A 55,221-nucleotide genomic window follows, 5' to 3' on the forward strand; every position below is an offset into this window, starting at 1 on the left:
TGCCGCACACGAACAGGGCCAGCAGCAGCTCGTTCACCGAGGCCATGAAGTCCGCCTTGGGGATGCCGACATAGAGGACGCCGATGGTCTGGCCGGCGGCGGTCTTGATGGGGTCGTAGGCGACGAAATAGGGTTTGCCGAGAATGTCGGCCTGGCCGCGATAGGGCCGGCCGGACTTGAGTACCGCGTCATAGACCGGGCCGGGCTTCAGCTTGGTGCCGACCGCGCGGGCGCCGTCGGCCTTGACCACATTGGTGGTGACCCGCACGTCGTTCAGGAACAGGGTGGCGGTGCCGCCTACCAGGGTCTTGATCCGGTCCACCGGCTCGACGAAGTCGTTCATCGGCGTGGTGCCGACATAAAGGCGACCGTCACGGGTCGAAAAGTCCGCGCCGTAGTCGCCCAGCACGTCCCAGGCGACCCGCATATTGGTCTCCTGACGCTCGGCCGCGCGCGCCTCGGCGTCGCGGCTCATCAGCAGGGCGGCGACCGCCATGACCGCCAGGGTCAGCACGCCCAGGGCGGCGACCACCATCAGGGCCGTCTTGGCGGAAAGCGAAAGCGAGCGGAGATTCATGTCGGATCCGGGGAGGAGGCGGACCGCGCACACCGGCCCGGCTCCAGCTTCACCACGGCCGGGTTAACAATCCCGCCAACAAAAGGCAGGCCAGGGCGTCAGAGAAGACCCTTGAGGCGATAAAGCGCGTCCAGCGCCTCGCGCGGCGTCAGTTCGTCGGGATCGACCGCCTTCAGCGCCGCCTCCAGCGGGGACGGGCCGCGTTGGGGCTCCGGCTCGGCGACGGCGAACAGGGGCAGGTCGTCCAGGCGGGCGGCGGCGGCCTTTTCGCCCTCCAGCCGGTTCAGAACCGAGCGGGCGCGGGCGACGACGGCGGCGGGCACGCCGGCCAGTTTGGCGACCTGGACGCCGTAAGAGCGGTCGGCCGCGCCGGGCGCCGCCTCGTGCAGGAAGACCAGCTCGCCGTTCCATTCGCGCGCGACCATGGACAGGTTGCAGACGTGGTCCAGCCGCGTCTCCAGCTGGGCCAGCTCATGATAGTGGGTGGCGAACAGGGTGCGGGCGCGGTTGGTCTCATGCAGAGCCTCGGCCGTGGCCCAGGCGATGGCCAGGCCGTCATACGTCGCCGTGCCGCGTCCGATCTCGTCCAGCACGACAAAGCTTTTCGGCGTGGCCTGGGTCAGGATGGCGGCGGTCTCGACCATCTCCATCATGAAGGTGGAGCGGCCGCGCGCCAGGTCGTCGCCGGCGCCGACGCGGCTGAACAGCCGGTCCACCACGCCCAGCCGCATCGAGCGGGCGGGCACGAAGGCGCCGGCCTGGGCCAGGATCACCAGCAGGGCGTTCTGGCGCAGGAAGGTCGACTTACCCGCCATGTTGGGGCCGGTGACGATGGCCAAGCGCGATCCGTCCTGGCCCGACCCATCCAGCCGGGCGTTGTTGGGGGTGTAGGGCGACCCTTGCGCCTTGACCGCCGCCTCGACGACGGGATGGCGGCCGGCCTCGACGCAGAAGGTCAGGGTGTCGTCCACCACGGGCCGGGTCGCGCCGACCTCCTGCGCCCATTCGGCCAGGGCGGCGTGGGCGTCCAGTTCGGCCAAAGCCTCGGCGACGGCCTGCAGCGGCTGAGCCAGGCGGGCGGCCTCGCGTCGCCAGCCCTCGAAGGTCTCGCCCTCTATGGCCAGGGCGCGGTGACCGGCCTGGCTGATCTTGGCGTCCAGCTCCGACAGTTCGACGGTGGTGAAGCGGACCTGAGCAGCCAGGGTCTGGCGATGGATGAAGGGGCTGTCGGGACCGGCCCGCAGCAGGCCCTCGGCGGCCTTGGCGTTGGTCTCCAGGAAATAGCCCAGGACGGCGTTGTGCTTGACCTTGAAGGGGACGCCGGACTCGGCGACGGCGCGGGCTTCCAGATCGGCGACGACGCGGCGGCTGTCGTCGCGCAGGGTGCGGGCGGCGTCCAGTTCCGGGCGATAGTCGGGCCGCACATAGCCGCCGTCGCGCGCCAGGTGCGAGGGCTCGTCCACCAGACCGTGGATCAGATCGGCCTTCAGTCGCGACACGTCCGCAGACAGGGTCAGCCGGTCCAGGGCCGAGGCGATGCGGCGCGGCTGGCCGGTCAGGGGATCGACTTGCCCGACGAACAGGCCGGCCACGCCCTCGGCGATCGACAGGCCGATGCGCACCGCCGCCAGGTCGCGCGGGCCGCCGCGTCCCAGGGCCAGCCGCCCGACGGCGCGGGCGATGTCCGACGACGCCTTCAGCGCCTCGCGCAGGTCTCGCCTGAGATCGCGCCGTTCCAGCAGCCATTCGACGGCGTCGAGCTGCTCGTTGATCGCGAGCGGATCGCGCAAGGGCCGGGCGATCCGTTCGGCCAGGGCCCGCGCGCCGCCCGAGGTCACGGTGCGGTCGATACAGGCGAGCAGACTGCCCTCGCGCTCGCCGCGCTGGGTGCGGTCGATTTCCAGACTGGTGCGGGTCGCCGGGTCGATGGCGAGAAAGCCGCTTTCGCCCAGCCGTCGCGGCGGGGCCAGGGCGGGAACCTTGCCGGCCTGGGTCGTCTCCAGATAGGCGGCGATCAGGCCGAGCGCGGAGACCTCGGCCTCCTCGAAGGCGCCGAAACCGTCGAGAGCCGAGACGCCATACAGCCGCTCCACCCGCACGCGCGCGGCCTGGGGTTCGGCGATGGCGCTGGCCAGCGCCTGGACCACGCCGCCCGAACCATCCAGCGCATCGCGCGTGGCCTCGTCCGAATACATCCGGTCGGTGACCAGAACCTCAGACGGTCGGAAGGCGGCGAGGGCTGCGCCCAGGTCTTCGATAGAACAGGCGACGGAATCGACCGCGCCGGACGACAGTTCGACCACGGCGACCGCCGCCCGACCTTTGCGCACCGCGACCGCCGCCAGGCGATTGGCGCCGCGCGCGTCCAGCAGGCTGTCCTCGGTCAGGGTGCCGGGCGTCACAACCCGCACCACGCCGCGATGGACCACGGACTTGCCGCCGCGCTTCTTGGCCTCGGCGGGGTCTTCCAGCTGTTCGCAGATGGCGACCTTGTGGCCCATGCGGATCAGGCGGGCGAGGTAGCCCTCCATCGCATGGACCGGCACGCCCGCCATCGGAATGTCCTCGCCCTGGTGCTTGCCGCGCTTGGTCAGGGTGATGCCCAGGGCGGCGGCGGCGACCTCGGCGTCCTTGAAGAACAGCTCGTAGAAGTCGCCCATGCGGAAGAAGAGGATGGCGTCCGGCTGACCGGCCTTGGCCGTCAGATATTGCGCCATGAACGGCGTCGCGCCCTCAAGCGAAGCGGCGATTTCGGGCGGGTGAGTGACGGGGGCGTTCATGTGGCGACAGGGTGACGGATCGCGCCCGGCGGCTCAAGGCCGTTGAACGGCCCTTGCACAGGCTTGTCGCCCCTGCGATAGGCCGCGCCAGGCGGTTTAGGGAACACGGTGAGACACCGTGGCTGTGCCCGCAACTGTAGGCGGCGAGAGCGTCGTCCGTCCGGGGTCTGACGACTTCGGCGCCACTGGGTGACTGGGAAGGCGAGGACGGCGGTTTTTGACCCGCAAGCCAGGAAACCTGGCCGCCTGTGTCGCTCGCTGCTGTCCGGGACCAGACAGAGGCGCGGGGACTTCACCGTCGCAGCGACCCGACCTTGCGCCGTCCAGACCCTCGCGGTCTGGCGGGTCGGCTCGCTTTGACCGGTCTCTCGCGCGCACTCGCGGGACCGAAACGGGGATCTCGCTCAATGAAGCGTTCCATTCTTCTCTCGACGGCTGCGATAGCCGCCGCCTTCGCCGCGCCCGCCTTCGCCGCTGATGATGCGACCCAGCTGGACGACGTCGTCATCACCGCCACCCGCATCCCGGCCATCGTCGCCGACACGCCCGGCGCCCGCGTCATCGACGGCAAGACCATCGAACAGCGCGGCGCGATCTTCGCCGCCGACATCCTGGCCGACGTGCCGGGCCTGTCGGTGACGCGCACAGGCGCGTTCGGCGGCGTGGCGCAAGTCCGCATGCGCGGCGCTACGCCCGGCAAGACGCTGGTGCTTGTCGATGGCGCGCCCGTCAACGACGCGGCCGAGCCCAACGGCGCCTATGACTTCTCCAGCTTCGAGCTGGCCGATATCGAGCGCATCGAAGTGCTCAGCGGCCCGCAGTCGTCGCTGTGGGGCTCTGACGCCATCGGCGGCGTGATTTCCTTTACGACCAAGGAGATCGACGGCGTGCGCGCCGAAGCAGAGGCCGGCAGTTTCGACACCGTACGCGGCCGGGTGTCGGCGGGCGTGGCCAATGAGACCTACGCCGTCAGCGCCTATGTTTCGCGCTTCCAGACCGACGGCATTTCCGCCGCCGACGAGGCCGACGGCAATCCCGAGGCCGACGGTTTCCGCAGCACGACCCTGGGCGGCAAGGGCCGCTACGCCTTTTCCGACACGGTGAAGATCGACGGGTCGGTGCGCTGGAACGAGAGCCACGCCGACCTGGACGGCTTCCCCGAGCCCGACTACGCCCTGGCCGACACCGACGACACCCAGGACAGCGAGCAGTGGTCCGGTTTCGCCCGGCTGAGCGCCGTCGCCCTGGGCCTGACCCATCAGTTCAGCGTCTCGGCTTCTGACATCGACCGCACCTCCTACAGCGGCGGTTTCGGCTCGACCTTCACCGGCGACCGCCAGGCCTATCGCTGGCAGGCGGACGGAAAGGCCCGGGACGTGAACTACGCTTTCGGCGTGGAGCGCAACGAGGCCTCGGCGGCGCTGTCGTCGGGCCTGTCGCGCGACCTGTCGATCACCTCGGTGTTCGGGGTGGCCCAGTATGATGTCGGGCCGCTGAACCTGACGGGCGGCCTGCGCTACGACGATACCGACGATTTCGGCTCGGAAACGACGGGACGCATTTCGGCGGCCTATGAGCTGGCGGGCGGCTTCATCCTGTCGGGCGCCTACGGCACGGGCTTCAAGGCGCCGACCGTCAGCCAGGCGGTTTGCGACTACTGCTATGCGCCGCTGCCGTGGGCCGAGCTGAGGCCGGAGACGGCCGACAGCGTCGAGATCGCCCTGGGCTGGGCCTCGGCCGACGGGCGGTTCGACGGTCGCGCGACCCTCTATCGCCTGAACGTGGAAGACCAGATCACTTACACGGCGGGGGAATACATCAATGTCGCCAAGACCCGTTCGGACGGGTTCGAGCTGGAAGGCCACGCCCTGCTGGGCGGCGGTTTCGACCTGACGCTGGCCTATGCCTGGACCGACGCTGAGGATCGCACGACGGGCCTGCGCCTGCTGCGCGTGCCCGAACATGCGGGATCGGCGACCCTGGGCTGGACCGGCGACCGGCTGTCGGGCGCCCTGACGGTGCGGGCGGAAGGCGATCAGGACGACTCTGGCGGCTTCTCAACGGTGGCGCGCGACGGCTTCGTCACGGCCAATCTGAACGCAGCCTATCAGCTGACGGACCAGGTCGCCCTGACGGCGCGGGTGGAGAACCTGGCCGACGAACACTATCAGCAGGTGTTCGGTTACGGAGAACCGGGACGGTCCGGCTATGTCGGGATCAGGCTGCGCTACTGATCCGGGCGCGGGCGTCGGCGGTGAAGGCCGCCGGCGCCTCGAGCGCCAGGGCCGCCCAGTCCAGGTTCGGACAGGGGGCGTGGGCGGCGGCCAGGATGGCGCGCAGTTCGGCGGCCGAGGCCACGCTGGTCACGATCTTGTCCACGCCGTTCAGAGACAGGGCGTAGCCCAGGGCCGCCTGCATGGGGTCGCAACGCTGCTCGGCCAGACGGCGACGGGTACGCGACAGAGCCTGGGCGTGGCTGGCCAGTTCGGGGGGCAGGTCGTCCCCGCCCGCAAACAGCACGCCGCCGGCGAAGATGGACGACAGATGCACGGACGCGCCCGTATCGGCGATGGCCTCCAGCGTGCCGTCCTGGGCCGCGCGCTGGTCCAACAGGCTGCACGGCACCTGAACCACGTCCGCCTCCAGGCGTCGCGCCAGCAGGGCGGGGCCGTCCTCGACGGTGGCGCAGAAGCCGATGCGGCGATAAAGGCCCCGCTCCTTGAGATTCTTGACCCGGTCCCACAGGGCGCGGCCCTCGGCACCGGCCAGTTCGGCGGCGTTGGACACCAGAAGCACGTCGCCGCGCGGCAGGCCCATACGCTCCAGCGACCGGCGGGCGCGGGCCTCGATCCGGTCCAGGCCTTCGCTCAGCGGTACGGTGCGGACCGTGACCTGGAAGGGGGAGGGGAAGGGCCAGGCCTGACCCAGCAGGCGTTCGCTGTCGCCTTCGGGGCGGGTGGCGATCAGCTTGACCCCCGCATCGGCCCCGGTCTGGAGCAGGAACCGCATGGCTTCTTCGCGTGCGCCGGAGGGGGCGGACATGAAGGCGCCAGGCGCGCGTTCGGGCTCAGTCACCACGGCCAGGGCCAGGCGATGAATGGGCGACGACGCCGAAGGTGTGGCGGGGGAATACGACACCCCGGCACAATGACGCGCAATGCTTAAGGGACGCTGAGCGAGTCCTTACGCGAACCTTACTTATCCACCGATGATATGGGGTCGGCGTTCGATCAGGCGTCGGCGTCGGGCTGTCGGTCCGGGTGGGCGTCCTGGAAGGCGGCGTGCGACATCGCCTCGGCCTCGATCGCCAGAAGCTGGGGCCAGGGCGTCAGATCCATATTGAACCGCCGCGCCGAATAAAGCTGTGGAATCAAATAGCAGTCGGCCAGCGTCGGTCCGTCGCCGAAGCACCAGGCGCCGCCGCCGTCCCGTGCGATCATGGCCTGAAGCGCATCGAAGCCGGGTGCGATCCACCCTGCGGCCCAGCGATCGACGGTCGCCTGGTCGGCGGCGAAGTCGGCGCGCAAGGTCTTCAGGACCCGGAGATTGTTCAGCGGATGGACGTCGCATCCGATCAAAGCCGCCATGGCGCGCACGCGCACGCGGTCGTTCGCCCCGCCGGGCAGAAGCGCCGGACGGGGATGGGTCTCCTCGAGCCATTCCAGAATGGCCGGGCTCTGGTTCAGGATCAGGTCGCCGTCCTGAAGGGCGGGCACCATGCCCTGCGGGTTCAGCGCCAGATAGTCGGCCGTCTTCTGCTCGCCCTTGCGCAGGTCGTGGGCGGCGAGGTCGTAGCCGAGCCCTTTGAGATTCAGGGCGATGCGGACGCGGTAGCTGGCGCCCGAGCGCCAATAGCCGTGCAGGATCATGGCTGGATCTCGAAGCTGAGCGTCTCCAGACCCTCGACGGTGACGACCACGCGGTCGCCGGGGCTGACCGGGCCGACGCCGGACGGGGTGCCGGTGAAGATCAGGTCGCCGGGCTGAAGCGACCACAGGGCCTGCGCCGCCGCGACGATGCGGTCGGGGTTCAAGATCATGTCGTCCAGCGCGCCCGCCTGCTTGACCTCGCCGTTGACGCTCAGGCCGATGGCGCCGGCGGGATGGGGCAGGGCGCCCAGGGTTATGGGTCCGCACGGCGCGGACTGGTCAAAGCCTTTGGCGGCGTCCCAGGGGCGGCCGGTCTTCTTGGCCTCGGCCTGGAGATCGCGGCGCGTCAGGTCGCAACCGACGGCCCAGCCGACGATGGCGATGCCGCCGTCAGCGCCCGGCCCGATGGCCGCGACCAGTTCGGCCTCGTAGTGCAGATTGGCCGTCGCCGGCGGATAGGAAGGGTTCGCCCCATCCGACACCACGGCGTCGCCGGGCTTGGCGAAGAAGAAGGGCGTCTGCTTGTCGGGGTCCGACCCCATTTCACGTGCATGGGCGGCGTAGTTCTGGCCCACGCACAGGATCCGGCGGACGGGAAACCGCTGGTCCGATCCGACGATCGGCAGCGAAGGGGCGGGACGGGGCGGGAACAGCCATTGGGTCATGCGACCGTTCTAGTGCGGCGAAAAGCCCGTGGCGAGGGCAGACGCGGGCGCCCATCTGTTGGAACCTCGTCAGGAGTGTGGCGTTGCGAGACGGGGTTCTCTATTCTACCGCCAAGCTTGAAACGGAGCGCGCATCATGGCCACCACCAAGGCCCGAGAAGACATCAAGGCTGACCTGAAGACCCTCAAGGAGGATCTGAAGACCGGCGCCCGCGAGGAAACCCAGCGCCTGCGCGAGAAGGCGGCAGAGGCTGAAGCCAAGCTGCGCGCCAAGAGCGACGAAGTGCGCGAACAGGCCCGGGGCTACTATGACGAAGCCCGCGTGAAGGGCCGCGAATATTATGACGACGCCGCCGAACGGCTCGACGAGGCGCAACGCTATGTCGTCGAACGGGTGCAGGAGCGTCCTTTGCAATCCACCGCCATCGCTCTGGGCGTGGGCGTCGTGCTGGGCATGCTGCTGGCCGGCCGTCGCCGCTGATGTTCAAGGGCATCGTCAAACGTGTGGTGGCGACCAGCGTCGTCGCCGCCAGCCTGTTTCTGGCCGTGGTCTTCCTTGGTCTGACGCTCTTCTATGCGCTGAGCCTGACGCTGACGCCGCTGGGCGCGGCGGCGGTGACCTTCGGCCTGTTCGCCCTGGTCGCCCTGATCGTCGCCCTCGTCTTCCTGAAGAGCGACGCCCATGAGGATGAAGACGATGAAGACGAATCGTCAGGCCTGATCGGCAAGGTCGTGCATATCATCCGCGAGCGACCCATCGTGGGCGCGGTCGGCGGATTGGGCGCGGCCTTCCTGCTACTGCGCAATCCGGCCCTGGCGGCGATCATCGCCAGCATGGTTGCGGAGCGGAAGATGGATCACAGCGGTTATTCGAGGCGTCGCCGCCGCTAGAGTCGATTCAGCCGGGAACGCCAAGCTGTCCAAGACGTTGATATGCCGACCGACGAACGGCTCTCGGGTCGCCGACGGAACATCAACTCAGGAGAGCTAAACCCATGATGCGCTGGGCGATTATCTTCCTGGTCGTGGCCTTGGTCGCGGCCGTTCTCGGCTTCGGCGGCATCGCGAACTTCTCGTTCGAGATCGCCAAATTCGTCGCCGTCGTTGCAATCATTCTGTTCGTCATCGCCCTAGTGGCCGGCGGACTTCGCGGACGCGGCGGCGCCCCCCGACTTTAGGGGCTAAGCCGAACGAGACAGAAGGGGCGGAGCGTAGGCTTCGCCCCTTTTTCATGCCCGCCCCGCTCTTCAAAAAGAACTTTACAATGCAAAGTAATTGGGTGATCCTTCGTCATCGGATTTGAGGAGGAGAGACCCATGACACGCGACACCCAGGCCCTTCAGGACGACATCGCCTATATGCGCGGCCTCGCCCATGAGGGGCGACATGCGCCGCTGCTGGCGGGACCCATGCTGGTCACCGCCGCCATCGTGTTCGGAACCGCCAACCTGGGCCAATGGGCCATCCAGGCCGGGGTTCTGGACGTCACCCCCTGGGCCCAGCTCTGGTTATGGATCGGGGCGGGCGTCGTGTTCGCCGTCGCCCTGACCCTGCTGATAGGGCGTATGAAGGGCAAGCCGGGCTTCGGCTCGGCCGGCAACAAGGCGGTGGGCGCCGCCTGGACCGGGGTCGGATACGGCATCTTCGTCACCTGGCTGGCGCTCGTCGCCCTGTCGGTGAAGACCGGGAACTGGTCCTGGATGGCGGTGATGCCGACGACGGTGCTGGTGGCCTATGGGTCGGCCTGGATGATCGCCGCGGCCATGACCCGGACGCGCTGGATGTCGATGACGGCCCTGGTCTCCTACGCCGGGGCGGTCGCGGTGGCCTGGTTCATCGACAGTTCGGCCATCTATCTGGTGTTCACGGTCGTGCTGGCCGCCGTCGCCCTGATCCCAGGCCTGATCCTGATGCGTCAGGAACCGTCGGAGATCGTCTGAGCATGGCCGATGATTTCGACATCAGCCGGATCGACGAGGTCATTCACGGGCGAATCCGGCTGGGGATCATGGCCTTTCTGTCGGGGGCCGGGACGGCGGATTTCAACAGTCTGAAGGCTCGGCTGCAGACCACGGACGGCAATCTGTCGGTCCATCTGCGCAAGCTGGAAGACGCCGGTTTCGTCACCGTGGCCAAGAGTTTCAAGGGGCGCAAACCCCTGACGGAGGCCAGTCTGACCGACCAGGGGCGCGACGCCTTCGTCGCCTATCTCGACGCCATGGCGGGCCTGCTGCCAGAACGATGAATACAGGTTAGAAGCGGGCTCATGACCACCCGTCTTCACGCCTTCGAGGCCATCGACAACTTCCGCGACTATGGCGACTACGCCACGGCGGCCGGGCGGCGCGTGCTCCCCGGTCGCCTGCTGCGTTCGGCCCATCATGCGCGGGCCAGCGATGCGGATCTGGAGCGGTTAAGGCAGATCGACGTCGGCGCAGTGGTCGATCTGCGCCGGCCCGGAGAGCGGCGCGACCAGCCCTCGCGTCGGCCCGACGGGTTCAGCGGCCTGGTCATTGAGGGCGGGGTCGAGGACGGCGTTGAGGCGCCGCACATCACCTTTCTGAAGACCGAGGACCTGACCCCGGATTCCGGGCGACGGTTCATGACGCGCACCTATCGCCATCTGCCGTTCGACGCCTCGCATCTGGATGTCTTCGGACGCTATTTCCGGGCGTTGGGCGATCAGAACCGGCCTGTCCTGATCCATTGCGCGGCGGGCAAGGACCGGACCGGGTTCCTCGCCGCCCTGACCCATCACCTGCTGGGCGTTGCGCGCGACGACATGGTCGAGGACTATCTGCTGACCAATGCGGCGGTCGACCTGGTCGGGCGCGCGCCGGGCATAGCGAAACAGTTGCACAAGATGACCGGCCGCCTCGCCTCGGACGACGCGATCGTCGCGTTTCTCGGCGTCGAGGCCGCCTATCTGGAGGCCGCCTTCGCCGAGGTCGAGGCGCGGCACGGGTCCGTGGACGCCTATCTGCGTGAGGCGATCGGCGTCGATGTGGCTTTGCGCGACCGGATCGCGGCGCGATTGTCGGCGTGAGCGAGGTCCTGACCCACGTGGTCGTGCGACAGGCTCCGTGGACGGAGCCTGTCGAGGTGGCGGCCGAATTGGGGGGCGGCGACGGCGCCCTGGCCCTGTTGTCGGACGGCGGGCCGGGAGGACGCTGGTCGCATGTGGCGACGGGGCCGGATCGGGTCATGGTCGGCCCGGTCGACGAGGCCGCGCCCTTCGAGGCTCTGAGGGACCCTGCGTTCGGAGCGGGCGTGGTGGGGCTGGCCGCCTATGACGCGGGCGCGCGGCCGGCGACGGGGCGGCGCGAGACGGTGTGGCCCGACCTGATGCTGGCCCGCTATCCGTCGATGCTGACCTTCGATCATCATCAGAGAACCGTGAGCGCCACAGGGCGAGGGGCAACCCTCGAAGCGGCGGCCAAGGCGGCGGACGTTGCCGTCGGCTGGCTTGCGAACGCCGTCCAGGTCAGGACGCCGCCCGTCCCGGCTGAAACCTTCGAGGCCGAGGCGCCGGGGAGCGCCTATCGTGCGGCCGTAGCCGATGTGGTGGAGCGGATCGGGGCGGGCGAGCTGTTCCAGGCCAATATCGCGCGGGCCTGGTCGGGGGCGCTGAAGGTCGAGCACGACCCGTTCGACGTCTTTCTGCGGCTGCAGCAGGGGCGGGCGTCGCCGTTCGGGGCCTATTGGCGGCTGGGGGAAAGGGCGCTGGTGTCGAACTCGCCCGAGTTGTTCCTGGCCTTCGACGCCGCCAGCCGCCGTATCGAGGCCCGGCCGATCAAGGGCACCCGGCCGCGCGCCGACGATCCGGTCAAGGATGCGGCCCTGGCGGCGGAACTGCTGTCCAGCGCCAAGGACCGCGCGGAGAACCTGATGATCGTGGACCTGATGCGCAACGACCTGGCGCGGGTCTCGCAGCCGGGGTCGGTGCGGGTGGACGCCCTGTTCGCGGTCGAGCGCCATCCGACCGTGCATCATCTGGTCTCGACCGTCACGTCGCTGGCGGACGCCGGCGTCGGTCCCGCCGACCTGCTGGAGGCGACCTTTCCGCCGGGGTCCATCACCGGGGCGCCGAAACATCAGGCCATGAAGGTCATCGCCGGGCATGAACCGCCGCGCGGTCCCTGGTGCGGCTCGCTGTTCCTGATCGAGGAGGGCGGCGGCCTGACGGCCTCGGTGCTGATCCGCACAGCCGCTTTCGAGCGGGCGGACGGGGTCTGGCGGTTCCGCACCCTGGCGGGCGCCGGCATAGTGGCCGACAGCGATCCGTATGCGGAAGAGGCCGAGACCGACGTCAAGATTTCAGCGATGCGGCAGGCGCTGGTCGGCCGATAGGATCAGCAGCCCGTGCAGGTGATGATTTCCGCCGTCCGGGGCCGCAGATAGGCCATGCGTTCGAATGTGGGGGCTATTCTGATGGCTTCGGGCAACATGTTGCTGAACGGCGACCTGTAGTCGTATTCGGCCTCGGCGACGATGACGGACTCTCCGATAGCCAGCATGTCCGAAGGGACCTTCGCGTCCGTGACGGTCAGTTTGCCGGTCAGGCCTTTTCCAACGCTCCAGTCGACATTGTATTTCGTGGCGGTGACGCGCGACACGCTGCTGACCCGTTGCCTGAGCTCGCCCTTCGGGAAGGGGCTGATGATCACCTCGCCGACATCGAGCAGGTCAAGCACCTGCTGCTTTGTGAGGGCGTCTGTCTGGGACACCAGATCGGCCACCACGGAGGCCACGTGGCCCGTGCGCTTCTGCGCCATATACGCCTGACAGAATTCGACCATGCCGAAATAGAACAGGATCAGAATGGGGGCGAGAAAGGCGAACTCCACCGCCGCGACGCCGCGCGTGTCGCAGCCCCAAGCCTTCAGCAGCGCGCGCAACCCCCGCCTACGCATTCCACGGCTCATTGCGGAAGGCTGTGGCGGAGTTGAGCAGGACCTTGCCGGTTCCGACCCGTGTGGCGCCCTGGTTCAGGAACGGCGTGATCAGGGGATATTCGTACCAGACCCGGACCAGAACCAGATTTCCGGGCTGACCACCGTCATAGGTCGTCTTTTCCGGATCCAGAACGCCGGCTGTGGTCGGGTCTTCTCGATCCGGGTCCACGAACTGCGTGATGACGCGAACATCAACCGTCGCGCGTTTGATGCAGTCGCCTTCGAAGACGCTCATTCGGCTGCAAAGCTCGGTCTTGAAACGCACCTTGTCGAAGCCCTTGGCGTCGGCTTCCCCGGTGCGGACCAGCCGCCCGGTGTCCGTCGTCGCCGTTTCCAGGATCGAGTCGATCACGAAGACCATGCCCAGTTCCAGAATGGCGAAGATCATCAGGAAGAACGGGACGGCGACCATGGCGAACTCGACGGCCGCGACGCCTTCGCGTCGCGAACGTCTCATTCGCGCCTTGATCAAATCCCGAGGGCGCACCATCCCGATCAGGGGGCGGTGGAGCCGGTCGCAGGCGCGACCCGGATGCTGGGCGTGCACGAGGCGCCGCAGGCCATCTCGGTCGCCTGGCCGCCGCGCCAGACGCGGACCGAGCCGGTCGAGCCGCCGGTCACCACGACCTCGCGCTGGAACAGGGTGCGTCCCGCGCCATCGACCGCCACCACCTCGGTGACGCCGTAACCCTTGCCCACGATGAACAGGGTGTTGGCGTCCACCATGGAGACGTCCGCGATCTGGGGATTGCCGACGATGACGGAGGCGGCGGCTCCACGAAGCTGAACCCGCGCGGACCGGTCGATCTCGACGTTCAGGGCGCCGTTCTGGGCCTGGGCCGCAAGCGGCGCGACGAGCAGGGCTGCGGCGAGGAGGGCGGCGGGGAGGCGAGACATCGGCGGCTCTGAATAAGGGCGCGTGCAGACGCGGACGCACGCATGATGCGCAGCCTATCCTCAACAAAGGCTGAACCGGCGATATGAGAATTTTCTTTGGTGAATCCACGCGTAACCAAACCTCGTGACTCAGATTTAACGGCCTTGGCGCATTGTCATCCTGCGTTTGGGGGTCAAGCGGGCTACCGGCTCCCCCCGCCAAGTTGCTCGCTAGACCATTTGAAAAAAGGACTATCCCATGACCAAGTTCATCTCGCGCTTCGCCAAAGACGAATCGGGCGCTACCGCCATCGAATACGGCCTGATCGCCGCCCTGATCGCCGTCGGCCTGATCGCCGTTCTCACCACGCTGCGCGGCAGCCTGCAGGGCACGTTCACGAAGGTCTCTACGGATCTCGCCGCAGCGAACGCTGGCTAATCGTCGAGCAATCGACGTGACAAGACGGGGCCGGGGCTGAAAAGCCCCGGCCCTTTCCTGTTTGGCAACCCAACCTTAAGCCCTGTCGGGGAAGATTGGGCTCATGGATATTCTGCTGCTTGCCGTCCTGGGCGTATTTCCGGCTCTCGTCATCGTCGGCGGTCTTCATGACCTGATCACGATGAAAATCCCCAACTGGATTTCGCTGTCCCTAATCGCCGCCTTCTTCCCCGTCGCCCTGCTGGTGGGCGTCGCGCCGATGGAGGTCGCCGTTCATGTCGGAATCGGCCTGGCCGCCCTGGTCGTGGGCATGGGGATGTTCGCCGCCGGATGGATCGGCGGCGGAGACGCCAAGCTGCTTGCCGTCAGTTGCCTCTGGATGGGCATAAGCGGCGCTACGCCGTTTCTGCTATGGACCGGTCTCGTCGGCGGCGCATTCTGTCTACTGCTGATAAGCGCGAGACAATATTTCCCGATGGTGGCCCCGTCGGTCTCGCAAGGCTGGATCAATAATTTGATGCAGCCCAAGGGCGACATTCCCTATGGCGTCGCCATCGCCATCGGCGCGCTGCTCGCTCTGCCGGAAAGCGGTTTGTTCGTCGCCTTCGCAGCCGGGCGCTGAGCCCCGAAAACCCACGATCCATGCCGCTTAGGAAGCGTTAACCCGAAGCCGCCATGATCGTTAACGGCAGGCGTCGGGGGTTGCATCCGGATTATAGCGCCTGCCGGAGACATCTGGATGAAGCCCGCCCGCATCGTCGTCATCTGTATCGCCGCCGTTTCCGCCATCGGCCTGGCCCTGGTGGTTCGCGCCATGGGGTCGTCTTCGAACGAACCGACGGCCACGGCGGCCGCTGCTCCTGTCGAGGTGCGCCCGATGGCCAAGGTGCTGGTCGCCGCCAAGGATTTGGAGTCGGGCAAACGCCTGGTCGAGGGAGACCTGGCCTGGAAGGACTGGCCTGCGGACGAGGTCAATCCGGTCTTCATCACCGACGGCTCCACGCCCGTTCCCGCCAAGCCCGCCGAGCCCGACAGGGCAACCGAGAAGGTCGCCGACAAGGCTTCCGGCGCGGTCGAGCGCGTCGCCAAGGCGGCCAATGAGCTGACCGGCCCCGGAGCCAAGGCCGACTATGTCGGTTCGGTCGTGCGCGAGCCCATTCTGGCCGGAGAGCCGATCGTAGCGCGCAAGATCGTGCGCGCCGGCGACAGCGGCTATATGGCCGCCTATCTGGAGCCCGGCATGCGGGCCATGGCCATCGGCGTCACCGTGGAATCCGCCGCCGGCGGTTTCATCCTGCCCGGCGACCGGGTCGATGTGGTTCTGACGGCGGAAGCCAATCGCGACGGCGCCACCGAGGGCGCGGTCAAATCCAAATTCATCTCCGGCACCGTCCTGCAGAACCTGAAGGTTCTCGCCATCGACCAGTCGACCCGCGCCGGCGACGACGAACAGGCCGTGGTGGGCGCGACCGCCACGCTGGAGGTTCGGCCCCAGGACGCCGAACTGCTGGCCCAGGCCAAGTCAGAAGGTGAACTGTCGCTGTCGCTGCGCTCCTACGCCGACACGGCGGGTCCGTCCGGCGCGACCCGGCGCCGCCAGGCGACGGCCGCTCAACCCCAGTCGGTGCGCATCTATCGTGGCGGCGTTCCTGAAGTGGTGGTGGTGCCTTGAAGACTCTGTCGATGCGCAAGACCGCCGCCGTCGTCGCCGCCCTGCTGGCCAGCCTGGCGGCCGCGCCCGCCGGCGTGGCCCAGACCCGCGCGGCGGTGTCGATGGGCGCGGCGCCGCAACTGATCAACCTGCCGCGCGGCACCTCCTTCGCCGTCGATCTGCCGGGGGATGCGCGCGACGTGATCGTATCCAACCCGCAGGTGGCCGAGGCCATGCTGCACTCGCCGCGGCGCATCACCGTCATTGGCCTGGCGCCGGGCGAGACGGACGCGGTCTTCCTGGACGCCGCCGGCCGCACCATCCTGAGCCTGCGGGTGCGGGTTGATGCGGGCACCAGCGCCCTGCAGGACACGCTGAACCGCCTGATCCCCGGCGGCCAGGTCCGCGCCGAGGCGGTCAACGACAGCATCATCCTGACAGGCGTGGCGGAAAATCCGGCGGAGTCGACCCAAGCGGGCAAGATCGCGGCCGCCTTCGTCTCCGCCCCGGAAAAGGTGCTGAACCTGATCACCGTTCCTGGCTCGGACCAGGTGACGCTGAAGGTCCGCGTGGTCGAGGTTCAGCGCAACGTCATCAAGCAGTTGGGGTTTAATACTTCAGCCGTCATCGGCAGGCTCGGCGACACTCAGTGGCTGCTTGGCAACGCGGCGACCTGGGGAGTCAACGGTGCGCTTCTCGGCGGCATCAGCACCGGCCCGTCGATAGACACGACAAAAAACTATCAGATGCAGGTGCCCTGTGGCGGAGCTTTTCCGGCCGGCGCTTTGTGCCCCGTTACGGTCGATGGCAGTCCCGGCGATCCTTCCAACTGGGACACAGCTCAGCCGGGTACCGGGCCGGGGTCGGATGGTCTGAACAAGGGCGAGGCCATGCTCAAGGCCTTCGAGCGCGTGGGTCTGCTGCGGACGCTGGCGGAGCCCAATCTGACCTCCGTCAACGGCGAAGCGGCCAGCTTCCTGGCCGGCGGCGAGTTTCCCGTTCCGGCCAGTCGCGACAGCGAGGGCCAGATCACGGTCCAGTACAAGCCTTACGGTGTCGGCCTGGCCTTCCGGCCGGTGGTGCTGTCGGGCGGGCGCATCAGCCTGCAGGTCAAGGTCGAGGTGTCCGAGCTGTCGTCCCAGGGCGGGCTGACGATCGGCGCGGGCACGGCCTCGTCGATCACCCTGCCGGGCCTGACGGTCCGTCGCAGCGAGAACACCATCGAAATCCCCTCGGGCGGCTCGATGATGATCGCCGGCCTGTTGCAGGAAAACAGCCGCCAGACGGTGGATTCCCTGCCCGGCGTCACCAATCTGCCGGTGCTGGGCCAACTGTTCCGCTCGCGCGACTATCTGATGGGCGAGACCGAACTGGTCGTCATCGTCGAACCCTATATCGTCAGCCCGACCTCGCCGTCGCGGATGCAGACCCCGGCCGACGGCCTGCGGATCGCCAGCGACAGCCAGACCATTCTGTTCGGACAGCTGAACCAGATCTACGGCCTGCCCAATGCGGCCCCGGCCGGTTCCGTCGGCTATGTGATCGAGTGAGCGCCCCGTGACCCGCACCATGATCCGCACCCCGATTATCGCCCTTCTGACCACGACGGCCCTGGCGCTCGGCGCCTGCGTCGGCGGCCCGGCCAGCCTGGGCGGCGAGCCGCCTTTGACGCCCACCTCGCGCTATCAGCTCCAGGTCGAACCCGATCTGGACCGGATCGCCCTGGCGGTCCACGAGACCGGACTGTCGCCCGCCCAGGGCGACGCCCTTCAGGCCCTGGTCAGACGATACCGCAGCGCGGACGCCGTTCTGATGGTGATCGAGGCGCCGGCGGGCAATGATCCGGTCGCCCTGCAGGTCGCCTATGACGTCAAGTCCGTGCTCGCGGCGTCGGGCGTGTCGCCCGAACAGATCACGCTGGTCAGCTACGCCGCGCCCGATCCGCGCGCGCCGGTGGTGGTGGGCTTTCAGACCCTGCGCGCCGCCGTTCCCCAGTGCGGAACCGCATGGGGCAATCTGGGCCGCACCGGCGACAACCAGTCCGCCTCGAACTTCGGCTGCGCGGTGACGGCCAACCTCGCCGCCCAGATCGCCGATCCGCGCGACATCCAGTCGCCGCGCGCCATGACCCCCGCCGACGCCGGTCGCCGCACGGTGGTGCTGGACCGGTATCGCGCCGGCCAGCCAACCTCGGCCACAGCCGAAACCCTTGTTCAGGAGACCGCCGTCTCTCGTGCGGTGAACTAGGCCCATGAGCATCCCCGCCCCCCGTGTGTTCGAGACGTTCGAAGACGCCTATGACGTCGACATGGACTTCTCCGAGCCCGCCGCCGATCACGCGGTCGAGCCGACGCGGGCGCCGCTGCAATTCATGGCCGCCGAGCCCGCTCCGCCCGTCGCGCCGCTCGCCGCGACGCCGGTCCCGGTCGCGGACGAGTATCGCCCGGATGTGGGCCGCAATCCGGTTGGCGAACTGGTGGCGCAGACCCAGGCCAGCCTGACGGAATCCGGGCTGGGCGCCAATACGAGCCTGGCGCCTGTCGGCGCCATCGGCGAGGTGTCGGTGCCGCGCATCGCCATCCACGTCTTCGCCGAACGCCAGGACACCCTGGCCGCCGCCGAGCGCGCCGCCCAGGATCGCCGCCTGGCGCGGGCCACGACCCAGATTCGCATCGGCGGCATCCCGGCTGCCGTCGAGGCCTATCATCACGAGCCGACGCCGCCGCTGATCATCGTCGAATGTCTGAAGGACCCCCAGACCCTGCTTTGGGAAGTCGATCAGCTGGCCGAGGTCTGCGACACTGGGACCAAGGTCGTCGTCGTCGGCGCCACCAACGACATCATCCTGTTCCGCGAACTGATGCGGCGCGGGGTTAGCGAATATCTAGTCGCGCCCTTGCAGCCGCTGCAACTGATCGCGGCCATCGGCGGCCTGTTCAACGACCCGGCGCAACCGTTCGTGGGCCGCTCCATCGCCTTCGTCGGCGCGCGCGGCGGGGCGGGGGCCTCAGCCGTGGCGCACAACACCGCCTATGCGATCTCCGAGCGGATCGGCGCCAACACGGTCATCGTCGATTACGACCTGCCCTTCGGCACCGCCGGCCTGGACTTCAATCAGGATCCGCTGAGCGGCGTCGCCGACGCCCTGGGCCAGCCCGACCGGCTAGACGCCACCCTGCTGGACCGGATGATGGTCCGCTGCACGGACAAGCTGAGCCTGTTCGCCGCGCCCGCCAGCCTGGAAACCGATTGGGACATCTCGACCGAGGCGTTCGAGGAGGTCACGACCCAGATCCGTTCGACCGCCCCCTTCGTCGTCCTGGACCTGCCGCACCTGTGGTCGCCCTGGATGCGGCGCACCCTGATCAGCGCCGACGAGGTCGTCATCGTGGCGACGCCCGACCTGGCCTCGCTGCGTAATGCCAAGAACATGATCGACCTGATCCGACACGGCCGTCCGAACGACGCGCCGCCGCGTCTGGTGCTGAACCAGGTCGGCGTACCGGGACGTCCCGAGATCCCGGCCAAGGACTTCGGCGCCGCGCTGGGCGTTCACCCCAGTCTGATCATTCCCTTCGACGCCAAGACGTTCGGGGCTGCGGCCAACAACGGCCAGATGATCCTGGACGCCGGGGCCAAGACCAAGGCGGCCGAGGCCTTCCAGACCCTGGCCCAGATCGTGTCGCGCCGCGAGCTGCCGGTGATCGCGGGGCCCAAGGCCAAGCCGGGCAAGGCCGCCAAGTCCGCGAGATCTGCAGACGGGGCCTCCAAGTCCCTGTTCGCCAACATGTTCAAGAAGCACTGACGGGTGTTCGGCAAGCGCACAGGTCAGCCGGTCGCCCCGACGGCGCCGATGCGCCCCGCGCCCCAGCCGGCGAGCGCTGAGACCGTCTCGGTCTTTGGCGACGCGGCGCCGCCTCCCGCGTCAAAGCCGGCGCCTCAAGCCCAGGCCTACGCCTTTGCGGACGAGGATCTGGAGACGGGTTCGCAGGCGTTCGCCCGTTCTGAAGCGCAGAAGAAGCCGGCTACGGTCGCGGCCGACCGGCTCGACGCCCTTGCCGCGCGTCCTGCGCCCAAGCCCGAGGCGCCGCGTCCCACCGGCAACGTCGCCGGCGCTGGACCCAAGGCCACGGCCGGGCTGGATCAGCTGAAGAAGGCCCAGGCGGTCGCCGAGATCGTCCGTGAACAGAGCGACTACTATCACGCCACGAAGACGACGATCTTCAACGCCTTGATGAACACCATCGACCTGGCCCAGCTGGCGCATCTGGACCAGAAGGCGGCGTCCGAGGAAATCCGCGACATCGTCGCCGAACTGGTGGCGATCAAGAACGTCTCCATGTCGGTCGCCGAGCAGGAGCATCTGGTCCAGGACATCGTCAACGACGTCCTCGGCTACGGCCCGTTGGAACCGTTGCTGGCGCGCGACGACATCGCCGACATCATGGTCAACGGCGCCGGACGGGTCTTCATCGAGGTCGCGGGCAAGGTCCAGCTGACCAACGTCCGGTTCCGCGACAACACCCAGCTGATGAACATCTGCCAGCGGATCGTGTCCCAGGTGGGCCGCCGCGTCGACGAATCCAGTCCCATCTGCGACGCCCGTCTGCCAGACGGGTCGCGCGTCAACGTCATCGCCCCGCCGCTGGCGATCGACGGCCCGACGCTGACGATCCGGAAGTTCAAGAAGGACAAGCTGACGATGAAGAACCTGGTGGAGTACGCCTCCATCAGTCCCGAGGGCGCGCGAGTCCTTGGCGTCATCGGCGCCTCGCGATGCAATCTGGTCATCTCGGGCGGCACCGGGTCGGGCAAGACCACCCTGCTGAACACCCTGACCGCCTTCATCGACCCGACCGAACGCGTCATCACCTGCGAGGACGCCGCCGAACTTCAGCTGCAGCAGCCGCATGTGGTGCGTCTGGAGACCCGGCCCCCGAACCTGGAAGGCCAGGGCACGATCACCATGCGGGATCTGGTCAAGAACTGCCTGCGGATGCGTCCCGAGCGGATCATCGTCGGCGAGGTGCGCGGACCCGAGGCCTTCGACCTGTTGCAGGCGATGAATACGGGCCACGACGGCTCCATGGGCACGCTGCACGCCAACAGCCCCCGCGAAGCCATCAGCCGGATGGAATCGATGATCACCATGGGCGGCTACGGCCTGCCGTCGCGCACGATCCGCGAGATGATCGTCGGCTCGGTCGATGTCATCATCCAGGCCGCCCGCCTGCGCGACGGCTCGCGCCGCATCACCCACATCACCGAGGTGGTGGGATTGGAAGGCGATGTGATCGTGACACAGGACCTGTTCGTCTACGACATCACCGGCGAGGACGAGCACGGCAAGATCATCGGCCGTCACCGTTCGACCGGCATCGCCCGTCCCCGCTTCTGGGACCGCGCGCGCTACTATGGGCTGGAGCGCGAACTGGCCGAAGCCCTGGACGCGGCGGAGTAGGACGATGCTGCCGATCCTCGCCGCCGTTCTGGCCTTCATCACCATCGGCGGCCTGGGCTGGGTCTTCGTCGGCGGGGACGATTCCTCGGCCCAGGCGGTCAAACGCGCCCAGAATATTTCCGACAACAAGAAGAACCCCGCTCTGGTGCGCAAGGCGGCCGCCGCCAACGCCCCCGAGGCGCGCCGCAAGCAGATCCTGGTGCAACTTCAGGAAGCCGACCGGCGCGAGCGCAAGGCCCGCACTACGCTGGCGTCACGCCTGAAACAGGCGGGGCTCAGCCTCAACGAGCGGACCTTTTACATCATCTCCGGGGTGGTCGGTCTGGTCGCTGCGGTCGTCGCCCTGGTGCTGGGTCTGCATATCCTTCTGGTCCTCGGCGTCGCCCTGATCGCCGGTCTGGGCCTGCCGCGATGGGTGCTCGGCTTTCTCGGCAAGCGGCGGATGAAGAAGTTCTCGCTGGAGTTTCCAAACGCCGTCGATGTGATCGTGCGCGGCATCAAGTCCGGCCTGCCGGTGCATGAATGTTTCAAGATCATCGGGCGCGAAAGCCCGGCGCCCCTGGGGCCGGAGTTCCAGAAGCTGGTCGAGGGATTGGGCGTGGGCCTGACCCTGGAGCAGGCGCTGGAGAAGATGTACGGGCGGATGCCGACGCCGGAGCTCCGCTTCTTCACCATCGTCATCGCCATACAGCAGAAGACCGGCGGCAACCTGGCCGAGGCGCTGGGCAATCTGTCGGGTGTGCTGCGCGCGCGCCGGATGATGGGCGAGAAGATCAAGGCCCTGTCGTCCGAGGCCCTGGCCTCTGCGGGCATCATCGCCTCCTTGCCGCCGGCGGTCATGATCATGGTTATGATGTCGACCCCTTCGTACATGACGCCGCTGTTTACGGACATTCGCGGCAACTTCCTGCTGTTGCTGGGCGGTGTGCTGATGGCGACGGGCGTCTTCGTGATGAAGCGCATGATCTCGTTCAAGTTCTGAGGCGAGCATCATGGACGGCTTCATTCGCTTCATCACCGATCCGCAGAACCTGCTCAGCATCGCCGTAGGCGTGCTGGTCTTCGCCACCGTCCTGACCCTGCTGTCGTCGATGACCGGCGGGGTGAAGCTGGACAAGCGAATGAAGGCGGTCGCCGAACGCCGCGACGAGCTGAAGCGGCGTTCGCGCGCCAGCATCGCCAGCGGGCAGGGCGCCCTTCGCCACACTGACGACGGCTTCAAGAAGCGCATCGTCGACAAGCTGAACCTGACCAAGCTGTTGGAGGACCCCAAGGTCGCCGGCCAGATGGCCCAGGCGGGGTATCGTGGACCGCGCCCGCTGACGACCTTCTACTTCTTCCGCTTCGCCTCGCCGTTCGTTTTCCTGATCGTGGCGGCGATCTACATGTTCGTCATCAAGGTCGTGGACTGGCCCACGATGAACAAGGTGACGGCGGTCGTCGCGGCGGCGGTCGCAGGCTTCTATGCGCCGAACCTCTATCTGAAGAACCGGATCGACAAGCGCCGCACCTCGATCATGCAGGCCTTCCCCGATGCGCTGGATCTGCTGCTGATCTGCGTCGAGGCGGGCATGTCCATCGAGGCGGCGATCACCAAGGTCAGCCAGGAGATGGGGCCGTCGTCGATCGATCTGGCCGAGGAGCTGTCGCTGCTGTCGGCCGAGCTCAGCTATCTGCCCGACCGTCGTGTGGCCTATGAGAATCTGGGCAAGCGGACCAACCATCCGGGCGTCAAGTCGGTGGCCGTCGCCATGACCCAGGCCGAGACCTATGGCACGCCCTTGGCCGCCGCCCTGCGGGTCATGGCCAAGGAGAATCGCGACCTGCGCCTGTCCGCAGCCGAGAAGAAGGCTGCGGCCCTGCCGGCGCAGCTGACCGTGCCGATGATCCTGTTCTTCCTGCCGGTTCTCTTCATCGTTATCCTGGGACCGGCGATCCTGAACGTGATCGATCTTATGAAAGAAGGCGGCTAGTCCGCTTCCGCCGCGTTCTTGAGACCTTCGACCATGCCGTCGTGGGCCTTGCGGATCGCCTGGCGGTGCTTGTCGTGGAACAGCTCGCCGCGCAGGCCCGAGAAGCGGATGCCCGCCGCCACGATGCAGTTGGTCCGCGTCAGTTCGTCGATCTCGATATAGCGCAGGCTCTGGAACAGAAAGCCGCGCTTTTCGGCCCAGACCAGACGCACGCGCGGCTGCCACTCCACGACCTGGCCAAGGGCTTGGCGCGGCGGCATTTCCGGCCAGTTTTCGTTCATCATCAGCCGCGCCCCATAGGCGATGGCGCCCTCGACGTCGGTGTCGAACGGATTCCAGCGGTTCCAGCCGGCCAGGTCCGCGACCAGTTCCCAGATCCGGTCCGATGTGGCCTGAACGCCGACGCGTTTTTCGATGCGAGTGTCATCCATGATTTCGATCTGGCACGGCTTGTCGCCCGAAGGAAGGCGTCAAGCGGCCGCTGCGTTCTCTTCAGTCGGTTTCGACCGGCTTCAGCCGCCGCCCGTCGTCCAGTCCCAGCCGCGTCTTGACCTCGAACAGATCCGCGCCGGCGGGGATGATCAGCAGTTTCTTGGAACGGGCGCTGTTGATGGCGACCACGCCGCCCTTGGGGCAGATGTCGAAACAGTCGGCGCCGGTGACCACCAGATCGGCCTTGCGGCCTTTCTTGCCCTTCTTCAGGTGCAGATATTTCCGCAGCGCCTTCTTCAGCGTCATGTCGCCGTCGGGACCGAAGCCGCCGTCCAGCTTCTTGGAGCATTTGCGGCACACCAGCACCACCTCGCGCCACTGCGCGTTCGTGCTCTTGAAATCTTGAGTGCCCATGGGACGATGATCGTCGAGCGACGGTCGATGCTCAAGCGCCTCGGACGGCTGTCACGGGACTTTCACGTCGGGCGTCAGCCGCGGAGCCGATCGAACACGGTCTCGATGACGCGGCGATAGACGGCGGTCAGGGTTTCCAGTTCGGCGACCGGAACCCGTTCGTCGATCTGGTGCATGGTCTGGCCGACCAGGCCCAGTTCCAGCACTGGGCACAGCGCCCGAATGAAGCGGGCGTCGGAGGTGCCGCCGGTGGTGGAGGCTTCGGGGCGGCGGCCGGCGACGGCCTCGACCGCATCCTGGACCGCCGCGACGAAGACGCCGGGCTCGGTCAGGAAGGCCTCGCCCGAACACAGGTGGTCCAGGCTGATCTGCAGCCCGGTCTCGGCCTGCATGGCGCCGGCCTCGCGGTTTAGCCAGTCGATCAGCCCGTCGCCCGTATGGCTGGGGTTGAAGCGGATGTTCAGCCGCGCCTTCGCCTCGGCCGGAATGATGTTGGTCGCCGGATTGCCGATGTCGATGGTGGTGATCTCCAGGTTCGACGGCGGGAAACCCTCATAGCCGTCGTCCAGCACATGGTCGTTCAACCGGGCCATCAGCCGGGCGATGACCGGGGCCGGGTTGGCGGCGCGTTCCGGATAGGCGACGTGGCCCTGTTTGCCCGTAACCGTGATCCAGGTGTTCAGCGAGCCGCGCCGCCCAACCTTGATCATGTCGCCCAGATGCTGCGACGACGAGGGTTCGCCCACCACGCAGGCGTCGATGACCTCGCCCTCGGCCGCCAGGGTCTCGACCACCCGTTTGGTGCCGTGCAGCGCCGGGCCTTCCTCGTCGCCGGTGATCAGGAAGGAGAGGGAGCCCTCCGGCTCTCCATCCACCAGCACTTGAGACACGGCGGCGACCCAGGCGGCGATCCCGCCCTTCATGTCCACGGCGCCGCGGCCGTACAGGACGCCGTCCCGGACTTCGGCGTTGAAGGGTTGCGACGACCACTGATCCGACGGTCCGGTCGGCACCACGTCCGTATGGCCGGCGAAGCACAGGTTGGGCGAGGCGGTTCCGCGCCGGGCATAGAGGTTCTCGATCCGCGCATCGACGCCGACGCCGCTGGGGCCTTCGAAGGCCAGGCGGCGGCAGGTGAAGCCCAGCGCCGTCAGATGCCGTTCCAGCACGTCCATCGCCCCTTCGTCGGCGGGGGTGACGGACGGAATGCGGATCAGGTCGCGGGTCAGTTCGACAGGATCGATTACGGGAGTTGATGCGCGGCTCATGCGGCTATGCTTTAGGGAAATCGCGTCAAGGCGAGAAGGCCCATGCCCAAGATCGACATCGACGCCGCGCCGAGAGGCGACGGCACGACCTATCCCGAAGAATTCGCCGGTCCGTGCAAGCCGCGCCGTCGCTGGCGGCTGGGGGATGCGGCGGGGCTGAGCCAGTTCGGGGTCAATCTGTTGCGCCTGCCCGCCGGCGCCTGGTCCAGCCAGCGTCACTGGCACGCCGCCGAGGACGAGTTCGTCATAGTGGTCGAGGGCGAGGTGGTGCTGGTCGAGGACGACGGAGACACCCCCCTGCGCGCCGGCGACTGTGCGGGCTTCAAGGCCGGCGTTGCGAACGGCCACAAGATCGAGAACCGCTCGGATCATGAGGCGGTGCTGCTGGAAGTCGGCACGCGCAGTCCGGCCGTCACGCCTTGCGACTATCCCGACATCGACATGGTCCTGCCTGCGGGCGCGGATCGCTATTTCCACCGCGACGGTTCGCCCTATCCGAAATTGCCCCGAAGATCGTGACCACAGAATCCATAGACACCGGCCCCGCCGCCCCGCCCGTTCCGCCCGCGCCGCCGGAAGGGCCGTCCAGCCCATGGGGAATCCGCGACTTTCGCCTGCTGTGGTTCGGGCGGGTGGTGGCCGTGCTGGCCATCCAGATCCAGTCCTCGGCCCTGTTGTGGCAGGTGTACGAGATCGCGCGCCGGGATCACCCGATCAAGGAGGCCAGCCTTTATCTCGGCCTGGTCGGTCTGTGTCAGTTCCTGCCACTGCTGGCCTTCACCCTGCCCGCTGGGGCCATGGCAGACAGGCGCGACCGCAAGGCGACCGTGTGGATATCCATTCTGGTGGAGGGGACGTGTGCGGCCTGCTTCCTGGCCATGGCGCTGCACGGCGCGCCGCCCTTGTGGGGCTTGCTGATGGTCGCGGCGGTCTTCGGCGCCGCGCGGGCGTTTCTGGCCCCGGCCAGCCAGGCCTTCCTGCCGATGGTTGTGGGGCGCAAGGCCCTGCCGCCAGCCATCGCCGCCCAGTCCATCGCCTTCCAGACGGGCGCCATCGCCGGGCCCGCGCTGGGCGGGCTGATCGTGGCGCGCGCCGTGCCCCTGGCCTATGCGGTGTCGCTGGGGATGTTCCTGCTGGCGGCCGCCGCCTTCATCCTGATCCGCACCAGCGGAAAGCCCGCGCCCCAGGAGCACAAGCTGTCGCCGGTCGAGTCCGTCAAGGAGGGGCTGGCCTATGTCTGGCGGACCAAGATCGTGCTGGGCGCCATTTCATTGGACCTGGTCGTCGTGCTGCTGGCGGGTGTGGCGCTGCTGACGCCGATCTTCGCGCGCGACATCCTGCATGTCGGGCCGCAAGGCTTCGGCCTGTTGCGGGCGTCGTTCGGGGTCGGGGCGATGGCGGTGGCCATCTATCTGAGTCGGTACCCCATCGTGCGGCACGGCGGGCGCTGGATGTTCGCGGCGGTGGCGGTGTTCGGCCTGTGCACTCTGACCTTCGGCCTGTCCAAGCTGGTGTGGCTCAGCGCCCTGGCCCTGCTGATCGGCGGCGGGGCGGACATGATCAGCGTCAATATCCGGCAGACCCTGATCCAACTGGCGACGCCCGATCATATGCGCGGTCGGGTGTCGTCGGTGTCGATGCTGTTCATCGGCGCCTCGAACGAGTTGGGCGAGGCCTATTCCGGGGTCATGGTCCGGCTGCTGGGCGCGGTCGGGGCGGCGGTGTTCGGTGGGTTCGGCGCGCTGGCGGCCACGGGCGCCTGGTCGGCGATGTTCCCGGGGCTGAGGAAGGCCGACAAGCTGACGTAATTCTCCCTCCCCTTCATGGGGAGGGGCGGCGTAGCGAAACGAAGCCGGGGTGGGGCAGTCAGGACCTCGCTCGCGCCCTTTCGGGCCCCACCCTGATCGCTACGCGATCGTCCCTCCCCATGAAGGGGAGGGAGAAATCACCACACCCTGAAATGTTTCGACAGCTTCAGCCCCTGGTTCTGATAGTGGCTGCCGCTTTCGCCATACAGGCGGCTGGGGCGTTCGGTTAGGGGTTCGTAGACCAGGCGGGCGACGATCTGGCCGTGTTCCAGCAGGAAGGGGGTGTCGTGGGTGCGGACCTCCAGCACGCCTTTGGAGCCGGCGCCGTGCGCTTCGTCCGTGCCGAAGCCGGGGTCGAAGAAGCCGGCGTAGTGGACGCGGAACTCGCCGACCGACGGGTCGATGGGGGTCATCTCGGCGGCCTGATCGACGGGGATCTCGACGTCGTCGGACGAGGCCAGGATGTAGAACTCGCCTGGATCCAGCAGCAGCTCGCCACGGCGCAGCGTCAGCGGCTCCCAGAAGTCGCGCGGGTCATGGCCGTCGATATGGTCCAGATCGACCACCCCGGCATGGCGACGTCCGCGGAAGCCGACGATGTCGCCGCCTTGCAGATCGACCCCGACCGAACGCGTCTCCAGCTTGGGCGGATCGCCCGCCTTGAGGCGCAGCTGGTTCAGCCGGGTGCCGGGACGGACCAGGATGGAGAAGGTCTGGGGCGCGACCTCCATATAGAGCGGCCCGTCATAGCCCTCGGCCACGTCGTCGAAACGGGCGCCCTGGTCGGTCAGCAGGCGCACGAAGACGTCGACGCGGCCCGTCGAGCTTTTCGGATTGGCGCGCGCGATCAGTCCCTTGGGCAGGTTCAGCCGTTCCTGCAGGCGCACGATATAGACGCAGCCCTTTTCCAGCACGACGCCGGCGTCGGTGATCTCGATGGCGTGCATGGCCACATCGGCGATCCGCTCCTCGACCTTGCGATGGCCGGGAAGGAAGGAGGCGCGGACGCGCCAGGCCTGGTCGGACAGGCGCAGGTCCAGGCTGGCGGGCTGGACCTGGTCGTGATCGAAGGCCGTATCGGACGTGATGGCGCCCGTGGCGATCAGCGTCTCAATGGACTGGGCGGGCAGGATGCCGGGACGGGGCGCTTGGAAGGAGCTCATGGCGTCTGTCTCACACGGTTTTCACGACTTGTCTCCAAGTCGCGCTTGCAGCCCGCGCGCGGCGGGGCGAGCATATAGCCCATGCATGACGGACCTGCCTATACCGCCGAATCGAACGGGATCCTGATCCGGGTCCGGCCCAGCTATCTGGCGGGCCAGTCCGATCCCGACGAGGGGCGCTGGGTATGGGCCTATCAGATCGAGATCGTGAACCTGACGGGATCGACGGTGCAGCTGATGGCGCGCCGCTGGACCATCACCGACGGCCACGGCCATGTCGAAGAGGTGCGCGGCCCCGGCGTGGTCGGCGAACAGCCGGTGATCGAACCGGGCGCCAGCTACGCCTACGCCTCGGGCTGTCCGCTGGGCACCGACAGCGGGTCCATGGTCGGCGCCTATTATATGACGGATGCGGACGGGCGCAGTTTCGAGGCGGAAATCCCGGCGTTCTCGCTGGATACGCCCGATGCGCGGCGGGTTTTGAACTAGCTGTCGTCATTCTCCAGCGAGCGCAGCGAGACCGGGGAACCCTGCGGCGCGCGAGAGCGCGAACCTGTCGCGGAGTTGCTTCTAGCTAAGTGCGGCGGATGCATCGCCTTCGGCGCCGCTGGGTCCCCCGATCTGCGTCGCCAAGGGGCGACTTGTCGGAGGATGACGAAAGCGGAAAAAGCGGATGGGGCTGCGTCAACCCGGATGAACCGCAGCCCCGCCCCTGAAGTCTCGCCGGCCGCTTGCGCGAACCGGCGAGGGGGAAGTCGGCTCCCTAAAGAGCATCTGTGACGCGGAAATGACCCGCGCGAAGCGCGGCGCTCAAGCCGCGAGCGACCGCGTCGTGAGCGTAGCGCCCTTAGATATAACGACGCAGGCTGCGGGCCAGGTCGGAACCGCTTTCCTTGGAGCCGCGACGGACTTGCGGCTGGTAGGCGACGCGGGCGTGCTCGACGCAATAGACGCCTTCCGAGGAGCGGCGGCCGCAGAAGCTGAACTCGCGCGACGACGGGTCGCCGATCGGCCATTTGCACATGTGCGCGCCCAGGGTCATCACCGTCGCGGTGCCCGGCAGGTCCGGGATCGGGGCGGGGACGGGCGCGGCGGCCTGGACCGGCTTGGGCTGGACAGCCTCAAGACGGCGCGGGGCCGAGGGTTGGGCCGGTGCGGCCGGCGCGGGGCGCGGACGTGCGGTGCGGAAGGTCGCGGCGACGGTGCGCGCCGGCTGCGACGGGGCGGCCCGGCCCGACAGGCCCAGGCGGTGCACCTTGCCGATCACGGCGTTGCGGGTGACCCCGCCGCCCAATTGTTTGGCGATCTGGCTCGCGGACTGGCCCTCAAGCCAGAGCTTCTTCAGCGCGCCTACGCGGTCGTCAGTCCAGCCTGCGGTCATGCCACCCTCCAGCGAGTTTGGATTCAATATCTAGGTCCAGGCTCCCCCTCCGGGGTCTCGACCTACAACTAATCGTAAACCAGCGGTTAAGAGACGCAAGATGTGCGAATCAACCGTCCACAGAAACCAGATATTGAATCATCGTTAAGGTTAAGGCGGGGATCGTGAGGGGTGACGCGTGAATCGTGAGTAAGCGCGACTGCGTCGAGACAGTCACGCTTCACCATTCACCACTCACCACGCCCTTGCGAAGCCAGGGCGCAAAGCGCATCTGGCGGCCCATGACCGAGACCACGCCCGACCTGATGTCCACCCGCCCCTCCGGCCTGCCGCAGCCGCGGCGTTATCCGGGGATCAACTGGATCGGGGTGCAGACCCTGTATCTGCGCGAGGTGCGGCGCTTCTGGAAGGTGGGCGCCCAGACGGTGGCGGCGCCCGTGGTGACGACGCTGCTCTATATGCTGGTCTTCGTGGTGGCCTTGCAGGATGCGCGGCCGCCGCTGCACGGCACGCCCTTCGCCCTGTTCGTGGCGCCCGGCCTGATCATGATGGCCATGCTGAACAACGCCTTCGCCAACGCCTCGTCCAGCCTGATCCAGGCCAAGATCATGGGCACGGCGACCGACTTTCTGACCCCGCCGCTCAGCCCGCTGGAGCTGACGCTGGGCTTCACCCTTGGCGCGGCGACGCGGGGGCTGGCCGTGGGCCTGGTCACCGCCCTGTGCGTGCTGCCGTTCGCCCCCCTGGGGGTGGCCAACATCCTGGCCGTCGTCTGGTTCGCCCTGGCGGCCAGCTTCATCATGGGCATGACGGGCGTGCTGGCAGGTCTGTGGAGCGAGAAGTTCGACCATCTGGCGGCGGTCCAGAACTTCATCGTCATGCCCATGACCTTCCTGTCGGGCACCTTCTATCTAGTCGACAATCTGCCTGAGCCCTTCCGGTCCATCAGCCACTACAACCCCTTCTTCTATCTGATCGACGGATTCCGCTACGGCTTCATCGGCCATGCCGAGAGCGATCTGACCATCGGCGTGATCGGGTCCGCCGCGCTGATGGTCGCCATGGGCGTGGTCTGCTGGCTGGTGTTCCGCTCGGGGTGGCGCCTGAAGAGCTAGATCGCTACCTGTGACGGATCGCTCCCCCGAGAGGTCCGTCATGATGTTCCGTTCGCTCGTCGCCGCCACGGCCCTGGTCGTCGCCGCATCCGCCTTTGCGCCCGCCTGGGCCCAGGAGGCCACGCCCCAGCCCGGTGATCGGCCCGACATCGCCGCCGGCGCCGCCCAGTTCATCAAGCCCACGAACGCCGAACGGACCCAGGTCCTGGTCGGCTTTTTGACCACTCTGGGGTTCACCTCGGACATCCAGGTCTTCGAGGGTGGGAACAAGGCCAGCGGCCCGATGGAGGGCGCCAATGTCGTCGTTACGGTCGGAGAAGGCGACAAGGACATCGTGATGACCGCCCACTATGACGCGGTGAAGCTGGAAGACGGCACGCTGTCGCACGGCATCGTCGACAACGCCGGTTCGGTCATGGCGATGATGGAGGCGGCCAAGACCCTGGACATGGCGCTGGAGGGCCAGCCGGTCGGCCACCGGTTCGTCTTCGTCTTCACCGACCAGGAAGAGCTGGGCCTGCTGGGCGCCAAGGCCTTCCTGGAGCGCCACGGCAAGGACCGCATCGCCGCCGTCGTCAACGCCGACGTCGCCGCCTATGGCCAGACCGTCATGTATGGCGAGAACAACGGCGACCAGTCCGACTTCGTGCTGGAGACCCTGCGTGGCCTGTGCGCCGAGCGTGATTTCGACTGCGTGGGCTATGCCAACTATCCGCCAAGCGACGATCGCGCCTTCTCCGCCGCGGGCGTGCCGGTGGTCTCGCTGGGAACCCAGGATGCGGTGGGCGCCCGCCAGATGTGGCTGGCCTTTAACGGCGGCGAGAACAGCGGCCTGCGCGAGGGGTTCGTGCCGCCAGTGTTCCAGCGCATCCATTCCAGCGAGGACAAGCTGTCCTACATCAAGGGCGTCGATGTGGCCCGTTTCGGCCTGTTCCTCGCCGACCTGGGGCTGGAGCTGGACAAGCGGCTGGTCGAGATGCGCGCCGATCAGCCCTATGCCGAGCCGACCCCGCCCGCCGCGTCTCCTGAGCCGGCCGCGCCGGTCGCCGGCGCCCCAGCCGGTGTTGACTAAGCCCGTCGCGCATCCGACAACGCCTGTCCCTGTGAAATCCGGCTCCGTCGCACTCGCGGCGGGGCCGTATCGCTTTTGGAGGTCTAGTCCCGTGTCCACGAACCATCTGATGGGTGTCTACAATCGCGCGCCGCTGGAAGTGGAACGCGGCCGAGGCGCGCGCCTGTGGTCGACCGACGGGACCGAATATCTCGATTGCGTCGCCGGCATTTCGACCAACGGCCTGGGCCACGCCCACCCCGAACTGGTCCAGGCGGTCAAGGATCAGGCCGAGAAGCTGTGGCACGTGTCCAACATCTTCCGCATTCCGGGCCAGGAAGCCCTGGCCGACGCCCTGTGTGACAGCAGCTTCGCTGACGTGGTCTTCTTCACCAACTCGGGCACCGAAGCGGTCGAGTGCGCGCTGAAGACGGCCCGCAAATATCACTCCGCCAACGGCGCGCCCGAGCGGATCGACATCTACGGCTTCGACGGCTCGTTCCACGGCCGGACCTATGGGGCGATCAACGCCGCCGCCAACCCCAGCTACACCGAGGGCTTCGGCCCGCCGATGCAGGGCTTCCACCAGTTGGTATGGGGCGACAAGCCTGCGTTGGAGGCCGCCTTCAAGAACCCGACCACAGCGGCCGTGATCCTTGAGCCCGTCCAAGGCGAGGGCGGCTGCCGCGAGACGCCGGTCGAGGATTTGCGCTGGATGCGCCAGATGGCCGACGACAACGGCGTGCTGCTGATCTTCGACGAGGTCCAGTGCGGCATGGGCCGGACCGGCAAGCTGTGGGCCCACGAATGGGCCGGCATGGCGCCCGACATCATGGCGGTGGCCAAGGCCCTGGGCGGCGGCTTCCCCATCGGCGCCTGCCTGGCCTCGGCCAAGGCGGCCTCGGGCATGACGGTGGGCGTCCACGGCTCGACCTTCGGCGGCAACCCCCTGGCCATGGCGGTGGGCCAAAAGGCTCTGTCGCTGATCAACACGCCCGAGACGCTGAACAATGTCGCCGAGATCGCCGGCTATCTGAAGCAGCAGCTGGCGGGCCTTCAGGCGCGCTTCCCCGACGTGATCGTGGACGTGCGCGGCAAGGGCCTGCTGATCGGGGTCAAGCTGGTCCCGAACAATCGCGAGTTCATGGCCCTGGCGCGCGACACCCAGCAGCTGCTGATCGCCGGCGGCGGCGACAACTGCGTGCGCCTTCTGCCGCCGCTCAACCTGACGCTGGACGAGGCGCGCGAAGCCATCGCCCGGTTCGAGGGCGCCTGCGAGGCCGCGCGCGAGAAGCTGGTCGCCTGATGGTCCGCCACTTCCTCGACATCCACCGGCTGAACGCCGCCGACCTGCGCGCCATCCTCGACGACGCCCACGCCCGAAAGGCCGCCCGCAAGGGCTGGCCCCAGGGTCGCGCCGACGCCGACGCGCCGGGCCAGGATCGCGTCCTGGCCATGATCTTCGAGAAGAACTCGACCCGCACCCGCTTCAGCTTCGACGCGGCGATCCGCCAGCTGGGCGGATCGTCGATCATCGCCACCGCCGCCGACATGCAGCTGGGTCGCGGCGAGCCGGTCGAGGACACCGCCCGCGTCCTGTCGCGCATGGTGGATGCGGTGATGATCCGCGCCAACGACCATGAGGATGTCGAGCGGTTCACCCGCGTCTCGACCGTGCCCGTGATCAACGGCCTGACCGACCGCAGCCACCCGTGCCAGATCCTGGCCGACCTGCAGACGATCGAGGAACATGCCGGCTCCATCGCCGGCAAGACCATCGCCTGGATCGGCGACGGCAACAACGTCTGCCACAGCTTCATGCATGCGGCGCCCAAGTTCGGCTTCCACCTGAACGTCGCCTGCCCGGCGGAATATCACCCTGACCTGCGCGACTTGGCCAAGGGCGCAAACGCCGTCACCCTGACCAGCGACCCGCGCGAGGCGGTGAAGGGCGCCGACGTCGTCGTCACCGACACCTGGGTCTCCATGGGAGACCAGGACTATGAGGCGCGGCTGGCGGCCTTCGAAAGCTACACCGTCGACGAGGCCTTGATGGATCTGGCCGATCCCGACGCTGTCTTCCTGCACTGCCTGCCCGCCCACCGCGGCGAAGAGGTCTCGGACGCCGTCATCGACGGCCCCCGCTCCCTGGTCTGGGACGAGGCCGAAAACCGCATCCACGCGCAGAAGGCGGTCCTGGCCTGGTGTTTCGCGGGCTGACCGTTCCTCAGTCCTCGCCGCCGATGGGCGGCGAGGCTGTCCAAGGGCCGAGGGCGAGCACGCCGTCGTAACCGCCGTCGTCCAATGGGGTCAGGATCACGCCGCGCGCCTGCGCGTCGTAGCGCTCGATGGAGGGATTGATCCCGCACTCGTCTTGCGAACAGTTCCAGGCGAACCCGCCCTGCTGCGCGACCTTGAGGCTTACGGTCTCGCGGGTCGGCAGGTGTCCGGCCGCCGGAACGCCCAGATCAGGGTAGTCCGCAAAGGCCGTTTTTCGGGCGTGGATGTTGCCGGCCAGTCCGATGATCCGCGCGTCCGGGCGTTTCTGCCGAGCCTGACCTAGAAGATAGCCCATGTTGAGTTCGTACCAAGCCTGATCCAGGCCTTCGCCGCGCGTCAAGCTGCTCGGTTGGAAGAGGTGCAGACCGATGTCGCGCCCGGCCGCCTTGAGGTCCCGCACCCTGTTCAGCAAGGCCAACAAGGCCTGGCTGGTTCGCCCGTCCTGAACCACGCGGTTCAGCAGGGATGATCCCTGCAGGGTCGCCAGTGCGCTGGCCTCGTCAGGTGCGGCGATGAAGGCGTCAAGCGTCGGCTGTAGCGTGTCTTCCAGTTCCAGGGCCACGATCACGGGTCCCTGTTCGGTCGCTGCGCAGGCGATCTCGCCTACCGCCTGAGGGGCTTCCGTGGTGCCGTGCAATTCACCGATCAGGATGACGCGCTCCGGTCGATCAAGCAGGGATGAGGTTCCTGGCGGCGGCGTACAGGCCGCGATGGCGGCGGCGGCGAAAAGTCCTAGCATTGATATCCCCCTTGATGTCCGAAGTTGTATCCGAAGCAACCGCTGGGGCTAAATTATGGTCTTGACCGCAAGCATTGAAAGCAGCGGTTACCGAGGGTCTCAACATAGCAGACGCGCGCCGGACTCTGTCTGGCGCGCGTCATAGGTTCAGGTCAGGCGGTCCTCAGCTTTGAGGACCGTCTATACGGTCTGCCTTAGAGCTTCACGTCCGACACGCCGCCGGCGTCCGGGACGGTCTTGGTCAGATTGGCCTTCAGGACTTCGTAGCCGAAGCCCAGGGCGCCCTTGTCCGACACCCAGACGCGGCCGTCATCGGCGTCGAAACGAACCAGGGTCAGGTGCGGGTCGTCCTTGCCGTCCGGGTACCAGGCGGCGACGACGGGGTTCCAGTATTTGTCGATCCGCGCGCGGTTCTGATCGACGGACAGGCGGCCGTGGATGCAGGCCTGAACCTTCTGGTCCTTGGCTTGGTAACAGAACATGCCCTGTTGGCCCCCACGGATCACATCGCGGGCGAAGTCGGTGTCGTCGCGGGTGAAGAACCAGATGGTCCCGGTCTCGGGTTCGCCGAAGCCGGTCATGGGCTGATGGTGATAGCCCGGCTGGTCGATGCCCAGCATGCCGGTGTTGGAGTCTTTCAGACTCTTCCAGAATTCCTTTTCCGCCTCGGCGGGGGTCAGTTTGTCGCTCATGCGGCATCTCCTGTCTTGGTGGCAGGATCAACCGACCGGGCGTGATCGGGTTCCTAAGGCTAAGCTCCTGGAATCCAGGGCGGCCTTTCGGCGCCGAACAAGGTGGTCAGATGGACCAGCAGCAGCATGGCGATCGCCGCGGCGCCGATCATCAGGAACCGCCACGGCATCATGCGCGGACCCTTGAACGGATCGGGCGGCCGCGCCCCGCGCCAGCCGGTGAAGACCATGATCGCAAGCGCGACGCCCAGGAGGATGAGGGTGGTGATCAGGTCCATGCGCCGCACGTGGCGAAACCGTCGCCGCTTGGCAAGACGAACCTTTCCGGGCCGTGGATATCCGCCTGTTTGAGCCGCCGGAATCGAGCTGCTGGCAGCCTGTCCACAGGATCGCGGACTCCCGCTAAATATTGCGGTTAACCATGAGTTTACACGCTGGATATTGACGGTATAGCCTTCGTCACATGGGTCGGGAGCCGAATCAGTGAGCGCAGCGGCGCCGTGGAGCGTTAAGGGGATCGATCCCAAGGCCCGCGAGGTCGCAAAGGACCTCGCGCGTCGGTCCGGCATGACGCTGGGCGAATGGCTCAACTCCATGATCATGGAAGACGAGGAGGAGGGCTACGCCACCCTGCCGCGTCGCGCCCAGGCCTCCGACACCTATGAGCGCCGCAACCGCAGCCGTCGGATCGACGACGCCTATGATGTCGAAGACAACGGACATCGGATCAGCGCCTCCATCGACGTCATCGCCGCCCGGCTGGAAGCCGCCGAGCGCCGCTCGACCATCGCCATTCAGGGCGTCGATCAGGCGGTCTCCGGCCTGGTGCGTCGCCTGGACGGCCAGGATGTCCAGGCCCAGGGGCACGCCCGCCGCATCGACGACATCGCCGAGGAACTGCGCGAGGGCCATCGCCGCCTGCGCGCCTTCGAACGCGACACCGGCCCCCTGACGCAGGAAGCCTTCGGCAAGGTCGAGGCCTCGCTGGGCGCCCTGACCGGCCGGCTTTACGACATCGAGGAACGCCAGCGCGTCGGCGTCAGCGACCTGCGCGAGCGGATGGAGGCGGTCGAGAAGGCCGCAGGCCCCGGCGTCGGCACGGAGATGCTGGCCCAGGTGGGCGCCAGGCTGGATGAGGCGCAGAACCGCACGACCGAGGCGTTGAAGACGCTGGAACGCTCGTTCGCCGAGCTGGATCAGCGGATGCGATCGGCCGAAAGCCGCGTCGAGCCGGAAAGCGCGCGCGATCTCGCCCGTTTCGAAAAACTGGCCGAAACCCTGTCTCGCCAGATCGAAAACAACCGCGCCGAAATGATGCAGCGGCTCGACGCTGCCGAGACCGGCGCACGCATCGAACGCATCGAACGCGCCGTCCAGGCCGTCGGCGATCAGTTGAAGACGTCGGAACAGAAGGGCGCCGTGGGCCTGGAGGCTATGGGCCGCGAGGTGATGCGCATCGCCCGCAATCTGAACGTCCGCGTGCAGACGGTCGAGAGCGACGCCGCCGGCCGCACCGAGGCCATCACCCGCACCGTGAGCGATGCGGTCAGCCAGACCATCGAGACCGAGGTCGCGCGCCGCACGGCGCGTCTTGACCAGGACTTCGCCCGCCACGTCGACCGGGTCGACCAACGCCTGACGGCCAGCGACGACCGTCACGCCCTGGCGCTGGAGAAGCTGGGCGGCGAGATCACCCGCATCTCGGACCAGTTGAGCGACCGCATCGCCCAGTCCGAGCGCCGCTCGCAGCAGGCTCTGGAAGACATCGGCCGACGCCTGTCGGAAAGCTCGGACAAGATCGAGCAACGCTACGACCGCGCCTCAGGCGAACTGGCCGAGCGGATGCGGATGAGCGAGGAGCGCACCGCCCGCCTGCTGGCCGAGGCACGCGAAAGCATCGATGCGCGCGGCCCGACGCCGATCCGCGACAAGCCGCTGGACAGCGAGCCGTCCTGGGGTCAATCGCGCGCCGTCGCCGAACGCTCGGCGCCTGAGCCGATCCAGTCCGCCTCGGTGGACGGCGACTGGCGCGCCGCCGCCTTCCCCGACGAGACCTTCTCGGACCAGGACGAGTGGTCCATCGATCCGGTGACGCCCGAAGTCGCCGCCGCCGCGCCCTTCCCCTCCACCGCCTTCGCCGAGCCGGAACCCGAGCCGGTCGCCGCCGAGGCCGATGACACGCCGTCGCGCCAGGTGGATCTCGACGGCGTCGAGCCCATCATCCAGCCCTTCAGCGGCTTCGGCGGCGCCGATGTCGAGGACGCGCTGGAAGCGACATCGCCCGGTTTCTCGACCGGAACCGCGGCCCCTTCGAGCAAACCGCTCGATCCTGTGCTCGACACGGCCGAGGACGATTTCGGCGGTGAGACGGAGTTCGTCGATCCTCGCCGTCTGCGCGCCAGCATGGGCGCCGCGGCCGCCGCTGGTCGCGCCTCGTCCACCCGCAGCACGATCGACGCCGCCCGCGCCGCCATGACGACGCCGCCCGAGCCGGAAGCGGCCCCACGCCAAGGCTTCGGCCTGAAGCGGGGCGGCAAGTCCAAGCTGCAGGAGCGGCTGGACAAACAGGCGGCCAAGGATGGCTCGACCGTCAAGAAGACCTTCCTCGCCTCCGTCACGGCGGTCGCCCTGACCGGCGGCGTCTATGGCTATCTGTCGCTGACGGACGGCGGCGCGCCGGAGTTCGGCCTGCCCAACCTGGGCGGCGATGCCCAGGCCGAGGGCGCCGCGACCCCGCTGGCCATGGCGCTGACGCCGACCAAGGCGCGGCCGACGCTGGACCTGGACGGTCCCGGCGCGGCTGATTACGAAGCCGCCATCGGCAAGCTGGAGGCCGGCGAAAGCACCGGCCTGGACGGCATGAGGCGTGCCGCCAATCTGGGATACGCCCCGGCCCAGACCTATCTGGGCCAGCTCTATCTGGACGGTTCCAACGGCGTCGACGCCGATCCGGCGCTGAGCCGCCAATGGGGGCGTCGTGCGGCCGAGGGCGGCGATCCGCGCGGCATGCATCTGTACGGCATGCAGCTGTTCGAAGGCGACGGCGGGGCGACCAACCAAGCCGAGGCCCTGACCTGGCTGTTGCGTGCGGCCGAAGGCGGCCTGCCGGACAGCCAGTACAACGTCGCCCGAATCTATGAGACCGGCGCCGACGGGGTGGCCAAGAATCCGACCGAAGCCCTGAAGTGGTACATGATCGCCGCGCGCGGCGGCGACAGCGAGGCCCAGGCGGCCGTGACGCGCCTGCGCCCTGCGGCCAGCGCCACCGCTCAGCGCGCCGCCCGCACCGCCGCCGACGCCTTCGTCGCCCAGTCCCAACCCGCTTCGCAGGCGACGGGCTAGATTCACGCGCATCGGGCGGCTATCGGTCGCCCATGCCGTCACGACCTCGTCCCGCCTGACGGCGATCCTGTAACCGCTCCAGCCGAAGGCGCGTCCTTTGGATATCTATCTGCCGATCGCCGAGGTTTCGGTGAACTGGCCGACCCTGGTGATCCTGGGGGCGGTGGTCGGATTCGTGTCCGGTCTGTTCGGCATCGGCGGCGGTTTCCTGATGGGTCCGATCCTGGTGTTCCTGGGCATTCCACCGACGGTGGCGGTGGCCAGCCAGGCCAGCCACGTCGTCGCCTCCTCCACCTCGGGTCTGATCCGCTACGCCGGCCAGGGGGCGGTCGATTACCGCATGGGGCTGATCATGGCCGGCGGCGGCGCGGCGGGCGCCCTGGCGGGGGTGGAGCTGTTTCGCCTGCTGCGCCTGTTGGGACAGGCGGACCTGGCGGTGTCGTTGTCCTACCTGGTGTTCCTGGGGGCCATCGGCGGGCTGATGCTGTACGAAAGTCTGTCGGAAATCCTGCGTCGCCGTCGGGGCCTGCCTGCGCCGCGCAAGGATCGACGCCGACCCATGTGGCTGTACGGCCTGCCGCTGCGGATGAAGTTCCCCAAGTCGGGCCTGTACATCAGCGCCATCCCGCCCTTCGGCCTGGGTCTGTTCGCCGGGGTGCTGTCGGCCATCATGGGCATCGGCGGCGGCTTCATCCTGGTGCCGGCCATGCTGTATGTGCTGCGCATGCGGGCCGGGGCGGTGGTCGGCACCAGCCTGTTCCAGATCATCATCACCACCGCCATCACCACCGTGCTGCAGGCCGGGCGCAACCAGACGGTCGACATCGTCCTGTCCACCATCCTGCTGCTGGGCGGAGTGGTCGGCGCCCAGATCGGGGCGCGCTTCGCCGGTCGTTTCCGCGCCGAGGAACTGCGCGCGGCCCTGGGGCTGATCGTGCTGCTGGTCGGAATCCAGATGGGGCTGGAGCTGTTCGTGCGTCCGCCCGACATCTTCCAGATCGCGCCGGGAATATCGGAATGAGGGAGGGCGCGGATTGATGCAGGCGCTTCCGCCCCCTCCGCCGGCCGTCACGGCCCCGGCGCCGGATCGTTCCGAAGCGACGACCGGAGAACTGCGCGTCGTCGCCGCCCTGACCGACGCGCGGGTCCATGTGGACTCCAGCTTCCGCGGCGCGTCGATCGTGCTTTACGGCGCCGTGTTCAACCCCACGACGGAACCGGCGGACGTGGTCGTGGTGGTGCGCGGGCCGGACGCGCCGATCCGCCTGGTCAAGAAGACCCGCAACAACGGCATCTGGCTGAACAGCCGCCCGGTCCTGTTTGAGGGAGCGCCGGGCTTCTACATGACCGCCTCGACCCGGCCGCTCAGCGACATCGCCGATTTCGGCCAGTTGCGCCGCCTGGGCGTCGGCGTCGATCACCTGCGCATCGACGCCCCGGAAGAAAGCCGCACCGTCACCCGCTACGGCGTGCGTGACGTGGTCGTCAGCCGCCTGGGCGACGACTATCTGGACTGGCGCCGCGCCGTGATCCGGCTGAAGGAGGCGGCCGCCCTCTACGACACCGATCCGCAAGGGGTCGAGTTCGTCGACAAGGGCCTGTTCCGCGCCGAGCTCAAGCTGCCCACCGTGGCCCCGACCGGAAAATACTACGCCGAGGTCTGGCTGTTCCAGGACGGCGAGCCGCAGTCGGTCTCCAACCTGACCCTTACAGTCGAGAAGGTGGGGCTTGAGCGCGACATCTATGAGTTCGCTCATCGGCGGCCGTGGCTTTACGGCCTGTTGTGCGTCGTTCTGGCCGCCCTGACCGGCTACGGCGCCTCGCGCATCTTCAGTCGCCGGAGCTGAAGCCCAGTTCGGCCCGCAAGGCGTCCGGCGTCAGTCCGCCCTCTCTCAGTTCGGCCAGCGTGACCGAACGGTCGCGCTTGGCGTAGCGCCGCCCATCGGGGCCTGCCAGCAGCCGGTGGTGGCGATAGGTCGGCGCGGGCCACCTCATCAGGGCCTGGATCAGCCGCTGCACATGGGTCGCCTCGAACAGGTCCTGGCCGCGGATCACATGGGTCATGCCCTGAAGGGCGTCGTCATGCGTCACAGCCAGATGATAGGCGACGCCGGCGTCCTTGCGCGCCAGCACCACGTCGCCCGCCGCCTCGGGCCGCACGGGCACGATCCCGCTCTCGCCATTCGGGCCCTCGCCCGCCTCGGTAAAGGTCAGGCCGTTCCAGACCGTCTCGCCCAACGCGTCGCGCGCCCGATCCAGCGACAGCCGCCAGGCGAACGGCTGTCCGCCTTCCAGCAGCCGCGCCTCTTCGTCCGCCGGATGAGGGCCGGGCCGCAGGGCTTCCATCGTCCCGTGAGGCGCGTCGCCGATGGCGTCGGCGATGTCCTTGCGTGTGCGGAAACACCGATAGAGCAGGCCGCGCGCTCTCAGCGTGTCGATGACGACGGCGTAGTCCTGCAGATGGTCCGACTGCCGCCGCACCGGCCTTTCCCAGTCCAGACCCAGCCAAGCCAGGTCTTCCAGAATGCCCGCCTCGTATTCCGGCCGACATCGGGTCGGGTCGATGTCCTCGATCCGCAACACGAACCGCCCGCCCGCCGCCTTCGCCGCCGACCAGGCAGTCAGGGCCGAAAAGGCGTGGCCGCGATGCAGGCGGCCGGTGGGGGAGGGGGCGAAGCGGGTGGCGAACATCTGCGTCACTCTAGCGGTTTGCGGCCGTCAACGGCGCCCCGCTCTTTCCGACAGGCGCGACCGGCCGTAAGCATGACGAATGCCGCTTCAACCCACCCCTCAGGACATCGCCGCCGCGCGCGAGGCGCTGGTCGTTGCGGATCCCGCTCTGGCGCGTGTCCACGCCCAGACGCCGGCATTTGAATGGCGGCTGCGGGCCGGCGGGTTCGAGGGGCTGTTCCGCATGATCGTGGAGCAGCAGGTTTCGGTCGCCTCGGCCGCCTCGGTCTGGGCGCGGTTGCGCGAAGGGATGGGCGGGATCACGCCCGAGCTGTTGCTGGCGCATGACCTCGACCAACTGCGCGGCATGGGCCTTTCGCGTCAGAAGGCCACCTATGGGCAGGGCATCGCGCGGGCCCAGATCGCCGGCGAGGTCGATCTGGAGCATCTGGCCAGTCTGGACGACGAGGCGGCGATCGCCGCCCTGACGGCGCTGAAGGGCGTGGGGCTGTGGACGGCCGAGGCCTATCTGCTGATGTGCGAGGGGCGGCTGGACGTGTTCCCGGGCGGGGACGTGGCGTTGCAGGAGGCGATCCGTTGGGCCGACGGCGCCGAGGTGCGCCCCGATCAGAAGGCCGCCTACGCCCGCGCCGAAATCTGGCGGCCCTATCGCGCGGTGGCGACCCATCTGCTGTGGGCCTGGTACACGGGCGTGAAGCGCGGCGAGATCGTTCTCGACGCCGACGAAGGACCGACGCCTCCATGACCCCGCTCGATCCCGTCCTGACCGAACCGCTGCGCAATCCCCAGACCGTACTCTCGGCGCTGGATTTCGCAGGCGTGGCCGTCTTCGCCGCCACGGGCGCCCTGGCCGCCGCGCGCGAGAAACACGACGTCGTCACCTTCGCCTTCTTCGCCGCCATCACCGGCGTGGGCGGCGGCACCTTGCGCGACCTGCTGCTGGGCCTGCCGGTCTTCTGGGTGCAGGACTGGCGCTATATCGCCGTCTGTCTGGCGGCGGCGGTCGCCCTTTGGCTGGTGGGCCAGCGCGACTGGCGCTTCCGCGCCCTGCTGTGGCTCGATGCGGCGGGCCTGGCGGCCTATGGCGTCATGGGCGCCGCCAAGGCCGAGGCGATCGGCGCGCCCGCCCTGATCTGCGTTGTCATGGGCACGTTGACGGCCTGTTTCGGCGGGGTGGTGCGCGACACCCTCGCCGGTCAGCCGTCGATCCTGCTGCGACGCGAGATCAATGTCTCGGCGGCGATATTGGCGGCGACTGTCTATATGGTGCTGCGGGCGCCCGGCACGCCGATCTGGCCGGCCGCCGTTATCGCCGCCCTAGCCGGTTTTCTGCTGCGCGCGGGCGCGCTGCGGTGGGGATGGACGCTTCCGGGTTTCCCCACCCGCTCCAGCCAGGTCTGAATGGATGGGGCGTCACGAAAACGCTGCACACTGGTCATGGCGATGAGCGGGAATCACGCGTAGGCTGGCGTTGCAAGACTAGGGAAGGAGACGTGTCCTCACCTCTGTCGCCTCGATATCCCTCCGTCCGCGCGGGAGGGCCTGATGCAGGTTCTCCATCGACCGCCCTCCGGCTTTCCCGCCCTGGTGCTGAACGCCGACTTCCGGCCGCTGTCCTACTATCCGCTGTCGCTCTGGCCGTGGGAGGAGGCGGTAAAGGCGGTCTATCAGGACCGCGTGGACGTGGTGTCCCTGTATGACAAGGTCGTCCGCTCCCCCTCGATGGAGATGCAGCTTCCCAGCGTGATCGCGCTGCGCAGCTATGTGGACCAGGACCGCAACCCCGCCTTCACCCGCTTCAACGTCTTCCTGCGCGACGGTTTCGCCTGTCAGTACTGCGGGGAATCCAAGGAACTGACCTTCGACCACGTCATCCCCCGCTCGCACGGCGGCCGCACGACCTGGGAGAACATCGTCGCCGCCTGCAGCCCCTGCAACCTGGCCAAGGGCGGGCGAACACCGCGCCAGGCCATGATGCCGATCCGCCGCGAACCCTATCGCCCCAACGCCTGGCAGCTTCAAGACGCCGGCCGACGTTTCCCGCCGCATTACCTGCACCAGAGCTGGCTGGATTACCTCTACTGGGACATCGAGCTGGAGCCATAGGGGCGCTGGACGGCGCTCACGGGCGACGGGCCTGTCGAGGCGCGGCGGCGGCGCAGGCGGCGGTCCAGACGGTCGATCTCGGTCAGGGTCAGGTCGGGATGGCGGCGGAACGACTGGCGCAGCTGTTCGATACGGCCGGGCGCCCAGGCCGCCGTGACGCCTGCCGCGCCGGCCAAAAAGTCGATGATGGAGACGCTGCGGCCGGTCAGGGCCTGCAGCAGTTCGACGCCGAAGGCGGCGGCGATGACGTACAGGGCCAGGTCGTCGCGGCGCTGGCTGGGCGCGATCAGGAACAGGCCGCTGGCCAGGCCATAGAAGGCGATCACGTGGGCGGCCTTGTCGTTCAGGCCGAAGACCTGCTCCAGCCCCTGGAACGGTCCCAGCATCAGGACGGCCATGCCAAGCGCCGCCAGGGCGAAGCCGAGGCGGGCGGCCATGACGATGCGGCGGGGGGTGAGCATGAGACGGGCGTCCGTGATCCTTGATCCGCCGCCATCCTGCATCGCCGTCCGCCAAGATGCGGTGAAGCGACGTGCTGAACGGTTTACGAACGCCCTATCGCAGCACGCCCCAGGCCAAGGCGTGGACCCGGTCTCGTCCCAGGGCGGCGGCGAGGGGCGGGGCGACGAACAGATCGGCGATGGCCGGATCACGCACGTTCAATCCGCCGGTGAAGGCGCCGAAGGCCGGCAGGACGAGACGCGATCCGTCCGTGACGAAACACGGCCGCCGCACGCCGCGTCCATAGGCGGCGACGCGGGCGGCGGGGTGCAGGTGGCCCGCGACCTCGCCGCGCCGGTCGTCGTCGGCCGTCAACGGTTCCGGCTCGTGGGTCAGGCGAAGCGCCCCCAGGGCCATGTCGCCGACGATCCGGCCGGGCAGGCGGGCCGCAGCTTCGGCATCCCGAGCGAGGGCCTCCCGGTCATGATTGCCCTCCAGCCACAGCCAGTCGCGCCCCGCCGCCAGCCGGTCCAGCCGCGCGCGGTCGTCGCTGGCCATGCGGGCGATGGCCTTCGTGTCGTGAAAACTGTCGCCCAACAGCACGACCATGGCGGGATCCAGATCGTCGATCTCGGCCTCAAGCTTGTCCAGCGTGGCGCGGCTGTCATAGGGCGGCAGCAGCTGTCCGCGCACGGCGAAGGCGGACCCCTTTTCCAGGTGCAGATCCGCGACGATCAGGGCGCCGTAGGCCGGAACCCACATGGCCCCGGAACAGCGCAGCACGCAGGCTTCGCCCGCGATCCGCACGCTCAGGGAGCCGCAGGTCTTGCGGGCGGGGGAAAGGGTCAGACGCAGGGCGGCGTTCATGCGGCCTCGCCGGGTTGGGCGTCCTCCATGACCTCGGCGATCAGCAGGTCGGCGCTCTCGTCCAGGATCATCTCGGCGGCGTCCCCGCCCACCCGCTCGCGCCCGATCTGGACCAGAACCGGCACGCAGAAGGGCGAGGGCCGCGTCAGGGGCTGATGTCGGATCCGGCCCTCGATCCGCGTCAGCATCTGGCCCAGCCGGGCCACGTCCAGCAGGCCGGATGCTGCATCGGCGCGCGCGGTCTTGAGCAGCAGATGGTCAGGTTGGTGGCGGCGCAGCACGTCGTAGATCAGGTCGGTGGAAAAGGTCACCTGGCGGCCGGTCTTCTCGGCGCCGGGCTGGCGGCGTTCGATCAAGCCCGAGATCAGGGCGCAATTGCGGAAGGACCGCTTCATCATGAAGCTTTCCTCCAGCCAGGCCTCCAGATCGTCGCCCAGCATGTCAGACTGGAACAGGGCGTCCAAGTCGATCGCGTCCATCGGCTTGATCGACCAGATGGCCAGCGAATAGTCGGTGACGACGAACCCCAGCGGCCCGACGCCCATCCGGTCCAGCCGCCGCGTCAGCAACATGCACAGGGTGGTGTGGGCCAGATTGCCTTCGAACGGATAGGCGACCAGGAAATGCCGGCTGCCGCGCGGAAAGGTCTCGACCAGCATGGATTCCGCAGTGGGAATGACCGAACGGGTCTCCTGAAGCTCCAGCCATTCCTGCACGTCGGGCGGCAAGACGCGCCAGTGGTCGCGGTCGTGGATCATGGTCCGCACCCGGTCGGCCAGCGACGTCGACAGCGGGAACTTCGACCCGCCCCAGGACGGGATCTTGGGGTCCTTGTCGTTGGCGTGGGTGACCAGGGCGTCGGTCCCCGTGATGCCCTGGAACGCCCAGACCTGGCCGGCGAACAGGAAGGTGTCGCCGGGCGTCAGCTGTTCGAAATACCACTCTTCGGCCTCGCCGACCTTGCGTCCGCCGATCAGCTGGCGCGACGCCCCGCCGCGACGGCTGGCCACCCGCACGTTCAGCGTCCCGGCCGAGACGATGGCGCCGACATTCATTCGGTGGCGCTGGGCGATGTGTTGGTTGCGGACTTTCCAGCGGCCGTCTTGCGTGCGCACGATCCGTGCGAACCGGTCGTAGGTGCGCAGGGCGTATCCCCCGGTGGCGACGAAATCGACCACCTCCTCGAACTGCTCCCACGTCAGGTCGCGATAGGGGCCGCAGCCGGTGATCTCGTCATACAGGGCCTGCATGTCGAAAGCCTCGGAACAGGCCACGCCCATCACGTGCTGGGCCAGGGTGTCGAGGGTGCCGATATGGACCGGCTCCCAGTCGAAGGCGTTGTCGGCCACCGCCTCGCGCGCGGCCTGACATTCCAGCATCTCGAACCGGCTAGCGGGGACCAGCAGGGCGCGCGACGGCTCGTCCAGTCGGTGATTGGCGCGACCGATCCGCTGGACCAGGCGGCTCGATCCCTTGGGCGCCGCCATCTGGATCACCAGGTCCACGTCGCCCCAGTCGATGCCCAGATCCAGCGTCGAGGTGCAGACCACGGCCCGCAGATCGCCGCGCGCCATCGCCGCCTCGATCTTGCGGCGTTGCTCGGCGGCCAACGAGCCGTGGTGCAGGCCGATGGGCAGGTTCTCGTCGTTGATCGCCCACAGCTGCTGGAACACGAACTCCGATTGCCAGCGGGTGTTGACGAAGATCAGCGCCAGGCTCGAACGCTGGATGGCGGCGTAGACTTCCGGGATCGCGTGCTGGCCCGTGTGGCCCGCCCAGGGGACCTTGCCCTCCGAGATCAGCACGTCGATGACGGCGGGCGCGCCGGGATCGCCTCGGACCAGCGTGACTGCGTTGAGAGCCCCTCCACCACCTTCGGCGGTCCCCCTCCCCATTTCATGGGGAGGAAACGGCTCGGCCTGCGTCTCCTCCCCGCGGTGCGGGGAGGGGGACCGCGAAGCGGTGGAGGGGTTCTCTGTGTCCGCATCACCCGGCGCCAACCACCCCCGGATCAGATCGGGATCTTCGATGGTCGCGCTCAGACCCACCCGCCGCATCCCCGGCGAAAAGCTCTGCAACCGTCCCAAGCCCAGCGACAGCAGATCCCCCCGCTTGCCGCTCCAGATCGCGTGGACCTCGTCCAGCACCACGCATTTCAGATCGGCGAAATAGGCCCGCGCGCCCTCCCAGGCGCAGAACAGGGCCAGCTGTTCCGGCGTGGTCAGCAGGATGTCGGGCGGAAAGTCGCGCTGACGCTGGCGTTTGGATTGCTTCGTGTCGCCCGTCCGCGTCTCGACGTGGATGTTCAGCCCGATCTCGCGGATCGGCGTCATCAGATTGCGCTCGACATCGGTGGTCAGGGCCTTCAGCGGCGACAGATAAAGGGTGTGCACCCCCGACCCCGGCCCGGTCGGCGGCCTGGGGCCACGCTCCGCCAGTTCGATCAGGCTGGGCAGAAACCCCGCCAGCGTCTTGCCCCCGCCGGTCGGCGCGACCAGCAGGGCGTGTCGGCCCGCTTCACCCGCCGCGATCATCTCCAACTGATGCCGCCGAGGCGACCAGCCGCGCTGCGCGAACCAGTCGGCGAACAGGGGCGGAAGGCTCGTCACTAAGAACGAGCGCCCGTGCAGGCTTGACCGTTCCATGCTCCGCCAGCGTCGAGGCATGAATCCTGTGCGACGAAGCTGATCAGTTTGGGTCCGGCGACTAGACCCGCCAAGACGATGAACCCAGCTGTCAGCAGGATTACGGCTGACAGACCCATCGGAGTAAAAAGCGCCATCTTTCGAGCCATGACTTGCAATTAGCGTGTCAGAGCATCTGTCGCCAGATGTTCCCGTTCCGTTTCAGTCCCGACATCGCTATCTATCGCTCGTGTCCGACGAATCCGTCATCGCTGAAACCCGCCTGACCGGCGCCGGGCCGTGGCTGGCCCTGCCGCCGGCGCTCGCCACGCCGCCTGGCGCGGGGGCGGTGTGCGACGAGGCGGGTGCAAGGAAGATCGGGCGGGGGGCGGCCGAGGGGTTCTTCAGCGTCGGGCCGGTGATGGTGGCGCATGCCTCGCTGACGGCGCGGCGGCTGGGGCTGACGCCGCCGCCGAGGTCGCCCGAGCTGATGGATGTGCTGGAGCTTTACGTCTTCGTGCGGCCGGCGCGGTTCTGCGCGCCGTCGCCGACGGGGCTGGCCCTGTCGCTGGGGCTGGCCGAGCCCAAGTCGGCCGAGGAACAGGCGGCGGCCCTGCGAGAGGCGACGGGCCTGTTGCTGCGCGAACTGGCCGAGCCGGCCTATCCCGAACGCGAGGCGGCCTATGTCCTGGCGCTGACGATGCAGCGGGCGGGCTGGGCCTGGGGCGAGCGCGTCGTTCAGGCGCTGGAGGCGGGCGGCGTGCGGGCGCGCCAGCATCGCGGGTCGGGCCTGGATGTCTGGTCGCGCCTGAGCGAATGGGAGGACGAGGCGCCGCGTGGCGAGGCGGGCTCGGCCCCGGTCGACAGCGAGAGCGCGCGCATCCGGCTGGAGAAGCTGCTTCAGGCCTTGGGACTGGACGAGACCCGCCCGACCCAGTCGGACTACGCCGCCGAGGCCGCCTTCGCCTTTTCGCCCCGCAACGAAGAGGGTCGGCCGCGCGTGTTGCTGGCCGAGGCGGGGACCGGCACGGGCAAGACGCTGGGCTATCTGGCGCCCGCCTCCCTGTGGGCCGAGCGGAACCAGGGGGCGGCCTGGATCTCGACCTATACTCGCGCCCTGCAGCGCCAGATCGACCGCGAGAGCCATTCGCTGTGGCCCGATCCGGCCGAGCGCAAGAAGAAGGCGGTGATCCGCAAGGGGCGCGAAAACTATCTGTGCGTCCTGAACCTGCAGGACATGGTTCAGGCGGCCCAGCTGGGGAACGGCGACCTGATCGGTCTGGCCCTGGCCGGGCGATGGGCTCTGCATACGCGCGATGGCGACATGACGGGGGGCGACTTCCCCGGCTGGCTGCCCGGCCTGTTCGCCATGCCCGCAACCCATGCGGCAGGGGCGGCCAATCTGGTGGATCGACGGGGCGAATGCGTTCACGCCGCCTGTCCCCACTACCGCACCTGTTTCGTCGAAAAGACCATTCGCGCCAGCCGACGCGCGGACCTGGTCATCGCCAACCACGCCCTGGTCCTGACCCAGGCCGCGTTCGACGGCGCGCGGTCGGCGCGGGGGCAGAAGCAGGACGGCGAGACGGCGGCCCTGAAACGCATCGTCTTCGACGAGGGCCACCATCTGTTCGACGCGGCCGACAGCGCCTTTTCCGCCTGTCTGTCGGGCCAGGAGGCGGCCGAGCTGCGCCGCTGGATCCGCGGGCCTGAGGGGCGGGGGCGTCGCGGTCGCGGGCTGGAACAGCGGCTGGGCGACATGGTCGGGGACAATGAGGCGGCGCTGAAGGCGCTTCAGGACGCCATCCGCGCCTCGGCTGCGCTTCCGGGCGAAGGGGTGTCGGGCCGCGTCGCCCCGGCGTCGGGCGAGGTCAATCCCATCGGGCCGATCGAGGCCTTCCTCGCCGCCGCGCTGGACCAACTTCGGGCACGCACGGCCGAGACCAACACCTACGGCGGACCCGAGTTCGGCATGGAATGCGCGCTGAAGCCCGTCACCGATCCGGTCGCGGAGACCGCCCGCGCGGCGGCCCAGGCCCTGGCCGCCATCGAGGCGCCCCTGCTGGCCCTGTCGCGGCATCTGGAAGACATCCTCGACGACGAGGCGGCCGAGCTGGATGGGTCGCAACGGTCGCGGATCGAGGGGGCGTTGCGGGGTCTGGACCGGCGCGCCCGCATGACCCTGCCGGGTTGGCGGTCCATGCTGGCGGCGCTGGAGGACGGGGGCGATCAGCCCGATCCCGACTTCGTCGACTGGCTGTCGGCCGAGACGGCGTTCGGCCGCATCCACGACGTGGCCCTGCGTCGTCACTGGATCGACCCGACCGTGCCGCTGGAGGCCGCCGTGATCGTGCCGTCGCACGGGGTGCTGGTGACCTCGGCGACCCTGTCTGATCCGATGCAGGAGGATCCGTTCGACCTGGCGCGGATGCGGACCGGCTCGGCCCGTCTGATCGATCCGCCCCGCACCCTGAAGGTCGAAAGCCCGTTCGACTATGCGACAAACAGCCGGGTCATCGTCGTCAACGACCTGGTCAAGGACGATCCGCGCCAGACGGCGGCGGCGATGCGCGAACTATTTCTGGCGGCCGGAGGCGGGGGGCTGGGTCTGTTCACCGCCATCCGCCGGCTGAAAGCGGTCTATGAACGGCTGGGTCCGGACCTGGCGAAGTCCGGCGTGCCTTTGTACGCCCAGCACGTCGATCCGCTGGAGGTCGGGGCCCTGGTGGACATGTTCCGGGTCGAGGAGAACTCGTGCCTGCTAGGCACCGACGCCGTGCGTGACGGGGTGGACGTGCCGGGCCGGTCCCTGCGCGTTCTCGCTTTCGACCGGGTGCCGTGGCCGCGCCCGGATCTGCTGCACAAGGCGCGACGCGAACGCCTGGGCGGCAAGGGTTATGACGATGCGCTCGCCCGCGCCCGCATCGCCCAGGCCTTCGGGCGGCTGATCCGGCGCGGCGACGACAAGGGGGTGTTCCTGATGCTGGACGCCGCCACGCCGACGCGCCTGTTCGCCAGCCTGCCGCCGGGGACCGAGGTCCAGCGTATGGGTCTGGCCGATGCGGTCGAACTGACCCGGAGTTTCCTGACCCCCGAGACGACCTGAGATGTCGAGGACCACGCCCGCGACCGTCGCCCTGACCAAGGCCGGGGTCGCCTTTGACCTATATCCCTACGACTACGATCCCGACGCGCCGCGCGTCGGGCTGCAGGCCGCCGAAGCCCTGGGCAAGGCGCCCGAGCAGGTGTTCAAGACCCTGATGGTCCTGGTCGACGCCGCGCCCGCCTGCGTCATCGTGCCGTCCGACTGCGAGGTCAGCATGAAGAAGCTGGCGACGGTGCTGGGAGCCAAGTCGGCCCAGATGATGAAGCCCGCCGACGCCGAACGGCTGACCGGTTACAAGGTCGGCGGGGTCAGTCCCTTCGGCCAAAAGAAGACCGTGCCGACCGCTATGGACGAGACAGCCGTTCTGTTCGATCAGGTGCTGATCAATGCCGGTCAGCGGGGCCTGTTGCTGGGCATCGCGCCGGAGGATGCGCGGCGGGTCGCGGGCGCCGTTCTGGCCGATCTGACCGCCTAGAACGGCAGGCGCCGGCGCGCTATAGGCTCCAGCATGACCGACGCCCCCGCCGAGCGACAGACCAAGCGACCCAGCCGCAAGGGCCTCTATGCGCCCTTCATCGTCGTGCTGATCGCCTTGGCCGCCTGGACCGGCTGGTGGTTCTATCTGACGCGCCAGATCGATTCCCGGCTGGAGACGCAGGTGCAGGGGTTGCGCCAAGGCGGCTGGGACATCCGCTACGCCGAAAAGACCATCACCGGCTGGCCCTTCCGCACCCATGTGGACCTGAGCCAGGTCGTGGTGCGGGCGCCGTCCGGCCACGCCGTCAACGCGCCTGAACTGAGCGCCGAGGCCAACGCCTATCAGCCGACCAAATGGGTGGTGGTGGCGCCCGAAGGCCTGGTCCTGACGCGCGCGGGCAAGGGCGAGGTGGCGGTCAAGGGCGACGCCATCCGCATGAGCGCCAGCGACATCGACCAGCGCTGGCCGAATCTGGCGCTCGAAATGGTCGATCCGGTCTTCACGACCCAGACCGGCGCCGAACCCTTTCCCATCGCCCGCGCGGCGCGGATCGAATTCTACGCCCGGCCGCATCTGGAAGGTTCGACGGTTCCCACCGACGACATCGACGTCATGTTCCGGCTGGTCGATGGTCAGGGTCGGGTCGACGGACCCGTCGAGGGCTTCGCCCAGGACGGTCAGCTGACCACACAGCTGGAAGCGGTCATCGGCCAGGCCAGCCTCTTGAAGACCGGGGGAACGGCCGCCGGCGTCTTCTCGGCCTGGAGCCGGGCGGGGGGAACCTTCCGCGACGTGCGCGGCGATCTTCAGGCGGGCGACAGCCGCGCGACCCTGACCAGCGACGTCCTGCGCGCCGACGGCGACGGTCGGCTGACGGGACAGGTGGCGCTGCAGGCGCAAAAGCCTCTGCCCGCCCTGGCGGGGCTGCTGGAGACGGGGCAGGGACCGGTCAATCGCATCGGGGCGGCCGGCGCCGCAGCAGCAGCCGGCGCCGCCCAGGCCACAGGTCAGGAACAACTGCCTCTGACGCTGGTGTTCCGCGACGGCCGCACCTGGCTCGGTCCCTTCCCGCTGGCGCCGGCGCCCAAGCTGTTCTGATGGCGCTGCTCGAGGAGCCCCAAACCGACGAGGCCCTGCTGGCTCTGGACCGCGCGCTGGTCGAGGCGGTGCGTGCGCGGGTCGCGGCGGGCGGGCGCGACCGCGCCGACGCCTCCGCCATCGCGCTTCGCCGGCTGCTGCGTGACGTCCAACCCGCCCAGGCGGCGGCGATCAAGGCCGTGTGGGGACGGATCGAGGCCACCACGGGCGCCGCCCTTGTGGTCTGCGGCGGCCTGGCCCAGGCCCTGGCGACCGACCGCTTCGGCCTGGGGATGCGGCCCATGTCGGCCGACGAGGCGCTGAAGGCGGTCGAAGGGGGATCGCGCGCGGTGATCGACCTGACGCCGGATCGACCGTGGTGGGGTCGGCTCTTGGCCCGACCCGAGCTGAGGATCGTCGCCGCCCTGCCGGACGACCGACGCGCCCGGCCCCAGGCCTTCGTGGTGTCCAGGGAAACCTCGGGCCCCAGCGGCGACGACCGCAGCTTCTGGGTCACGGACAGCGGCTGGTCGGAGACCAAGATCGTCGAGGCCCTGGGCGAGGCCGGGCTCATCGCCGACCCCCTGGCTGCGGCGGGCGGCTTGAAGCTTTTCATGCTGACGGGCTATGTGCAGGCCGAGGACGGACGGCTCGGCAGTGCGCCGGGTCGCCTGAATGGCGTCATCGGCGCCGCCCCCCTGTTCTGAACAAGGCTTTCCATGACCGACGCGCCCGCACCCAAGCCCGGCATTCTCGACATCGCGCCCTATGTCGGCGGCAAGTCGTCCATCGCCGGCGTAGCCGAGCCGATGAAGCTGTCGTCCAACGAAAACATGCTGGGCGCAGGGGAAAAGGCGCGTGCGGCCTATGAGGCGGCGGTCAGCAACATCCACATCTATCCCGACGGCCGGGCGACCAAGCTGCGCGACGCGGTGGCGGAACTGCACGGGCTGGAGCCGGAACGGCTGATCTTCGGCAATGGCTCGGACGAGGTCTTCGCCCTGCTGAACCAGACCTATCTGACCGCCGGCGACAACATCGTCTGCGGCCAGTACGGCTTTCTGGCCTACCGGATCAGCGCCAAGGCCTGCGAGGCCGAGGTCAAGCTGGCGCCAGAGCCGAACTACAAGGCCGAGGTCGACGCCCTGCTGGCCCAGGTCGATGACCGGACCAGGATCGTCTATGTCTCCAACCCGTCTAACCCGACCGGCAGCTACAATACTGGCGAGGAAATCCGTCGCCTGCACGCCGCCCTGCCCGCCCACATCATCCTGGTCGTGGATGAGGCCTATGCGGAATATGTGACTGAGGCCGACTGGGAGACCGCCTTCCCGCTGGCCAAGGACGCCGAGAACATCGTCGTCACCCGCACCTTCTCCAAGATTCACGGTCTCGGCGGTTTGCGCATCGGCTTCGGCTATGCGCCGGTGAAGGTCGCCGAGGCGATCGACCGCATCCGCCTGCCGTTCAATGTTTCGGTTCCGGGCGTGGACGCCGCCACCGCCGCCCTGTTCGACGAGGCGCACCAGACGGCGTCGCGCGAACTGGTGTCGAACTGGAAGCCGCGTCTGACCCAGGCCCTGCGCGGCTTCGGCCTGGAGGTCTTGCCCAGCGCCGGCAACTTTGTGCTGGTGGTGTTCGACGGGGCCGACCGCGCCGCCGCCGCCAACGACTATCTGAACACCAAGGGCATCATAGTGCGCCCGGTCGGCGGCTACGGCCTGCCCCAGGCCCTGCGCATCACCATCGGCACCGAAGACCAGAACCGCGCCGTGATCGACGCGCTCAGCGAGTTCGCGGCGACCTAACCCGGCGAGGAACGGCGGCCGCAGTCGCGGCCGCCGCTCTGTCCTTAACCGCCGAAGCGACGGGCGATGAAGACGCCCGTGCGGATGGTGTCGTCGTTGCGCGACAGGGGGCTGTCGGCCACGTCGCCCAGGCGGCGCTCATAGTTGATCAGGCCGCCGGCGCCCCATTTGTCGCCGATGGGAACGATCAGGAACAGGCTGGCGCCCGCCCCTTGCAGGCCGCTGCCCGGCGAATAGGGATCGATGCCGTTACGCACGGCCTCGGCGGTGCTGACGCCGTAATAGGCGTCGGCCAGCTTGGCGTCGCCGCCGCGCACATAGACCGAGGCGTTCAGCAGGCCGACCGGCGTCACGCGCTGATGGCCGGCTGAGGCGTAGTATTCGGTCCCTTCGCTGACGTTGGACACGTCGCGGCTGACCCGGCCGCCGACCACGATATTGCCAGGCAGGCGTTTGAAGGCGTAGGCGGCGACGTCGGCGCCGAAGTCGGGTCGATCCAGGTCCAGACCCTCGATGTCTTCGGGCGAGAAGCGCGGGCGCAGCTGCAGGCCGGCGCGGAAGTCGTCGGTCTTGATGGCGTTCCAACCCAGGCCGTCGATGGCGTTCAGATAGACGAGGTCGCGATAGTTGGCCGAGACCCACGGCACGACCGTGGTCTGGGATCCCGTGTCGCCGCCGCTGTCCTTGCTGTACAGGGCGCCGACGCCAAGATCGAAGGTCAGGCCCTCAGGCGCGGGACGGATCTGCTGATAGGGTTGGGACTGGGCGAGGGCGGAGCCGGCGAAGGCGCAGGCCGCAGCGGCCGTCAGGGCCAGGAGACGCGGAGACATGGGGGAGTTCCTTGGACGAATTCGGTCACCCCATACGTTCGGCTAGGACTTTGGCTCCAACAGGGCCAACGAAGCCGTCTCGATGCGACTTTCCAGCAACGCCATCATCGCCCCGCGCTTCAGCCCGGCCGGGATCGGCTCCAGGAATTCGAACACGACCTTGCCCGGATAGCGGCGGAAGCCATGGGCCGGCCAGTGAACGCCGGAGTTGGTGGCGACGGGCCAGCAGGGCCCTTCCAGATCGCGATAGATGGCGGCGACG

Annotated in this window: 57 protein-coding genes and 1 riboswitch (2 of these 58 only partly in view); of the genes, 35 read left to right on the forward strand and 22 right to left on the reverse strand. The window is 68.2% G+C overall.

Features of this window, described 5'->3' with window-relative positions; genetic code table 11:
- Both ACODSC_RS10400 and mutS read right to left on the reverse strand, forming a co-directional pair.
- Positions 1-577: the 5' end (the start) of a methyl-accepting chemotaxis protein gene (locus ACODSC_RS10400; protein WP_488813824.1), read on the reverse strand. Its footprint begins 1,238 nt before the window's first position; only the first 577 of its 1,815 coding nucleotides appear in the window; its start codon is at positions 575-577; its stop codon lies off the left edge, out of view.
- 98 nt (positions 578-675) lie between these two features.
- A complete protein-coding gene (gene mutS, locus ACODSC_RS10405) occupies positions 676-3,357 on the reverse strand; it encodes a DNA mismatch repair protein MutS (protein WP_488813825.1) in 2,682 nt (893 codons plus the stop codon).
- A 75-nt stretch (positions 3,358-3,432) separates the two neighbouring features.
- Positions 3,433-3,618: riboswitch (cobalamin riboswitch) on the forward strand.
- 146 nt (positions 3,619-3,764) lie between these two features.
- Here mutS and ACODSC_RS10410 point away from each other — a divergent pair.
- Entirely contained in the window at positions 3,765-5,591 is a 1,827-nt protein-coding gene (locus tag ACODSC_RS10410) for a TonB-dependent receptor plug domain-containing protein (protein ID WP_488813827.1), read from the forward strand.
- Here the strand turns inward: ACODSC_RS10410 and ACODSC_RS10415 are convergent.
- From ACODSC_RS10415 to ACODSC_RS10425, 3 genes are all read right to left on the reverse strand, one after another.
- On the reverse strand, positions 5,575-6,495 hold the full coding sequence (locus tag ACODSC_RS10415) for an aldo/keto reductase (protein WP_488813828.1): 921 nt from the start codon (positions 6,493-6,495) through the stop codon (positions 5,575-5,577). The two genes, ACODSC_RS10410 and ACODSC_RS10415, sit on opposite strands and share 17 nt — an antisense overlap.
- A gap of 92 nt (positions 6,496-6,587) precedes the next feature.
- Positions 6,588-7,226 (reverse strand): maleylacetoacetate isomerase, encoded by a 639-nt coding sequence (gene maiA, locus ACODSC_RS10420; protein ID WP_488813830.1) that lies wholly within the window; start codon positions 7,224-7,226, stop codon positions 6,588-6,590.
- On the reverse strand, positions 7,223-7,891 hold the full coding sequence (locus tag ACODSC_RS10425; RefSeq protein WP_488813831.1) for a fumarylacetoacetate hydrolase family protein: 669 nt from the start codon (positions 7,889-7,891) through the stop codon (positions 7,223-7,225). The genes maiA and ACODSC_RS10425 overlap by 4 nt, the downstream gene beginning before the upstream one ends.
- 136 nt (positions 7,892-8,027) lie before the next feature.
- On the opposite strand from ACODSC_RS10425, the gene ACODSC_RS10430 reads away from it, so the two are divergent.
- The 7 genes from ACODSC_RS10430 to ACODSC_RS10460 all read left to right on the forward strand — a co-directional run bounded on the left by ACODSC_RS10430 (position 8,028) and on the right by ACODSC_RS10460 (position 12,241).
- Positions 8,028-8,372, forward strand: coding sequence for an ElaB/YgaM/YqjD family protein (locus ACODSC_RS10430; protein ID WP_488813832.1), 345 nt, complete (start codon positions 8,028-8,030; stop codon positions 8,370-8,372).
- Positions 8,372-8,782, forward strand: a complete 411-nt coding sequence (locus tag ACODSC_RS10435; RefSeq protein WP_488813833.1) for a hypothetical protein — start codon at positions 8,372-8,374, stop codon at positions 8,780-8,782. Before ACODSC_RS10430 ends, ACODSC_RS10435 begins: the two co-directional genes overlap by 1 nt.
- Before the next feature lie 104 nt (positions 8,783-8,886).
- Entirely contained in the window at positions 8,887-9,069 is a 183-nt protein-coding gene (locus ACODSC_RS10440; RefSeq protein WP_291538791.1) for a DUF1328 domain-containing protein, read from the forward strand.
- 138 nt (positions 9,070-9,207) lie between these two features.
- Complete coding sequence (locus tag ACODSC_RS10445) at positions 9,208-9,831, forward strand: hypothetical protein (protein ID WP_488813834.1); 624 nt, start codon at positions 9,208-9,210, stop codon at positions 9,829-9,831.
- A gap of 2 nt (positions 9,832-9,833) precedes the next feature.
- Positions 9,834-10,136, forward strand: a complete 303-nt coding sequence (locus tag ACODSC_RS10450) for a winged helix-turn-helix domain-containing protein (RefSeq protein ID WP_488813835.1) — start codon at positions 9,834-9,836, stop codon at positions 10,134-10,136.
- 21 nt (positions 10,137-10,157) lie between these two features.
- Positions 10,158-10,937 (forward strand): tyrosine-protein phosphatase, encoded by a 780-nt coding sequence (locus ACODSC_RS10455; RefSeq protein ID WP_488813837.1) that lies wholly within the window; start codon positions 10,158-10,160, stop codon positions 10,935-10,937.
- Positions 10,934-12,241, forward strand: coding sequence for an anthranilate synthase component I family protein (locus ACODSC_RS10460; protein WP_488813838.1), 1,308 nt, complete (start codon positions 10,934-10,936; stop codon positions 12,239-12,241). The genes ACODSC_RS10455 and ACODSC_RS10460 overlap by 4 nt, the downstream gene beginning before the upstream one ends.
- 2 nt (positions 12,242-12,243) lie before the next feature.
- Here ACODSC_RS10460 and ACODSC_RS10465 read toward each other — a convergent pair whose 3' ends face one another.
- Genes ACODSC_RS10465 through ACODSC_RS10475 form a run of 3 tightly spaced genes read right to left on the reverse strand, consistent with a single transcriptional unit; the run spans position 12,244 to position 13,743 of the window.
- The gene (locus ACODSC_RS10465) at positions 12,244-12,789 is read right to left on the reverse strand and encodes a TadE/TadG family type IV pilus assembly protein (protein ID WP_488813839.1); all 546 of its coding nucleotides are present in this window, start codon (positions 12,787-12,789) and stop codon (positions 12,244-12,246) included.
- A 7-nt stretch (positions 12,790-12,796) separates the two neighbouring features.
- Positions 12,797-13,303, reverse strand: a complete 507-nt coding sequence (locus ACODSC_RS10470) for a TadE/TadG family type IV pilus assembly protein (RefSeq protein WP_488813840.1) — start codon at positions 13,301-13,303, stop codon at positions 12,797-12,799.
- 38 nt (positions 13,304-13,341) lie between these two features.
- Positions 13,342-13,743, reverse strand: a complete 402-nt coding sequence (locus tag ACODSC_RS10475) for a pilus assembly protein N-terminal domain-containing protein (RefSeq protein ID WP_488813841.1) — start codon at positions 13,741-13,743, stop codon at positions 13,342-13,344.
- Between the two features lie 238 nt (positions 13,744-13,981).
- On the opposite strand from ACODSC_RS10475, the gene ACODSC_RS10480 reads away from it, so the two are divergent.
- The 9 genes from ACODSC_RS10480 (at position 13,982) to ACODSC_RS10520 (ending at position 23,246) form a co-directional block, all read left to right on the forward strand.
- Entirely contained in the window at positions 13,982-14,161 is a 180-nt protein-coding gene (locus ACODSC_RS10480; RefSeq protein WP_488813842.1) for a Flp family type IVb pilin, read from the forward strand.
- Between the two features lie 103 nt (positions 14,162-14,264).
- Entirely contained in the window at positions 14,265-14,783 is a 519-nt protein-coding gene (locus ACODSC_RS10485) for an A24 family peptidase (RefSeq protein ID WP_488813844.1), read from the forward strand.
- Positions 14,784-14,900: 117 nt separating this feature from the next.
- A complete protein-coding gene (gene cpaB, locus ACODSC_RS10490; RefSeq protein WP_488813845.1) occupies positions 14,901-15,833 on the forward strand; it encodes a Flp pilus assembly protein CpaB in 933 nt (310 codons plus the stop codon).
- An 11-nt stretch (positions 15,834-15,844) separates the two neighbouring features.
- A complete protein-coding gene (locus ACODSC_RS10495) occupies positions 15,845-17,362 on the forward strand; it encodes a type II and III secretion system protein family protein (RefSeq protein ID WP_488813846.1) in 1,518 nt (505 codons plus the stop codon).
- A 7-nt stretch (positions 17,363-17,369) separates the two neighbouring features.
- Complete coding sequence (locus ACODSC_RS10500; RefSeq protein ID WP_488813847.1) at positions 17,370-18,059, forward strand: CpaD family pilus assembly protein; 690 nt, start codon at positions 17,370-17,372, stop codon at positions 18,057-18,059.
- Between the two features lie 4 nt (positions 18,060-18,063).
- Positions 18,064-19,617 carry a CpaE/TadZ family protein gene (locus ACODSC_RS10505; RefSeq protein ID WP_488813848.1) on the forward strand — a complete coding sequence of 518 codons (1,554 nt, stop codon included), beginning with the start codon at positions 18,064-18,066 and terminating at the stop codon, positions 19,615-19,617.
- A gap of 3 nt (positions 19,618-19,620) precedes the next feature.
- Positions 19,621-21,273 carry a TadA family conjugal transfer-associated ATPase gene (locus ACODSC_RS10510; protein ID WP_488813849.1) on the forward strand — a complete coding sequence of 551 codons (1,653 nt, stop codon included), beginning with the start codon at positions 19,621-19,623 and terminating at the stop codon, positions 21,271-21,273.
- Positions 21,274-21,277: 4 nt separating this feature from the next.
- A complete protein-coding gene (locus tag ACODSC_RS10515) occupies positions 21,278-22,255 on the forward strand; it encodes a type II secretion system F family protein (protein ID WP_488813850.1) in 978 nt (325 codons plus the stop codon).
- 10 nt (positions 22,256-22,265) lie between these two features.
- Positions 22,266-23,246 carry a type II secretion system F family protein gene (locus tag ACODSC_RS10520; RefSeq protein ID WP_488813851.1) on the forward strand — a complete coding sequence of 327 codons (981 nt, stop codon included), beginning with the start codon at positions 22,266-22,268 and terminating at the stop codon, positions 23,244-23,246.
- Here the strand turns inward: ACODSC_RS10520 and ACODSC_RS10525 are convergent.
- The 3 genes from ACODSC_RS10525 to dapE form a co-directional block, all read right to left on the reverse strand.
- Positions 23,243-23,677: an SRPBCC family protein gene (locus ACODSC_RS10525; RefSeq protein ID WP_488813852.1), complete on the reverse strand. Its 435-nt coding sequence runs from the start codon at positions 23,675-23,677 to the stop codon at positions 23,243-23,245. The two genes, ACODSC_RS10520 and ACODSC_RS10525, sit on opposite strands and share 4 nt — an antisense overlap.
- Positions 23,678-23,738: 61 nt before the next feature.
- Positions 23,739-24,092 (reverse strand): hypothetical protein, encoded by a 354-nt coding sequence (locus ACODSC_RS10530; RefSeq protein ID WP_488813853.1) that lies wholly within the window; start codon positions 24,090-24,092, stop codon positions 23,739-23,741.
- 74 nt (positions 24,093-24,166) lie between these two features.
- Positions 24,167-25,360 carry a succinyl-diaminopimelate desuccinylase gene (gene dapE / locus ACODSC_RS10535; RefSeq protein ID WP_488813854.1) on the reverse strand — a complete coding sequence of 398 codons (1,194 nt, stop codon included), beginning with the start codon at positions 25,358-25,360 and terminating at the stop codon, positions 24,167-24,169.
- Positions 25,361-25,402: 42 nt separating this feature from the next.
- On the opposite strand from dapE, the gene ACODSC_RS10540 reads away from it, so the two are divergent.
- Both ACODSC_RS10540 and ACODSC_RS10545 read left to right on the forward strand, forming a co-directional pair.
- Complete coding sequence (locus ACODSC_RS10540) at positions 25,403-25,879, forward strand: cupin domain-containing protein (RefSeq protein WP_488813855.1); 477 nt, start codon at positions 25,403-25,405, stop codon at positions 25,877-25,879.
- A complete protein-coding gene (locus ACODSC_RS10545; protein ID WP_488813857.1) occupies positions 25,876-27,168 on the forward strand; it encodes an MFS transporter in 1,293 nt (430 codons plus the stop codon). Before ACODSC_RS10540 ends, ACODSC_RS10545 begins: the two co-directional genes overlap by 4 nt.
- 137 nt (positions 27,169-27,305) lie before the next feature.
- Here the strand turns inward: ACODSC_RS10545 and ACODSC_RS10550 are convergent, their stop codons facing one another.
- Entirely contained in the window at positions 27,306-28,331 is a 1,026-nt protein-coding gene (locus ACODSC_RS10550) for a 2'-deoxycytidine 5'-triphosphate deaminase (protein WP_488813858.1), read from the reverse strand.
- 81 nt (positions 28,332-28,412) lie between these two features.
- On the opposite strand from ACODSC_RS10550, the gene apaG reads away from it, so the two are divergent.
- Complete coding sequence (apaG, locus tag ACODSC_RS10555; RefSeq protein WP_488813859.1) at positions 28,413-28,820, forward strand: Co2+/Mg2+ efflux protein ApaG; 408 nt, start codon at positions 28,413-28,415, stop codon at positions 28,818-28,820.
- A gap of 358 nt (positions 28,821-29,178) precedes the next feature.
- Here the strand turns inward: apaG and gcrA are convergent, their stop codons facing one another.
- Positions 29,179-29,712, reverse strand: a complete 534-nt coding sequence (gene gcrA / locus ACODSC_RS10560; RefSeq protein ID WP_159848688.1) for a cell cycle sigma 70 cofactor GcrA — start codon at positions 29,710-29,712, stop codon at positions 29,179-29,181.
- A gap of 281 nt (positions 29,713-29,993) precedes the next feature.
- Here gcrA and ACODSC_RS10565 point away from each other — a divergent pair, with 281 nt between their 5' ends.
- The 4 genes from ACODSC_RS10565 to argF all read left to right on the forward strand — a co-directional run bounded on the left by ACODSC_RS10565 (position 29,994) and on the right by argF (position 34,098).
- Positions 29,994-30,827: an ABC transporter permease gene (locus ACODSC_RS10565; protein WP_488813860.1), complete on the forward strand. Its 834-nt coding sequence runs from the start codon at positions 29,994-29,996 to the stop codon at positions 30,825-30,827.
- A gap of 40 nt (positions 30,828-30,867) precedes the next feature.
- Positions 30,868-31,899, forward strand: a complete 1,032-nt coding sequence (locus ACODSC_RS10570) for a M28 family metallopeptidase (protein ID WP_488813861.1) — start codon at positions 30,868-30,870, stop codon at positions 31,897-31,899.
- Positions 31,900-31,990: 91 nt separating this feature from the next.
- Positions 31,991-33,184, forward strand: a complete 1,194-nt coding sequence (locus ACODSC_RS10575) for an aspartate aminotransferase family protein (protein ID WP_488813862.1) — start codon at positions 31,991-31,993, stop codon at positions 33,182-33,184.
- The gene (gene argF, locus ACODSC_RS10580; RefSeq protein ID WP_488813864.1) at positions 33,184-34,098 is read left to right on the forward strand and encodes an ornithine carbamoyltransferase; all 915 of its coding nucleotides are present in this window, start codon (positions 33,184-33,186) and stop codon (positions 34,096-34,098) included. Before ACODSC_RS10575 ends, argF begins: the two co-directional genes overlap by 1 nt.
- Before the next feature lie 7 nt (positions 34,099-34,105).
- On the opposite strand, the gene ACODSC_RS10585 is transcribed toward argF, so the two are convergent.
- The 3 genes from ACODSC_RS10585 to ACODSC_RS10595 all read right to left on the reverse strand — a co-directional run bounded on the left by ACODSC_RS10585 (position 34,106) and on the right by ACODSC_RS10595 (position 35,867).
- Positions 34,106-34,720 (reverse strand): hypothetical protein, encoded by a 615-nt coding sequence (locus tag ACODSC_RS10585; RefSeq protein ID WP_488813865.1) that lies wholly within the window; start codon positions 34,718-34,720, stop codon positions 34,106-34,108.
- A 371-nt stretch (positions 34,721-35,091) separates the two neighbouring features.
- Positions 35,092-35,589, reverse strand: a complete 498-nt coding sequence (locus ACODSC_RS10590) for a pyridoxamine 5'-phosphate oxidase family protein (RefSeq protein WP_488813866.1) — start codon at positions 35,587-35,589, stop codon at positions 35,092-35,094.
- Between the two features lie 59 nt (positions 35,590-35,648).
- The gene (locus ACODSC_RS10595) at positions 35,649-35,867 is read right to left on the reverse strand and encodes a hypothetical protein (RefSeq protein ID WP_488813867.1); all 219 of its coding nucleotides are present in this window, start codon (positions 35,865-35,867) and stop codon (positions 35,649-35,651) included.
- A 205-nt stretch (positions 35,868-36,072) separates the two neighbouring features.
- Here ACODSC_RS10595 and ACODSC_RS10600 point away from each other — a divergent pair, with 205 nt between their 5' ends.
- The 3 genes from ACODSC_RS10600 to ACODSC_RS10610 all read left to right on the forward strand — a co-directional run bounded on the left by ACODSC_RS10600 (position 36,073) and on the right by ACODSC_RS10610 (position 40,778).
- Positions 36,073-38,931 (forward strand): SEL1-like repeat protein, encoded by a 2,859-nt coding sequence (locus ACODSC_RS10600; protein WP_488813868.1) that lies wholly within the window; start codon positions 36,073-36,075, stop codon positions 38,929-38,931.
- 97 nt (positions 38,932-39,028) lie between these two features.
- The gene (locus ACODSC_RS10605) at positions 39,029-39,952 is read left to right on the forward strand and encodes a sulfite exporter TauE/SafE family protein (protein ID WP_488813869.1); all 924 of its coding nucleotides are present in this window, start codon (positions 39,029-39,031) and stop codon (positions 39,950-39,952) included.
- Positions 39,953-39,968: 16 nt separating this feature from the next.
- On the forward strand, positions 39,969-40,778 hold the full coding sequence (locus tag ACODSC_RS10610; protein WP_488813870.1) for a TIGR02186 family protein: 810 nt from the start codon (positions 39,969-39,971) through the stop codon (positions 40,776-40,778).
- Here the strand turns inward: ACODSC_RS10610 and gluQRS are convergent.
- Complete coding sequence (gene gluQRS, locus ACODSC_RS10615) at positions 40,762-41,622, reverse strand: tRNA glutamyl-Q(34) synthetase GluQRS (RefSeq protein ID WP_488813871.1); 861 nt, start codon at positions 41,620-41,622, stop codon at positions 40,762-40,764. The genes ACODSC_RS10610 and gluQRS overlap by 17 nt on opposite strands.
- 79 nt (positions 41,623-41,701) lie before the next feature.
- Here gluQRS and ACODSC_RS10620 point away from each other — a divergent pair, with 79 nt between their 5' ends.
- The 3 genes from ACODSC_RS10620 to ACODSC_RS10630 all read left to right on the forward strand — a co-directional run bounded on the left by ACODSC_RS10620 (position 41,702) and on the right by ACODSC_RS10630 (position 43,728).
- Positions 41,702-42,367, forward strand: coding sequence for a DNA-3-methyladenine glycosylase family protein (locus ACODSC_RS10620; protein WP_488813872.1), 666 nt, complete (start codon positions 41,702-41,704; stop codon positions 42,365-42,367).
- Complete coding sequence (locus tag ACODSC_RS10625; protein ID WP_488813873.1) at positions 42,364-43,023, forward strand: trimeric intracellular cation channel family protein; 660 nt, start codon at positions 42,364-42,366, stop codon at positions 43,021-43,023. The genes ACODSC_RS10620 and ACODSC_RS10625 overlap by 4 nt, the downstream gene beginning before the upstream one ends.
- Positions 43,024-43,167: 144 nt before the next feature.
- Positions 43,168-43,728, forward strand: coding sequence for an HNH endonuclease (locus ACODSC_RS10630; protein WP_372692349.1), 561 nt, complete (start codon positions 43,168-43,170; stop codon positions 43,726-43,728).
- Here ACODSC_RS10630 and ACODSC_RS10635 read toward each other — a convergent pair.
- The 3 genes from ACODSC_RS10635 to ACODSC_RS10645 form a co-directional block, all read right to left on the reverse strand.
- Positions 43,701-44,189, reverse strand: a complete 489-nt coding sequence (locus ACODSC_RS10635) for a VanZ family protein (RefSeq protein ID WP_488813874.1) — start codon at positions 44,187-44,189, stop codon at positions 43,701-43,703. The two genes, ACODSC_RS10630 and ACODSC_RS10635, sit on opposite strands and share 28 nt — an antisense overlap.
- Positions 44,190-44,283: 94 nt before the next feature.
- Positions 44,284-45,036 (reverse strand): ligase-associated DNA damage response endonuclease PdeM, encoded by a 753-nt coding sequence (gene pdeM / locus ACODSC_RS10640; RefSeq protein ID WP_488813875.1) that lies wholly within the window; start codon positions 45,034-45,036, stop codon positions 44,284-44,286.
- Entirely contained in the window at positions 45,033-47,681 is a 2,649-nt protein-coding gene (locus ACODSC_RS10645; RefSeq protein ID WP_488813876.1) for a ligase-associated DNA damage response DEXH box helicase, read from the reverse strand. The genes pdeM and ACODSC_RS10645 overlap by 4 nt, the downstream gene beginning before the upstream one ends.
- 229 nt (positions 47,682-47,910) lie before the next feature.
- On the opposite strand from ACODSC_RS10645, the gene ACODSC_RS10650 reads away from it, so the two are divergent.
- The 5 genes from ACODSC_RS10650 to hisC are packed head-to-tail and all read left to right on the forward strand — an operon-like array spanning position 47,911 to position 54,129.
- Positions 47,911-50,766, forward strand: a complete 2,856-nt coding sequence (locus ACODSC_RS10650) for an ATP-dependent DNA helicase (RefSeq protein ID WP_488813877.1) — start codon at positions 47,911-47,913, stop codon at positions 50,764-50,766.
- 1 nt (position 50,767) lies between these two features.
- Entirely contained in the window at positions 50,768-51,241 is a 474-nt protein-coding gene (gene ybaK / locus ACODSC_RS10655; RefSeq protein ID WP_488813878.1) for a Cys-tRNA(Pro) deacylase, read from the forward strand.
- A gap of 33 nt (positions 51,242-51,274) precedes the next feature.
- Positions 51,275-52,342: a DUF2125 domain-containing protein gene (locus ACODSC_RS10660; RefSeq protein ID WP_488813879.1), complete on the forward strand. Its 1,068-nt coding sequence runs from the start codon at positions 51,275-51,277 to the stop codon at positions 52,340-52,342.
- Positions 52,342-53,028 (forward strand): hypothetical protein, encoded by a 687-nt coding sequence (locus ACODSC_RS10665; protein ID WP_488813880.1) that lies wholly within the window; start codon positions 52,342-52,344, stop codon positions 53,026-53,028. The genes ACODSC_RS10660 and ACODSC_RS10665 overlap by 1 nt, the downstream gene beginning before the upstream one ends.
- A gap of 12 nt (positions 53,029-53,040) precedes the next feature.
- Entirely contained in the window at positions 53,041-54,129 is a 1,089-nt protein-coding gene (gene hisC / locus ACODSC_RS10670) for a histidinol-phosphate transaminase (RefSeq protein ID WP_488813881.1), read from the forward strand.
- A gap of 44 nt (positions 54,130-54,173) precedes the next feature.
- On the opposite strand, the gene ACODSC_RS10675 is transcribed toward hisC, so the two are convergent.
- On the reverse strand, positions 54,174-54,959 hold the full coding sequence (locus tag ACODSC_RS10675) for a MipA/OmpV family protein (RefSeq protein WP_488813882.1): 786 nt from the start codon (positions 54,957-54,959) through the stop codon (positions 54,174-54,176).
- Positions 54,960-55,001: 42 nt separating this feature from the next.
- Positions 55,002-55,221, reverse strand: partial view of a lysophospholipid acyltransferase family protein gene (locus tag ACODSC_RS10680; protein ID WP_488813883.1) — the 3' end only. It continues 494 nt past the right edge of the window; only the last 220 of its 714 coding nucleotides appear in the window; its start codon lies off the right edge, out of view; the stop codon is at positions 55,002-55,004.

The sequence above is a fragment of the Brevundimonas sp. FG128 genome (assembly GCF_057809775.1).

Coding starts and splice junctions, on each gene's coding strand:
- mutS (WP_488813825.1), bottom strand. CDS start 3,357: ATGAACGCCCCCGTCACTCACCCGCCCGAAATCGCCGCTTCGCTTGAG.
- ACODSC_RS10410 (WP_488813827.1), top strand. CDS start 3,765: ATGAAGCGTTCCATTCTTCTCTCGACGGCTGCGATAGCCGCCGCCTTC.
- maiA (WP_488813830.1), bottom strand. CDS start 7,226: ATGATCCTGCACGGCTATTGGCGCTCGGGCGCCAGCTACCGCGTCCGC.
- ACODSC_RS10425 (WP_488813831.1), bottom strand. CDS start 7,891: ATGACCCAATGGCTGTTCCCGCCCCGTCCCGCCCCTTCGCTGCCGATC.
- ACODSC_RS10430 (WP_488813832.1), top strand. CDS start 8,028: ATGGCCACCACCAAGGCCCGAGAAGACATCAAGGCTGACCTGAAGACC.
- ACODSC_RS10435 (WP_488813833.1), top strand. CDS start 8,372: ATGTTCAAGGGCATCGTCAAACGTGTGGTGGCGACCAGCGTCGTCGCC.
- ACODSC_RS10440 (WP_291538791.1), top strand. CDS start 8,887: ATGATGCGCTGGGCGATTATCTTCCTGGTCGTGGCCTTGGTCGCGGCC.
- ACODSC_RS10445 (WP_488813834.1), top strand. CDS start 9,208: ATGACACGCGACACCCAGGCCCTTCAGGACGACATCGCCTATATGCGC.
- ACODSC_RS10450 (WP_488813835.1), top strand. CDS start 9,834: ATGGCCGATGATTTCGACATCAGCCGGATCGACGAGGTCATTCACGGG.
- ACODSC_RS10455 (WP_488813837.1), top strand. CDS start 10,158: ATGACCACCCGTCTTCACGCCTTCGAGGCCATCGACAACTTCCGCGAC.
- ACODSC_RS10470 (WP_488813840.1), bottom strand. CDS start 13,303: ATGAGACGTTCGCGACGCGAAGGCGTCGCGGCCGTCGAGTTCGCCATG.
- ACODSC_RS10475 (WP_488813841.1), bottom strand. CDS start 13,743: ATGTCTCGCCTCCCCGCCGCCCTCCTCGCCGCAGCCCTGCTCGTCGCG.
- ACODSC_RS10480 (WP_488813842.1), top strand. CDS start 13,982: ATGACCAAGTTCATCTCGCGCTTCGCCAAAGACGAATCGGGCGCTACC.
- ACODSC_RS10485 (WP_488813844.1), top strand. CDS start 14,265: ATGGATATTCTGCTGCTTGCCGTCCTGGGCGTATTTCCGGCTCTCGTC.
- cpaB (WP_488813845.1), top strand. CDS start 14,901: ATGAAGCCCGCCCGCATCGTCGTCATCTGTATCGCCGCCGTTTCCGCC.
- ACODSC_RS10495 (WP_488813846.1), top strand. CDS start 15,845: ATGCGCAAGACCGCCGCCGTCGTCGCCGCCCTGCTGGCCAGCCTGGCG.
- ACODSC_RS10505 (WP_488813848.1), top strand. CDS start 18,064: ATGAGCATCCCCGCCCCCCGTGTGTTCGAGACGTTCGAAGACGCCTAT.
- ACODSC_RS10515 (WP_488813850.1), top strand. CDS start 21,278: ATGCTGCCGATCCTCGCCGCCGTTCTGGCCTTCATCACCATCGGCGGC.
- ACODSC_RS10520 (WP_488813851.1), top strand. CDS start 22,266: ATGGACGGCTTCATTCGCTTCATCACCGATCCGCAGAACCTGCTCAGC.
- ACODSC_RS10525 (WP_488813852.1), bottom strand. CDS start 23,677: ATGGATGACACTCGCATCGAAAAACGCGTCGGCGTTCAGGCCACATCG.
- ACODSC_RS10530 (WP_488813853.1), bottom strand. CDS start 24,092: ATGGGCACTCAAGATTTCAAGAGCACGAACGCGCAGTGGCGCGAGGTG.
- dapE (WP_488813854.1), bottom strand. CDS start 25,360: ATGAGCCGCGCATCAACTCCCGTAATCGATCCTGTCGAACTGACCCGC.
- ACODSC_RS10540 (WP_488813855.1), top strand. CDS start 25,403: ATGCCCAAGATCGACATCGACGCCGCGCCGAGAGGCGACGGCACGACC.
- ACODSC_RS10550 (WP_488813858.1), bottom strand. CDS start 28,331: ATGAGCTCCTTCCAAGCGCCCCGTCCCGGCATCCTGCCCGCCCAGTCC.
- apaG (WP_488813859.1), top strand. CDS start 28,413: ATGCATGACGGACCTGCCTATACCGCCGAATCGAACGGGATCCTGATC.
- gcrA (WP_159848688.1), bottom strand. CDS start 29,712: ATGACCGCAGGCTGGACTGACGACCGCGTAGGCGCGCTGAAGAAGCTC.
- ACODSC_RS10565 (WP_488813860.1), top strand. CDS start 29,994: ATGACCGAGACCACGCCCGACCTGATGTCCACCCGCCCCTCCGGCCTG.
- ACODSC_RS10570 (WP_488813861.1), top strand. CDS start 30,868: ATGATGTTCCGTTCGCTCGTCGCCGCCACGGCCCTGGTCGTCGCCGCA.
- argF (WP_488813864.1), top strand. CDS start 33,184: ATGGTCCGCCACTTCCTCGACATCCACCGGCTGAACGCCGCCGACCTG.
- ACODSC_RS10590 (WP_488813866.1), bottom strand. CDS start 35,589: ATGAGCGACAAACTGACCCCCGCCGAGGCGGAAAAGGAATTCTGGAAG.
- ACODSC_RS10595 (WP_488813867.1), bottom strand. CDS start 35,867: ATGGACCTGATCACCACCCTCATCCTCCTGGGCGTCGCGCTTGCGATC.
- ACODSC_RS10610 (WP_488813870.1), top strand. CDS start 39,969: ATGCAGGCGCTTCCGCCCCCTCCGCCGGCCGTCACGGCCCCGGCGCCG.
- gluQRS (WP_488813871.1), bottom strand. CDS start 41,622: ATGTTCGCCACCCGCTTCGCCCCCTCCCCCACCGGCCGCCTGCATCGC.
- ACODSC_RS10620 (WP_488813872.1), top strand. CDS start 41,702: ATGCCGCTTCAACCCACCCCTCAGGACATCGCCGCCGCGCGCGAGGCG.
- ACODSC_RS10625 (WP_488813873.1), top strand. CDS start 42,364: ATGACCCCGCTCGATCCCGTCCTGACCGAACCGCTGCGCAATCCCCAG.
- ACODSC_RS10630 (WP_372692349.1), top strand. CDS start 43,168: ATGCAGGTTCTCCATCGACCGCCCTCCGGCTTTCCCGCCCTGGTGCTG.
- ACODSC_RS10635 (WP_488813874.1), bottom strand. CDS start 44,189: ATGCTCACCCCCCGCCGCATCGTCATGGCCGCCCGCCTCGGCTTCGCC.
- pdeM (WP_488813875.1), bottom strand. CDS start 45,036: ATGAACGCCGCCCTGCGTCTGACCCTTTCCCCCGCCCGCAAGACCTGC.
- ACODSC_RS10645 (WP_488813876.1), bottom strand. CDS start 47,681: ATGGAACGGTCAAGCCTGCACGGGCGCTCGTTCTTAGTGACGAGCCTT.
- ybaK (WP_488813878.1), top strand. CDS start 50,768: ATGTCGAGGACCACGCCCGCGACCGTCGCCCTGACCAAGGCCGGGGTC.
- ACODSC_RS10660 (WP_488813879.1), top strand. CDS start 51,275: ATGACCGACGCCCCCGCCGAGCGACAGACCAAGCGACCCAGCCGCAAG.
- ACODSC_RS10665 (WP_488813880.1), top strand. CDS start 52,342: ATGGCGCTGCTCGAGGAGCCCCAAACCGACGAGGCCCTGCTGGCTCTG.
- hisC (WP_488813881.1), top strand. CDS start 53,041: ATGACCGACGCGCCCGCACCCAAGCCCGGCATTCTCGACATCGCGCCC.
- ACODSC_RS10675 (WP_488813882.1), bottom strand. CDS start 54,959: ATGTCTCCGCGTCTCCTGGCCCTGACGGCCGCTGCGGCCTGCGCCTTC.